Below are 57,671 nucleotides of genomic sequence, written 5' to 3'. Positions count from 1 at the left end.
CATGGCATCTTTTTCACCGATCATGCAGCCCAGTGCATAACCTGAATCGGTAGGATAAACAATCACCCCACCTTGTTTTAAAATATTAACCGCTTGGCTAATTAATCTCGCCTGCGGGTTTTCATCATGTATATAAAAAAATTGGCTCATGTTCGCTCCGTCCAAGATTCTGCTTGCCACACCCACTGTATCCCAGCAGGTTGGAATAAATTTTTACCCAACTCAATCCAATTACTTGGAAAATGAAAATCACTGCCAATTGACCCCATTAGGTTATTCAAATGACTTAATGCGACCAAGTTGGCTCTATCATCAATACTTTGTTGTCCTAATACGACTTCCATCGCATCACCGCCCGCTTCTTTATATTCACGGACTAATTTTTTAAGCCATTTAGCAGATAGCTTATACCCGCTTGGGTGAGCTAATACCGCAACGCCACCACTACGGTGAATAATATTAATCGCGCTGGCCATATCGCCCCAATTATTGGGAACATAACCGGTTTTATTGCGGGCTAAATACCGTTTAAAAACACTCGGCATATCTTTGGCATAGCCTTTTTCAGCTAACCAGCGCGCATAATGGCCTCGACTGATAGCTGCGCCTGCTGCAAATTTTTGTGCGCCTTCATACGCACCTTCAATACCCGCCTTAGCTAAACGAATACCAATGTCTTTAGCCCGTTGCTCACGTAATTCACGTTGGTTTGTTAAAAACGCAAGTAGCGCAGCATCGGTAATATCCAAATTTAAACCGACAATATGAATATCAAAGTTATTCCAACGAGTTGAAATTTCAACGCCATTAATCAGTTTTAATGGCGTGGAATGTTGGTTATTGTATTGATGCGCTTCAGCCAATCCAGCAACGGTGTCATGATCAGTAATAGCGAGCATTTGCACGCCTTTATCAATGGCACGTTCAACAAGTTCAGCTGGAGTGAGTACGCCGTCAGATGCGGTCGTGTGGCTGTGAAGATCGGCCAATAGGGAGTCTGTTATCATTAGGTTATTGTACTTTAAACTTTGTTAGAATGCTTAGCCATCTAGCGTTTATTTGCTACATATACATCAAATTGCTACTGCTTTAGTCGCTAGTTGTAAAAAAATAATAAATTTGAGAAATATTCAATTGACTTTATAAGCCAGCTAAGGTCTTCTATAGCTAGTTACAGAATATAAAACCCATTATAAATGACTTCGCAGTGAAATGACCTGCAAATGACATAAAGAGAACCTTTTTAAATGACAAACTTTAACGCGTTAAACATCAGTTGGTGGTGGCACTTCCCAAATTAACGGGTGGTGTGAAGCGTTGTGGTTATTTAAATAACACAAGATTTTACTAAAAAGCCCGCAGAGATGTGGGCTTTTTTGCTATTTACGGCTTGCACTCTCCAATAAAACTAACGCAATCCAAGCTAAAATGAAGAGAACAGAGTATGAAAAAGCACACTATAAGCGAGGCGCAATAAGCATTATGGAACATCAATTTGCCCATGTGGTAACCCAAAAGCAGACCTTAGCATATCACGCTGACCCGCTTAGTCTTTATCAGCATATTACTGCTAATGCGCCGCATACTATGTTGTTAGAGTCAGCAGAAATAGAAAGCAAAGATCATCTTAAAAGTATTGTATTGACCCATGCAGCCATGATGGTCCGCTGTGATGGTTACCTGCTCACCTTTACTGCATTAACTGATAACGGCGCCAGCTTACTTACGCCAATCAGTAACTTTTTCCAATCCAGTGAGCAACAACGCCAAGATAATGTTATTACCATTCATCTTGCTAAAGCCAAAGAGCTACAAGATGAAGATGCCCGCTTAAAGTCCACCTCACCCCTTGATGGTTTAAGAATGTTTGTCCAGCACATACAAACTGATCAAAGTGATGCTTTTGAGGACTTATTTTTAGGCGGTGTGTTGGCCTATGACTTGATTGATACGGTAGAGCCGCTACCTGATGTTCCTAATGCCGACAACGATTGCCCTGATTACTTATTTTATTTAGCTGAAACCTTAATCTTGGTTGACCACCAAACCCAGCAAGCCGACATTATTACTCATCAATTTTTCGACAGTGCAGCTCAAGCCTCGTCACTGCTTGAGCGAGTTACTCAGCTTAAAGCCAATTGCCAAACATTGGCAGCAGTAGCGCCATTGGTCAGTATTGATGCCCCGACTCAAGTCAATATCAGCGATGAAGCCTTTAAACAAACCGTGGTTGATTTAAAAGAGCACATTGTTGCTGGCGATATTTTCCAGGTTGTCCCCTCACGTAGCTTTAGCTTGCCTTGCCCTAATACTCTAGGTGCATACCGCGCATTAAGACTGACTAACCCAAGTCCATACATGTTTTACTTTCGTGGTCCTGATTTCACTTTATTTGGCGCATCACCTGAAAGTGCCCTTAAATATGAAGCCGCCACCAATCAAGTTGAAATCTACCCTATTGCGGGTACCCGCCAACGGGGTAAAACTGCCGATGGCCAGATTGATTTTGATTTAGATAGCCGTATTGAACTTGAACTGCGCCTTGATAAAAAAGAGCTCTCTGAGCACTTAATGTTAGTGGATTTGGCCCGTAACGATATTGCTCGTATTAGTCAAAGCGGCAGTCGTAAAGTGGCCGAGTTATTAAAAGTTGACCGCTACTCTCACGTGATGCATTTGGTGAGTCGGGTGACAGGTCAATTACGCGAAGATTTAGACGCGCTACATGCCTACCAAGCAAGTATGAATATGGGCACCTTAGTTGGCGCGCCTAAAGTTCGTGCTTCACAGTTAGTTAGACAAGCTGAACAAGCTCGTCGTGGCAGTTATGGCGGCGCTGTCGGTTACCTTAATGGTTTAGGTGATATGGATACCTGTATTGTGATCCGCTCAGCCTTTGTTAAACATGATGTTGCCCATATTCAAGCTGGTGCGGGTGTGGTGTTTGACTCCGATCCCCAAGCTGAAGCCAACGAAACCCGTCAAAAAGCACAAGCCGTTATTTCAGCAATTAAAATGGGAGGCGGACTATGAGCACTCTTTTAAACACAACTGCCACGCAAGACAATAATATGAAATTGTATTTACTCGATAACTTCGACTCATTTACCTATAACTTGGTGGATCAATTCCGCTGCTTAGGCTTTGAAGTGATGATTTATCGTAATGATGTCAGTGCTGATTATTTAGCAGAAAAGCTAATAAGCGAAAACGGTAAAGCCGCATTAGTATTATCTCCCGGCCCCGGTGCGCCTCACGAAGCAGGCTGCATGATGGAGCTTATTGCAAAAGTGGCGGGTAAAGTCCCTATGTTGGGAATTTGTCTGGGTCATCAAGCCATGGTTGAGCATTACGGCGGTAAAGTCGAACGCGCTCCTTTTGTCGTTCATGGTAAAGCCAGTCCAACCATTCATAATAGCGAAGGTGTATTTGCTAACCTGCCTTCACCTCTGCCCGTTGCCCGTTATCACAGCTTAGTCGCCACTCAAGTGCCGGCATGTTTAGAGGTCATTGCCAGTACAGATGATATGCCAATGGCAATTTTGCATCCTCAAGATAAAGTGGTGGGTTTTCAATTTCACCCAGAATCAATATTAACCACTTTAGGCAGCACCTTATTAACGCAAACGCTTACCTACCTAACTCAAACATCTGCAGATGTTGATACGTCAGCTAGTGTTGATTCACCAGTTAAAGGAGCCCTGTAATGGCTGAGCTACAACCACTTTTAGACTCGCTATACCAAGGTAATGCCCTTACTCGCGGCCAAAGTGCGCAATTATTTAGTGCTATTGTTGCTGGCGAAATGGATCCCGTCGCCATGGCGGGCATGTTAGTGGCGCTAAAAATGCGCGGCGAAACCATTGATGAAATAACAGGTGCTGCAGATGCGCTGCGTCGAGCGGCTAAACCTTTCCCACGAAGCGCATCGTCGTTAAGCCAAGGCGTAGTCGATATTGTTGGCACAGGTGGCGATGGCCATAACACCATTAATATCTCTACTACCGCGTCTTTTGTTGCTGCAGCTGCTGGAGCAAAAGTCACTAAACATGGTAATCGCGGCGTATCGAGTAAATCGGGCGCATCTGATGTGCTATCGCACTGCGGCATAGCCTTAACCATGAGCCCTGAATCTGCCAGTAAATGTGTTGATGATTTTGGTTTATGTTTCTTGTTTGCGCCCCATTACCATGCCGGTGTAAGACATGCTGTGCCTGTAAGGCAAGCCCTTAAAACTCGCACCATTTTTAATATTCTAGGCCCGCTGATTAATCCAGCAAAACCTGAAGCCATGTTACTTGGGGTGTATTCACCGAAACTAATCGCGCCGATTGTCAATGTGCTTAATGCCTTAGGCGTGAAACGTGCAATGGTGGTGTATGGCAGCGGTTTAGATGAAGTTGCGTTACATGGCGAAACCCAAGTAGCTGAGCTTAATGATGGCAAAATTCGTTTTTATAAATTAACCCCACAAGACTTAGGTGTTGAGCCTGCAGAAATTAAAGCACTAGAAGGTGGTGAGCCAAGTGACAATGCCCTTATCACCCAAGCAATTTTAAAAGGTGAAGGCCAACCTGCTCATCGTGACGCTGTCGCCATTAATGCCGGCTGTGCGCTTTATGTCAGCGGTGTGTGTGACACGGTACAGCAAGGCACAGCGTTAGCACTTGAAACCATCAACAGTGGTAAAGCTTATGAAGTATTAACCCAACTCGCTGCAGCAAGCCAACAAGAGGATGCGAAATAATGACTACCACTAACTCTGGCGCTAATACAGCGGATAAAGAATCAAACGTATTAACCAAGATTGTTGATACCAAAGTAGCGCATATTGCCTCATTAAAATTGCGCTACCCTGAAGCCAGCTTACAGCCAAAAATTTCAGACCGTAGTTTGTTTGATGCGCTTAAGGCACCCAATGCCGGTTATATTTTTGAATGTAAAAAAGCCAGCCCTTCTAAAGGCCTCATTCGCCCTGTGTTTGATGTTGAAGCCATTGCCGACATTTACGTCAAATATGCCGCCGGTATTTCAGTATTAACCGATGAGCAGTTTTTCCAAGGCGATATCGACTATATTCCGTTAGTACGCGCTCGCGTTAGCCAACCTATTTTATGCAAAGACTTCTTTGTTGACCCATACCAAATCAAGCTTGCGGCTCATCAAGGCGCCGATGCAGTGCTATTAATGTTGTCAGTACTTGATGATGAGCAATACAAGCTTTTAGCCGCTGAAGCCGCAAAATACAATTTAGATGCCTTAACTGAAGTCAGTAATCAACAAGAGTTAGACCGAGCAATTGAACTTAATGCCGCTATTATCGGTATTAATAACCGTAACTTGCGTGACTTAAGTACCGACCTTGCCATGACAGAAGCCTTAGCGCCGCAAATTCCAGCTGACCGAGTTATTATTAGTGAGTCTGGCATTTACACCAACCAACAAGTTAAGCGATTAAATCCACTGGTTGATGGCTACCTTGTTGGCAGTTCAATTATGGCCCAAGATGATATTGATTTAGCCTGTCGTCAGCTCATTTTTGGCAATAATAAGGTGTGTGGTTTAACCCGTTTTGAAGACATTAGCGTGGTAGCTCAAGCGGGCGCGGTATTTGGCGGATTAATCTTTCATTCAAAATCGCCACGTCATGTCAGCGTTGAACACGCGGCAGACCTTGTTAACCAAAGCCAGCAAGCAGGCATTGGACTTCATTTTGTCGGCGTATTTGTCAATCAAGCCAATGCTGAAATCGTTGCAACCGTCAAGGCTGTTGGTTTAAAGGTAGTGCAATTACACGGTAATGAAACCAGCGCCGACATAAGCGAGCTAAAACAATTACTCGCAAGCGCCAAGCTTGATTGCCAAATTTGGAAAGCGGTGAGCGTAGACAGCAGCACCAATACCGTTGGCGATAAAGCACAAGGCTGTGGCCGATACTTATTCGATAGTAAAAATAGTGCTGGATTTGGCGGCACCGGCGAGACATTTAACTGGCAAGGGTTACTCGATTCATCAGTTATAACAGCGACTGAACGAGATAACGCCATGCTTGCAGGTGGGCTGACACCCGAAAATATATTTGAAGCCAACCAGCAAGGCTTTTATGGCTTAGATGTTAATTCAGGGGTTGAATCTGCGCCCGGAATTAAAGATGCACACAAAATTAATTTAGCCTTTAACGCCATTAGAAAGAATTAGTGCCATTAGGCAAGACTGAATGGCAAAGCGCCTGCTAAACAACAAAATTAAACAGAATCATTAAGGAATACCCATGACAAAGCTTAAGTTAGACCCTTATTTTGGTGAATATGGCGGCATGTATGTGCCACAAATTCTAGTCCCTGCTCTTAAGCAACTAGAAACTGCCTTTGTTGATGCTCAAGAAGATCCTGAGTTTCAAAAAGAGTTTACTGATTTACTGAAAAACTATGCTGGTCGCCCAACTGCGCTGACATTAACCCGTAATTTAAGCCCTAACCCAATGGTAAAAATTTACCTAAAGCGTGAAGACTTACTCCACGGCGGCGCCCATAAAACTAACCAAGTATTAGGCCAGGCATTACTGGCAAAACGTATGGGTAAAAAAGAAATTATTGCAGAAACCGGAGCAGGCCAACATGGCGTTGCATCGGCATTAGCCTGTGCGTTATTAGGGCTTAAATGTAAAGTTTACATGGGCGCTAAAGACGTTGAGCGTCAATCACCTAACGTATTTAGAATGAAGTTAATGGGCGCAGAAGTTATCCCTGTCACCTCAGGCTCAGGTACCCTTAAAGATGCTTGTAATGAAGCCATGCGTGACTGGTCTGCAAGTTATGACAAAGCACATTACTTATTAGGCACAGCTGCTGGGCCGCATCCATTTCCGACAATTGTACGTGAATTTCAGCGCATGATTGGTGAAGAAACTAAACAGCAAATTCTTAAAAAAGAAGGCCGTTTACCAGATGCCGTGATTGCCTGTGTCGGTGGAGGTTCAAACGCCATTGGCATGTTCGCTGACTTTATTGACGAAAAAGACGTTGAGCTTATTGGCGTTGAGCCGGCAGGTAAAGGCATTGATACCCCAATGCACGGCGCGCCGTTAAAGCACGGTAAAACTGGTATTTTCTTTGGGATGAAAGCGCCACTAATGCAAAATAGCGATGGCCAAATTGAAGAATCATACTCAGTGTCAGCAGGTCTTGATTTCCCATCTGTTGGTCCACAGCATGCTTATTTAAATTCAATTGGCCGCGCTCGATATGAGTCAGCAACCGATGATGAAGCCTTAGAGTGTTTCCAGTTATTGGCTCGCACTGAAGGGATTATCCCAGCATTAGAGTCAGCTCACGCGATCGCTTATGCCGTACGATTAGCAAAAGAGGCAACCAAAGAAACCATTTTAGTGGTTAACCTTTCGGGCCGTGGTGATAAAGATATTTTCACCGTCTCTGACATTCTAGAACAACGTGCTTCAGCTGATGCTGCGAAATAAGGAAATCAACATGTCTGTAAATAATACCAATCGTTATCAAGCTGCTTTCGCTGAATTAGCCGCTAAAAAACAAGGCGCTTTTGTGCCTTTTGTGACCTTAGGCGATCCATCGGTTGAAGTATCACTTAACATCATTAAAACCCTAGTGGATAACGGCGCTGACGCATTAGAGTTAGGCTTTCCGTTTTCAGATCCATTAGCAGATGGCCCTGTGATCCAAGGCGCAAACTTACGTGCCCTAGACTCTGGCACCACAGTGGCTGATTGCTTTGCGCTGCTCACCCAAGTGCGTGAGTTATACCCAGATATGCCTATTGGCTTATTGTTATACGCAAACCTTGTGTTTACTAATGGCATTGATGCGTTTTATAGCAAAGTGCAACAAGCCGGTGTTGATTCTGTGCTAATTGCGGACGTGCCCGTTGAAGAGTCAGCTCCCTTTAGTGAAGCTGCTAAAAAACACGGGATCTCGCCAATTTTTATCGCCCCGCCTAATGCTGATAGCGACACCTTAAAAATGGTCAGCGTTGAAGGTCAAGGCTATACCTATTTGTTATCTCGTGCTGGGGTAACAGGAACAGAGTCAAAAGCTGGTCAGCCCATTGATCAAATACTCGCTAAACTGGCTGAATATAATGCACCGCCACCATTATTAGGTTTTGGTATTGCTGAGCCAAGCCAAGTCAGTGAAGCTATTAACGCTGGCGCTGCTGGCGCAATTTCAGGTTCTGCTGTAGTGAAAATCATTGAGCGAAACCAGCACGATGAAGCGGCATTGCTACAACAGTTAGCTGAATTTACCCGTAATATGAAAGCGGCGACGCATAAGGGCTAATTGAGTAAGCTTACAAGTCAACGGACATAAGCTGACGTTAATTAAAGCAAAACATTGAAACTAAATATGCCGTAATCCAATAGGATTGCGGCATTTTTTTATATTAATGGGACCAAACATACACAGCGCCAATACCGATCCTCAACGATCAATAAAAACTTATCAAAATTTCCCCAAGTTCAGCCGAACGACGGCGAATCAACTTCAGATCAGCTGCGGTAACTGCTACACTTTGAGCCATTATTTTCCTTTAGCAAACGGACTGCTAACACTTACTTTTAGGTTATTGCATCTAATGAAACAACTGCTTGATTTTCTGCCATTGGTTATCTTTTTTACCGTCTATAAATTTTATGATATTTATACTGCAACAGGTGCGCTAATTGCTGCCACAGCCGTGCAGCTTATCGTGACTTATTTGCTCTATAAACAAGTCGAAAAAATGCATTTAATCACCTTTGCCATGGTGACCTTTTTCGGCACCTTAACCTTAGTGTTCCATGATGACGCATTCATTAAATGGAAAGTCACCATAGTCTATGCCTTCTTCGCCATCGCATTACTTGTCAGCCAGTTAATTGGCAAGCCAATTTTAAAAAGCATGCTTGGCAAAGAAATGAAGTGTGCTGATAACATTTGGGCCAACGTCACTTGGTATTGGGTTACCTTCTTTGTTGCCTGTGGTTTGGCTAATATCTATGTTGCCTTCAGTTTGCCGCTAGAAACCTGGGTCAACTTTAAAGTCTTTGGCTTAAGTGCATTAACACTGGTCAATACTGTTATTACCGTTGTGTATCTGTATAAACATATGGAACATGATGAGTCTGAACAAGCAAAATAAACTTAAGGAAACTTACTTATGTGGTACATGATTTCGTCACAAGATGTTGAAAACAGTTTAGAAAAGCGCATGGCTGTCCGCCCTGCTCATTTAGCGCGCCTAGAAGCATTGGCTGGCGAAGGTCGTTTGCTTGTTGCAGGCCCTCATCCTGCTATTGATAACGAAAATCCTGGTGAAGCAGGCTTTACCGGTTCGTTAGTAGTTGCTGATTTTGAGTCATTAGTCGCTGCACAAGCTTGGGCAGATGAAGACCCGTATATTGCAGCGGGCGTTTATGAAAAAGTTATCGTTAAGCCATTTAAAAGAGTACTGGTTTAATGAAAATAGTCTCATTTAACATTAATGGTATTCGAGCACGTTTGCATCAGCTGCAAGCGTTAATCGACAGCCACCAGCCTGATGTTATTGGCCTGCAAGAAACCAAAGTCCACGATGAAGCATTTCCAGTCGCTGACGTTGAAGCAATGGGTTATCACGTACATTATCACGGTGGTAAAGCCCATTACGGTGTGGCTATGCTGTCAAAAGCTGAACCTGTTGAAGTCATTAAAGGTTTTAGTAGCGATGCAGAAGATGCCCAACGCCGGATGATCATGGGTAAGTTTACTCAAGCTAATGGCCGTATTCTAACTGTGATAAATGGCTATTTCCCACAAGGGGAGAACATCAGCCATGAGACTAAATACCCTGCTAAACGCAAATTCTACCAAGACTTAATGCAACACCTTGCCGATAACCACACCCCAGATGAAGATATCGCGATTATTGGTGATATTAATATTTCACCGATTGATTTAGATATTGGTATTGGTGAAGTGAACGCCAAGCGTTGGCTTAAAAGCGGTAAGTGCAGTTTTCAACCTGAAGAACGTGAATGGTTAGCGACATTAAAAGACTGGGGCTTTGTTGATAGTTTCCGTGAATTACACCCAGATCGCACTGAGCGTTATTCTTGGTTTGATTATCGCAGTAAGGGCTTTGTTGATAACCGCGGTTTACGTATTGATGTGGTGATGGTGACCAAATCTATGTTGCCAAGGCTGACTGAATCAGACGTAGATTACGATTTACGCGCTATTGAAAAACCATCAGATCACGCCCCGATTTGGAGTACTTTTTCAGACTAGTTTTCTGATGCGAATGTAAAACCTTAAGGTTGGCATTCCTATGTCTTGTCCTAAAAAGCCTAACTACACCTTGAGTATATAGTAGTTAGGCTTTTTGATAACTGCCTCGCTTTAAATGACCAAGGTGGCTTTATTGATGCCTAGATTAATCAGCATAAGTTTCAGTTGATGCACAAACTTTGTTTCGGCCAGATTTCTTAGCTTGATACATGGCATGGTCAGCATCAGCAATCAGTTTATCTAATGATGTACCAGAAGTGCTGAAGTCACTCACCCCAAAGCTGCCACTTATCTCAAAATTAAACCCTGTTTCATCAGTGATGATTGCATTAAGTTTGGCTCGGTAGGTTTCAGCTATGACTAATGCATCGCTTATGCTGCAGTTGGGCAAAAACAAACAAAACTCTTCACCGCCAACACGGGCAAAAATATCTTTATTACGGACTATTTCTTTGCACTCTGAAGCGACCATTTTTAATACCCAGTCCCCTGTTTTATGGCCATAACTGTCATTGATGTTTTTGAACTTGTCTAAGTCAAACAATATACAGCTGCCTGACTGCTTGAGGTTATTACATCTGGCAATCGCAATAGTGGCACGTTGAGTGAAATAGCGACGATTAAACAATCCGGTTAGAGCATCATTTTGCGCTAGATGACGCAGTTTCTTTTGCGTCGATTTGGTTCTGAAAATCATCCCTAGTAATACGGTGACACACAAAATGAGCAGTGCGATAAATAAACGGTTATTTTCTGATTCAACGGTATCAATCTTTTGTTTTAGCAATAATAAATTGTTTTGTTGGCGTAAAAACTCAATATTATTTTGTTGCTCAGCAGCTCGATGTTTTGCGAGTTGATAAGCTAAGTGTTTGGCTTTTATATCATTCAAGTAAGCCTTATCCGCTTCGGCAAATTGTTGATAATATTTAAGCGCCTCAATGGGGTTATTCGCTTGTTCAGCAAGGCTATACAATATTTTATTAGCAATCACTTCTGGTTCTGAACTGCCTAAAGTTTCAGTATAAGTTAATGTCTTTAAAGCCATTTTTTTAGCCTGCTGGTTTTCACCTAAGTCGAAATAGGCTTGAGCAAGGAAACCATAGAAATAAGATAAAATTGGGGTGTATTGGGTTTGCTCAATCATCGATTGATGTTGCAGTAACAGTGCTAACGCTTGTTGGTGTAGATTTGTTTTTATTAATAGCGAAGCCTTAGAGGTATAAATCCCACTCAGCACTACAGGCTCTTGAGCCTGCTCGCAAGACTCAATGCCATCATTAAAAAGCGGACTATCGTACTCAATCAGATTGAGTTTGGATTTAGCCTCTAACGAAAGCTGCGCCGCCATGCAGTGATTACGGCCTTTTGTGACGTAATCAGATAGCTTACTGGCATATTCTTCACCTAGCTCATATTGACCAATTTGATTATAAAAAATGGCATTGATGAGTAATCCACGTTGTTTATTTTCGTTATCTACAATATCGGGCAATAAGCTTTGGCTAATGAGCAGATGCTTTAGGCCTTGATTCCAATCTTTCGATATAGCATAGATGTTAACCAGTGATATCGTTGCCCGAAATCTAATCGACGTGGATGTTTGATCGTTATCGACAATATCGGTATAGAGGCCAATCGCGCCTTTAAAATCACCTTTAAATGATTTTTGATAAGCCAGCAGGTAGTGGTAATGCCCTTGTTGTTGCTGAGACAGCTGTGCTTGTTCTAGTTCTGATAATATTGTCTGAAACGTTTCTGGGTGGCTACTACGAAGATTATCAGCCTTAACTAACAAATCATCGATGTAATTTGCGTTTAGCGATGTTGAAATAAATAGTGCGAAAATAAAAACAAACTTTTTCATCAACTTTAGATCCATTTTTATTTTCGCCAGTTATCTATGTAAATAGTTAAGTATTTGAGGGGTCGTTATCTTTATCTTCAGGCTGGCTTTCATCAGCAGGTTTTTCATCCTCTGCTGGTTTTTCACCTTCTGCAGGAAGCATCATGCAAACAATATCAGGGCAAATATCAAGCTGCTTTTCTAAGCTAGTGATGTCATTACTTGATAATGCCTGTTTTAACTCAGGAGTTAAATTGGATGTTGAAATCGCATCCGCTAATGAAAGTGGATTTTGTAAGTCCGCATCTTGTCCCATACGCTCGAGTAATTGAATAATGTTTGACATGTTTTCTCCTTAAAATGATGTCTTGTAAATCCAGCTTATATTTACAATTTAGCTTGCTTGGTGGTGACTTAATTGAGCTTCTAGCTCAAGTAGTCGGGTTTGTAATTTGGTATTAACTTTCATACTTTCTGAAGGCGGGATCACCAATGTGGTATGTTGATGGATAGCAACTTGGGCTAATTCGTTAACTGGGATGCGTTGTTGGCGAACCTTATCAATCGGTAACACTGCCGCTTCATATAATATTACCGAATGGTCTGCAGGATAAGTTTCAAGTAACAGTTCAACTAACAGTTGCTTATGGGCTTGTCCTGTCTCAAGTCGCTGTAAAGACTTATCGCCAGCGACACCCACTTGCCATAATATTAAGTAAGCAGATGCATCAATTTTACGTTGATAGAACATAAATTGACTTGCTTCAAAATGCTGACAACCAACACGACCCGGGTCGATGCCTAAATCCGCATATAAACAGTCTTCAGCAGAAATGCCAGGGATCATCTTGGCATCAAAACCCTCTTTTTTTGCCTGTTCGATTGCAACATGGGGAGCTTGAGCGAATACGCCTGGGTGGCCGTAAAAAGCGCCAACGACTTTTTTACCCGCTCTGACTTGTGCGAGCATGGCATCAACCATTTGTTTATAGGTAATGTGGCGAGACTTTCCTTTATCGTAGAAGACTTGTAGGCTTCGGACATCGGGGTGCATTTCTTTAAGCCATAACTCGACAATACCGTTAGAGACACCAGAAAATACCACGTCGGCTTTATCAATATGGCTCTTGCTAATAGGGCAAATATGCGCCCCTAGCGTCATTCCTAACCCTACGCAAACTAAAGATCCATTCATTGGAGTGTATTCTCACGCCTTAATAATTACAGCTAATGTTACTTCAATGTTACCTTGATGATAACAATTTAACAGGTATTAATATGATTTGGCAGTGATTTCTGCCAAATTTCTGCGGTGACATAACTACTGATGTATTGGGTTTTATCTTTAGTGCTTTTTTTATCTGTGATATCAGCTTCTGGCTGTTCGATAATAAACCCCAATTTTTGGGTACTTCTATGGGTTGCATAATTGGTGCTGTCATATTGAGCGTAAATTCGTTCGAATTTAAGCTGACTAAAACCAAAACTAATTAAGCCGATAGTCGCCTCTTCAGCAAGTAACTTACCGTTATATTGTCTTAATAACATAATGCCAATATCAGCGTGGTTCGATTGATTTTGTTGTGCGAATAAGCTTTGTAAACCGATTGCTTGGTTATTGTGTTCGATAAGCCACACCCTGCGTTGTTTGATTGGAGTGAGGTTATCTTGTAAGGCAGTTTCGAAAAATTGCTTGATTTGCTTCGGCTCAAAGGGGGCGCATATTTTTCGCATTGTTTTAGGATCGGAGTAGAGCCGCTCAAATATGTCAAAATCACCTTGCTGTATTAATCGCATTGACAGACGTTGAGTGTTAAAGCTGTAATTCATTTAACCGCACCCGTTGATACTGATAGCTGATGTTTGGCTGCCCCTTGCACCAGTTTTGATTCAAAGGGTACTTGCTCTGCAAAACGAATCACTCCAGTTTTATGTTCCTCTCGGTCAAAAATAACGTAGTAATTGTTGAGTAGCGGTAAGCCAATTAATGACTGATTACCCCACTGCGGTAACTTGCCAATAATTTTGAAACACGCTTTACCTTGTAAAGGACTATTAAGTTGCCAGTAATCATGGGGCTTGCAAGTTAATGTGATGGGTTCTGGTTGGTGACTATTGGTTTGAGTATGAGTATGAGTTTGAGTTTGAGTTTGAGAGTGAGTATGAGAAGCTGGCGCACCGCCATGACCATCACACTCAGGATGACCCGCAAAAATAAACTCAATATCTGGCCACTGCGTTAAATCCAGTAATTCGGCATCGATCCCCACTTCTTGTGCTGCAAGGTCGGTAAAAGGCGCAATTAAGCTTAAAAAATCCTGTGGAATGCCAGTGTGTTTGTTTGCTGCGGAAGCGGCTAGTTTTTCAGTCAAGGTTTGTAAGTTCTGCTTTAACCCCTCGAATAACACATCCGTTAACATGATACCGCTAGTGCCGGTATCGATAATTGCATTGGTTAAGTAGTAGGCAAACTCAGGTTTAAGATCGGCGGCATTAATTTGCGCAAAGTCACCCACTTTAATCCCAACTAAGGTGACATTGTAGTGTACGTTATGTTCAACTTTTATGTGCTTGAATTGACCTTGATATAAGTGTGTTTGCTCTTTGCCACCACCAAGAATTAACCAGCCCTGATTTAAAGGATCTGCAGCAAGTGATGCTTTTGATGGCGTTGCACTCGCCACATGCACACTGGATCGCTGAGAGTAAAAAGCGAACTTGTTTGCACATAATCCTTGAGTTTCTAACTGGGTAAAATACGGCAAAATATCCTGCTCTGGCTGAGTTTTTAAAAAAGCCTTAAAGCGGGTTAAATCATTGCTACTAAAGTGCTGATGTTCATCAGTGTGGTGATGAGTCTCATTTGGGCAAACCGAATCCTCTTCTGAAAATGGCCAAGGATAGGTAACTGGCGGGGAAACATTACGTTCAACTAAATAATCATGCAGGTCATAGCTTGAATTCAGTTGATAGTAAGCTAGGCCTAAAATACCATTGGCTTCGCCAAATGTTTTGCGTTGTGCCAGCGAAGACACCACTGCTACAGGACACGGATTCAAAGTAAATGAAAATGTATCATTGCCTATGGTGACATTCGTATTTATGACAGGCCCGTCCCAACCACCGATACCGTAAGTCACTTCCTGAGCAAAACTGGTGGCCGTTAAATCTGTATCATCTTCGGGGTGATAAGCGACTTGACCGACAACTAATGTGCTACTACCAGAATCAACAATTAAGTTCACTTCCGTTTGTTGACTGCCAATATGTAACTTTACTGTGTAACCGCCTTTTGCATAAATATTGATGAGAGGTAAGGCCAATGGATGTGTTGCTGTCATGTGTCGCAGTCCTGTGCTGTCGAGATTTACTTTTAAAATCGATAATTTAGCTTTAGCTTATATTAAATAAAATTACCTTACTTGTTTTAATTAACTCTTAGCCAAAACATTAGCATGGCCCCTTTTTACAAAAAGCGTCACTGTTGACCTTCTAAATCGAATATGTGCTCACTTCAATAAAGCCTGTGCTGGTCTTGCAAATTTCAGTGTTATTTATACTTTATTATTAAAAATACTTACAAAAAAACGCCCAAATTCTATCACCAATTTGGGCGTTTAAACTTGCTGGCTAAAGTTACATTTTTAACACTTTATTCAGTGGTAAATCACGATAGCGCTTACCGGTAGCAGCAAAAATCGCATTGGTTAAACTTGGCGCCACAGGCGGCACACCGGGCTCACCCACACCAGCGGGTTTTGCGCTTGATGCCACGACAATGGTTTCAATTTCAGGTGATTGCCCCATTCGTAATAACCGATAGTTATGGAAGTTTGATTGCTCCACTTTACCGTCTTTGTAGCTAATCTCGCCCATCATCGCGAGGCTTAAACCAAATATAACCGCACCTTCTGTTTGCGAGTGCGCTCTATCAGGGTTAACCACTGTACCCGCATCAATGGCGGCGATACTCTTTAAAACCTTGAGGTTATCGCCGTTAACTTCAACTAATGTCGCAACCGCCACGTAGCTGACGAAGCTACGATGTACTGCAAAACCCCAGCCTTGACCGTCTTTGACTTTAGGGTGTTTCGCCATCGCTTTTTCTACCGCATCGATAACACCAAGAAAACGACCAATATCGATGGGAAAATCATCTAAGGTTTCACCATAGTTACCGTATTTGACGATTTGGTTCTCAAGCTTTTCATAGCGTGGCGTACCGAGCAGCTCACGCCACATTGCAATGCAAGGTTTACCTGCATTGACCGCCAGTTCATCGACAAAGCTACCGATCCCAAAACCGTGTTGAATATTACACACAGAGCGCATCCAACCGATACGAGAGTGAGCCGTGGCTTTCACTGACTCTAATTGAATTTGAGGTAAATTAAACGGCATATCGGAAAAGCCCAGGTCCAATTCGCCAGCCGATGGCATATCAACGCCTTCAGCAAAGGTTGAACTAATAGACGGGAAACCACTGCGAGCCAGTAATGCTTGTGGCGCTTGGTTGTTATCTAACTTAGCTTGATAATACTGAGCGCTAATTGCATGGTAATAGCCATTTTGAATTTCATCTTCACGGCTCCAGCTGACTTTTACTGGCTTATTCAGTTGCTTGGATAATATCGCCGCTTCTACACTAAAATCGGGCTTAGATTTACGTCCAAAACCACCACCAAGTAGGGTGACATTGACTTTAACTTGCTCGTCTTTAAGCCCTAAAGTGCCGGCAACATTTTTCTGAGTGCTTTGGGGCGTTTGAGTTGATGCCCACAGCTCGCAACCTTCTTTGGTTACTGAAGCGACCGCTACAGGTGGCTCCATCATCGCATGGGTGAGATACGGCACTGTGTACACCGCTGATAAGCTATTATCTTTATTCCAATCAGTAACACTGTCACCCAATTGGCGAATAACTTGTCCAGGTTGGCCAACCCGAGTCACTAGCTGAGCTAAATCTGCATCAGAGTCATAACGGCTATTAGCTGATTCGGTCCAAGTTACTTTTAATGCTTTTCGACCTTGAATTGCGCTCCAGGTGTTACTCGCAATAACAGCTACCCCGCCAAGGGCTTGAAATAACGGCGCGCCTTTAGCAATAGGAATTTGAATAACATCTAGCACTCCTGCAACCGCCCTTGCTGCACTGTCATCAATTGAGGCAACATCGCTGCCTAAAACTGGCGGGCGAGTGATTGAGGCGTAAACCATGCCTTCAACCTTAATATCATAACCAAACACCGCTTTACCGCTGATCATGTCGTCCATATCAACAATTGCGGGAGATTTACCAATGTGGGTAAATTTTGACGCAGGCTTTAAAGTCACACTATCAAGTGCTGGCGTAGTTAATACACTTGCTGCGAGCGCTAAATCGCCAAAACTTAACGACTTTGAGGAGGACTTATCATGGACTTTACCCGCCTTGGCATACACTTGCGATGGCGGTACTTTCCACTCATTCGCAGCAGCTTGCTCAAGCATGACTCGGGCAGTGGCACCCATTTGACGCATTCGCTGATAATGCTTACGTATACTGCGACTGCCATCGGTATTTTGACTGCCAAACTCTTCGTTAGCGAGACCTTGCACGACGACGATTTGTTCCCAGTCAGCTTCTAACTCATCTGCTAATACTTGAGGAATACCCGTTCTGATCCCTTGGCCCATTTCAGAGCGGTGACAGGTCAAATACACTTTATTGTCTTCACCAATGGCAATAAACAAGTTTAGCTGCGCTTGTTTGCCTTCTGCCATGGCCATTGGGCTCCAAGCAAGCCCAGATGCTCCAAGGGCTAAACCACCTCCTACGGCGCCAAATAACTTCAACACCCCACGGCGACTCATATTTTCTACGGCGGTAAAGGTAGTCATAATTACGCCTCCACTTTGGTGTTAGCGGCAGTAAAAATAGCTGCCTTAATACGTGGATAGGTGCCGCAACGACAAATATTACCGGTCATAGCTTGATCAATTTGTGCTTCTGTTGGATTGGCTGTCGTGGTTAATAATGCCGCTGCAGACATTAACTGCCCTGCTTGGCAATAACCGCATTGCGGTACGTTATGTTCAACCCAAGCCGCTTTTAACTTGTCAGCTTCAAGGCCTTCAATGGTGGTAATTTGCTTACCTGCTGCTTGCTTAATACTGGTCAGGCAGCCTCTAACCGGTTTGCCATCAAGGTGAACAGTGCAAGCGCCGCATAAGCCAGCGCCGCAACCAAACTTAGTCCCAGTTAAGCCTAAGATATCGCGCAGCGCCCATAAAATGGGCATATTCGGGTCGGCATCAAGGCTAAAATTTTTGCCATTTACCTGCAACGTTTGTGTTTGTTGTGTCATAACTTACTCCTTGTTGACCAACCACTGCTTGAGATCGGTTTGAGTATCAATATCAATTGCCGCTTGCGCTAATGGCAAAACAGTCAATTGTTGCTGTTCTAAATGTCGTGTTAATATTTTTTTCGCACCACTGTCGCCTTCAAGTTGCTGTAATGCTTCAAAGTCACTGGCGAGAAAGATGGCTGGTACACCGGGGCTTTGCTGGTAATAAGCCGCAGTGGTTTTACCAAATTGGCAAAAAAGCCCATACAGGCTTAAATAATCTGAATGAGAGATGGCAACTTGATCTGCTAATGTCAGTAGTAATGCATCAGCCTGTTGTGATTGGGCATAACTTGCCGCCATAGCCACTGAACTTGCCAAACCTGATTGCCAGTTTTGATTGGTTAATATCTCAATGTCATTGGCGAGTAATGGACTAAGTAGGTCTTTATGGCCGCCAAGTACCAAAACTGGTGGCGATAGATCTAACTCGGTTGTCGCCTTACTCAATATTGCATAACTCTGTTGAATTAGGCTTTGCGCGTTATTATCAGCGCTTAACGTTGCGGCAAGTTTTGCCCCATTAAAGCGAGTACTACCCCCTGCGGCTAACATCACGGAGACCACATTAGGGGGAGTAGAAAATAAATTCATCAAAGCATGACCTTATCAAGATTACTTAACTCACCTTGCCGCTTAAGTCCGTGATGTAATACCCCGTGGCATTGAGACAAGATACTTAAGGCCACAGAACTTGGTAGCTCTCCGCCTAATGCCAGCCCTGCAGGGGCTGAGAAAAAGCCACTAAAATCATCAGTTGAAAGCTGACATTTTTGCAACACCTTATCTCTTCGATGAGTTGGCCCTAAAAGCGCGATATAAGCGAGGTTTGTTCCTTGCAATAGGCTTAATGCTGCAGCGTCCATATCCAAGTTATGATTCATAACTACGGCCGCATCAAGGTGTTGTATTTCTAACAAATCTATCTGCGTTAGTGGTTTTTTACAAATCTTAGCATCTGGAAAATCATAGCCTCTTGCATACGCAGAGCGACTATCAAATACGCTGACTTGCCAGTCAAGCTGCTGCGCCATAGCCACCAAAGGCTGTGCATCCAACCCGCCACCAAACACCCCTAAATGAAATGGGCTTCTGACTGGGATACGTAACAAGTTGAGGTTATTGTCAGAACTCACGTCAGTAACAATACCAGTAATAATGTCTGCTGCAGTTTGCTTGTAAGCTATGTCATCAGCAACGAACTTACCTACGACTTGGCCAGCATGGCTATGATGCTCAACTATCGATAATTGGTACGAGCCTTTTTTACCTAGCGTCAGCTGGTGATGTAACTCGGCTAAGCCGAGGTAATGATTATCACCTAATAGCGGCACCATCATAATGTTGACCAAACCACCACAACCTAGTTGGTAACTGGTGTCATTTTCATCAGTGGCGTCATAGGTTAATTGCTGAACTTGCTGGGTTTGTATGGACTTTTGTGCGTGACGACGTAAGTCTGCTTCCAAGCAGCCACCACTTAACATACCTAAGGTTTTCCCCAAAGGGTCAAACAGCATAATGGCGCCAGGTTTTCGGTATGAAGAACCTTCAACAGAAGTGATGACTGCTAAAGTCCAGTCTTGTTGCGGTTTTTCAGCCCAAGTGTTTAACAATGATAATAAATGATGTGCCATGAGTCCCTGCCAGCATGCTGAGTGATGTAAAATACCCATCAGCAGTGATTGAGCAAAACACCATAAGTGCTTTTAGTGACTATAAGCTAGCAAAGCATCTGCAGAATGCAAAGCCTTATGGCATTCACCAAAGACTTAACGGTATCGATTTAAGGGCAAGTGTAACTATGTTTGAACCAGCAAGTCAGGCTAGTCGCTGGTTTAAGGGATGTGAAGCTGGTGCAAGATAAAATGTAACGGTTTATGCCAATTTAGCTAGCAGTGTATTTTACTTTACACTGCTAGCTTGCTGCGTAAGCCACCGGGCAATATTCCCAGCAGCTAAATGAATACGCTTGAGCCTAGCCCAATAATTGATCAGCAACAAATGGATTATGCTGACGCTCTTCTTCAAAAGTCGACATAGGACCATGACCGGGTATAAAGGTTACTTTTTCCCCTAAAGGCCATAATTTTTGTGTAATTGAGTGGATCAGTTGTTGATGGTCCGATTGCGGAAAATCAGTGCGGCCAATGGAGCTTCTAAATAGCACATCACCAACCCATGCAAGGTTTGATTTATTAGAGTGAAACACCACATGTCCTGGAGTATGACCGGGACAATGCACCACCGATAAACGCTCTTCGCCAATGGTCACTTCATCGCCTTCATTTAAATATTGGCTAGGCTCAAACGAGTCAACATGCGCAAAACCAAAGTTCTGGCTTTGCTTTGCTAGCCCTTGTAGCCAAAATTGGTCAGCGATATGTGGGCCAATGATAGGAATATTAAGCTGATTAGCCAGTGTTTTCGCGCCGCCAACATGATCAATATGACCATGGGTTAATAAGATTTTTTCTAAGCTCAGACCTAACTTATTAACTTCAGTAATAATACGTTCAATGTCACCACCGGGATCGACAACGGCTGCCAGTTTGGTTTTTTCACACCAAATAACACTACAATTTTGTTGAAACGGGGTGACTGGAATGATTTGGTACTTCATTACTTCTATCCTCAAATTGAGAAAATTATCGCGACCAAGTTATTATGCGTTAAAGCTTAATAAAATGTTTGATCTATCTATAAGAATCAGAAAATAAAACCAATTAGTTGGTTGGAACACAAGCATTTTTACTGAGCTTGCATCGCTGCCCAAACAAATGAATAATTTAACATCACCACTTCATTTAATTAGCATCATATTTTCATTGTGACCAAGGACTAACCTTCATACAATACTACCTTTCTGAATCCTATTTTCACAGGCACACCATGCAAATTGACAGTATTCTTTCTGGGATCGTTTCCACAAAACACTTTTTTAGCGTTCCATTAGATTATCAGCAGCCCGAAGGTGAGCAATTATCAATTTTTGTTCGGGAAATCGTCAGTACAGAAAACCAAGATTTATCCTTACCCTATTTAGTGTATTTTCAAGGTGGACCGGGCTTTGGTGCAGTGCGCCCTGTTGAGAATAGTGGCTGGATAAAACGCGCCCTAAAAGAATATCGAGTGCTGTTGCTTGATCAGCGCGGCACCGGTCTTTCAAGCTTACTAAATAGCGCCACACTGGCGCATTTAACCGCGCAAGAACAAGCCGATTATGTGTGCCACTTTAGAGCCGATAACATTGTTCGAGATGCTGAAGTAATTAGAGCTCAATTAGCAAATAATCAGCCATGGAGTATTTTAGGCCAAAGTTTTGGCGGCTTTTGTGTTTTACGCTATTTAAGCGCAGCGCCACAAGCACTGACTGAAGCCTTTATCACAGGTGGTATTCCATCATTAACCCGTCAAGCAGATGACGTCTATCAAGCAACCTATAAACGGGTACTTGCCAAAAACGCTGATTTTTATCATCGTTTCAAAGATGCTGAGTCATTAACAGCAGAACTGGCTGACTATATTGCTGATAATGACGTTTACCTTGCCACAGGCGAAAAACTCACCGTTGAGATGCTACAGCTGCTCGGGGTTAATATAGGTATGGAGCAAGGCCCTGAAGCCCTCTATTACTTACTTGAGCAAGCCATGTTCGATACTGCCCAAGGTCGCACAATAAACCCGCTATTTTTGCATCAATTTAGTCAATTTTTGGATTACAACACCAACCCAATTTTCGCGTTATTGCATGAATCGATCTATTGCCAGCAGTTTCATCAACAAGGGGCTAATTGGTCAGCCCATAGAGTCAGAGAGCAGTTCCCTAAATTCAATTATCAACAAGGGCAGCGCTTACTGTTTACTGGCGAAATGATTTATCCATGGTTCTTTGAACAATTTAATCAGTTAAAGCCTCTCAAAGAGGTGGCAGAATTAATTGCGCAAAAATCAGATTGGAGCAATTTATACGATGTGGACGTGTTACTGCAAAACACCGTCCCGGTCACTGCGGCTATTTACAGTGAAGATATGTATGTTGATATGAATTACAGCCTTGAAACTGCGCAGCTAGTGAATAACCTCAGCTATTGGCTAACATCAGAATATGAGCATAATGGCATTCGTATGGATGGTGAGCATATTTTAGATAAACTCATTTCATTGAGCCGAAAGGATAGCATTCGATAACAAATGTAATTTAATGTTCAGTTTTAAATTGATTAATATTGAAGTCGATCACACTCCACAGCACGTCGACAGATTAAATTAATTTTCAGTTAAGTAAGTTCGGCCATAATCTAACCTGTTCCGCCCTTTATGTTGTGAACTAGTGAATTTTTATGAGTAAACCCTGATTCGGTTTACTCATTTTTTTTGCCTAAAATTCCGCTATTGCCTTTAAGAACAATCGAGTGCGAGCGATGCAATACCTGTATCCCATGATTTATTCATACAAACTCTCTTTTATCGGCTTATTTACTCGAGCTGCGCTTACCGGAAGTTTTAGCCGTAGAGGTTTTGCTTGCTGCACCTTTGCGTTTATAGCCACTACTGGCGCGGCGTTTTTTATAGCCAGGCCCTTTAATCCCCTCAAGAGCTGTAGGTAATTGATTTGAAGCTTGCTCAATCAGTTGCTGTAATTGCGCTAACAATGGCTCCATAAAGGCATCATACCTAAGCTGCTTTTGACTTATGGCATCAAGGCTACTTTCCCACAGCGCAGTCATATCCGGTGTGGTGGCTGTTTCTGGTAATGAATGGATCAAGCCAACGCCAACTGGGGTGGCAATGATTGATTTACCCTGCCTTAATAAGTAACCGCGATTAAACAGTAATTCAATAATGCCTGCTCGGGTTGCCTCGGTGCCCAAGCCATCGGTGTCTTTTAGGATCTTCTTCACTTCAGGGTTAGTGACATAGCGATTGATACCCGTCATGGCGCCAAGCAGGGTCGCATCTGTAAAATGTTTTGGCGCTTGAGTGGTTTTTTCAAGCAATTCGCCACGCTCACAATGGAGTTGTTGACCTTTTTTCAGTGGCGGCAAAGTCGCTAAATTTTCATCATCACTGCCATCTGCATTATCTTTACCCTGCATTTTCGCAAATAAACATTTCCAACCTAATGACAGTTCTTGCTTAGCTTTAGTGGTGAATAAGCCACCCGCAATGGTCACTTCAACTTGGGTTTCATCATAAATATAGGCGGGGTAAAACTGGGCTAAATACTGCCGTGCAATATGAGAATATAACTGCGACTCTTTGGCTGATAAGTTTGCCAAATTAGTGGTTTTTTCAGTGGGAATTATCGCGTGGTGAGCATCAACTTTACTGTCATTCCAGGCTTTGGACTTAAGCTTGGCATTAGGTTTATCTGCTTTAGCGGTTAAACCGGCATCATTACTTAATACTGCGCGAATAACTTGGGGGGCAAGGCCATGTTGCTCAGCAGGTAAATAGCGACTATCTGAGCGCGGATACGTAATTAATTTATGCCTTTCATATAGACTCTGACAGGTATCAAGCACCTCTTTAGCGCTCATGCCAAAACGTTTGGCGGCATCGATTTGCAGGCTGGATAAACTATAAGGCAATGGGGGGTTCTGACGCTTATTTTTTGATTCAAGTTTGGTCACTTCAGCTGGCTTGTTAGTTATCCGCCCCACCACATTTTCTGCTAAGCCTTTGGCGAGCACTCGCCCCTCTTCATCCATATATGGCTGACATGCTTCACTGGGTTTCCACTTAGCCGAAAAGCCTTCTTGGTTATCGGTCAGTAAATGCGCCAATACTTCATAAAAAGCTTTGGGCTGAAAATTGGCAATGTCTTCATCTCGCCTTACCACTAACCCCAGTACCGGGGTTTGCACGCGACCAACAGACAATACTCCCTGATAACCTACTTTTTTGCCTTGAATGGTATAAGCGCGGGTCATATTCATGCCATATAGCCAATCTGCGCGGCTGCGGGCTAAGGCTGAGGTAGATAAGGGGACAAACTCTTTATTAGTGCGCAATTGCCCTAAGGCGCGTTTTACCGCCGAAGGGTTAAGATCGCTAATAAGTAAACGCTGGGTTTGAGCAATCTTGTCGGCCTTTACACCTGCATAGGAAATGACTTCATCCACCAGCAGCTGCCCTTCTCTATCAGGATCGCCAGCATTAACTAAACTCGATGCTTGTTTGATGAGCTTTTTTAAGATGCTCAACTGTGAGCGGGTATTAGTTTTAGGTTTTAACTGCCATTTACTCGGAACTATGGGTAAATGGGCTAATTGCCATGATTTAAAAGCGGGATCATAGACATCAGGTTCTGCTTGCTCTAACAAATGCCCTATACACCAAGACACGCAATCCCCATTGGCGCTCATGATAAAACCATCACCTTTTTTATGAGGCTTTGGTAATACATCGGCAATAGCACGGCCTAGACTGGGTTTTTCAGCAATATAGAGCATCATAGATTTATTAGACTTTTAAAACACTGTATGAAATTACAGTGTAATTTAGCGAATAGCAAAAATAAGTGCAACTGTTAATGCAATGGCAGGTTTCTTAGAATGATGAGCTGCTACTCAAAACACTAGGCCAAAGCATTAAAAACCACGCTTATAAGGCGCTAAATTTAACCAAAAACAATTAATACAAATTTACTTTAAATTGTGATCTTAATGCAAAAACACATCGGGATATTAAGTTTAATTTCAGAATTACCCGCTAGGCGATATATATTCAAATCACTGAATATAAACAATTAAACTAGTAATAACCCTAGTTTGTGACCTAGTCAACAGTTGCCAAGCAATCTTTACATTACCCTCCAATTACCCATTAAGAGGTAAGAAAAACATTTTGGAGTATGAGATGAAATTAATGAGCAAATGTCGTGTTGCTTTACTTGTGGCTACTGCACTGGGGATGAGTGCTTGTAATGATGGTAAAGATGGAAACGATGGCCTACCTGGCGAGCCAGGTGCACCTTGGGTGCCACCAGTAGTGACCACATCAGCAGTAGCAAAAGTCATGGAATGGCAATATGCCGAGGGTGTCGTGAATGTTGAATTTTCGGTGGAGAACCAAGATGGGGTTCCAGTAGAAGATTTAGATAAAGTCCAGTTAATGTCAACCATCAAAAATGAAGCAGGTTTACTTGCTGACACTGTTGATGTGACTTGGGTTGCGGGTGATGATAACGCACCGGGTACGCTAACTCACGCTGGTGAGGGTATTTATAACCTTTCTATGCCACATGAAGCTGCGACATCTGAATCAATTGGTACTGGCTATATTCGACCAGGTAATGGCGAAAATGGTATGCCACGTACTAAACGCGTGATGTTTACCAAAAACGATTCTTATGCACAAGTTAGCACCACTGACGATGCTAAATGTGTCGCCTGTCACGGTGAATTTGAAGATGCTACTGGCAACGCAACTTGGGGTTGGCATCAACATCACCATGCAATCGACAATGACCAAGAAGTTATTATTGTTGAAGCATGTCTAGTTTGTCACACTCAAACTGAACAAAAAGATGGCGGCTGGGCTGAAAACACCATGGCAATGCTGGGTCATGGTTATAAATATGACGATGATGGTGTGATACAGGCTTCTGGCCATGCTAAATTAAGTGATAGTTATTCAATGGATAAATACCGTTGTTCAACTTGTCACGTTGACGATGTGGTATTTACAGCATCTCTCAATGGCTGTGCAACCTGTCATGCTAATTTACAAGATGCAGATAAAGATTTAGCTGTTAATCACAGTAACTTTACCGATCTTGATTGTGCAACCTGTCACAATTCGTTCCAACATGAACATGAAAACGGTGCAAATCGTGATGAAGCATTAAACCGTTATAACTTTGAAATTATATCTGTTGTTCGTAGCGAAGATAAAGCGACCATCGAAGTAACAACTAAAGCCACTGACAGTGAAGGTAAAGTTGTTGACATTAACGCACTCACTGACGCTAGCCCTAATGGTTGGGCAACTGTGATGAGAAACGGCGAAGCGATGCTTCCTGGTCGCGATGAAGGTCATGTTGCTCGAGCAAAAACAGCGCCTATTGCTGGTGAAAACGGTGAAGTAACCTATATCATTACCCATGCATTACCTTATGTTGAAGGTGAAGTATTAGCCGGTGGTGTAGATGGTCGTATTAGCTATACTCACCGTTGGGGATACCCTGCTAATGCCCCTATCTCGGTATCGAACATCAAAGACAAAGACGTCCGTCGTACTAGCTCTGATGGCATGAAGTGTCTAACTTGTCACACTGAGGGCTTGGATGGACATGGTTCTGCTCGAGGTGGTTTTGATTTAGGTGGTGATGCTTGTACTCAGTGTCACTCTGCTTATAACTGGGCTCCAGGTAAAACACAGGATGATGGAACCATAGGAGACTACGCGATGGCGTGGGGACCATTGGTTCACAACATGCACTTTGGAGCATACAAGCAAGACCGTGGTCTAAATGACATGCCAACAACCGACAAAAACATGCCGGTTGATTGTCAGGCTTGTCACACTGGTATGATTGACCTTGAAGATGTAGCACCAGCAGTTGTGTTAAACGGTATGGATGAAAGCAGTGTTTACGGTATCACGGCGATTTCTGCTAACTGTGCCACTTGTCATACAGGTGATGCTGCGAAAAATCACATGATACAACAAGGTGGTGATTTCAATGTGGCTATCACTCCAGAAGCTGATATGCACACGGGTGAAAGTGGCGACTTTGCCGTATTTGACCCTGCACCTATCACTGAATCATGTTCTGTATGTCATTCCCCTGCAAGACTAGCTGAAGCTCATAATTACTAATATTTTTATATTAATAATCTGAGATTGATTCATCATCAATAAACCGAGCAAAATGCCTGAAGTGATTCAGGCATTTTTTTATCTGTAGTACTAGTTTCGATTACTGAAGGAAAAGAAAAACAAAAAAGCCAGCGGCTAGCTGGCTTTAATCAGTTACTTAGAAAGTATCGTTTAAGGATGACAAACGTTATGCATTTCTAAGTTAGTACCAATGTCTTTATTATTGGCTTTGGCATCATCATTTCGCAGTTGAGTCAGGTGATCCAAGTACGCCTGGTCAACATCGTTAGTGATGTAATGACCATCAAATACTGAGGTTTCAAAGCGCTTAATTTCTGGATTTTCCATTCCAACGGCTTCAACCAAGTCTGATAAGTCTTGGAAGATAATCCCATCAGCGCCGATGATTTTAGCGATTTCATCAGCATCACGGCCATGAGCAATCAACTCATTGGTGGTTGGCATATCAATACCGTAGACATTCGGGAAGCGAATTTCAGGTGCTGCTGAAGCAAAATACACTTTCTTAGCCCCAGCTTCACGAGCCATTTCAATGATTTGCTCAGAGGTGGTACCACGAACAATTGAGTCGTCAACTAACAATACGTTCTTACCAGTAAACTCAGTTTTAATCGCGTTTAGCTTACGGCGAACAGATTTCTTACGCTCTTGCTGACCCGGCATAATAAAAGTACGGCCAATATAGCGGTTTTTAACAAAACCTTGGCGATATGGCAGGTCCATTCCACGAGCAATTTCTAGGGCGATATCACACGAGGTTTCAGGAATTGGGATCACCACGTCAATATCATAATCTTCCCATTCCTTTTGAATTTTTGCGCCTAATTTAGCCCCCATGTTTACACGGCTGGCATAGACAGACACTTTATCAATACTCGAGTCTGGACGAGCGAAATAGACGAATTCAAAAATACAAGGTGCATAGCTTGGCTCAACCGCACATTGGCGAGTAAATAGTTGACCATCAAGTGAAATATAAACTGCTTCGCCTGGCGCAACGTCGCGCATCACTTCAAAGCCAACTGCATCAAGTGCCACTGATTCAGAGGCGACCATGTATTCGGTACCTGTTGGGGTTTCGTTCTTACCAAGTACTAAAGGACGGATCCCAAATGGGTCACGAAATGCCACTAAGCCTTGGCCAATAATCATCGCCGCAGCAGCATAAGCACCGCGAGTTTGTGCATGAACTTTCGCTATTGCATCAAAAACTTCATCAGCGCTTAAGGTTAAGCTGCGGGTTTCTTGCAGCTCATCAGCAAGCAAGTTTAATAACACTTCAGAATCTGAGGTGGTATTTACATGACGGCGCTTTTTGATCAGTCCTTCAGCAAGCTCAACTGTATTCGTCAAGTTACCGTTATGGGCTAAGGAAATACCAAATGGTGAGTTAACATAGAATGGTTGTGCTTCAGAGGCACTCGAGCTGCCTGCTGTTGGATAACGTACGTGTCCAATACCTGCATTACCTTGAAGGCGTTGCATGTGCTTGATTTCAAATACGTCTTTAACGAGTCCATTAGCCTTACGTAAACGAAATGCATTTTTGTCCACGGTCACGATGCCTGCAGCATCTTGACCACGGTGCTGAAGCACGGTCAACGCATCATAAATGGTTTGATTAACCGATGACAGACCAACTATTCCGACGATACCACACATGGGTAAGCTTCCTCATTGTAAGATGTTTTATATTTATATTTATATTTTGGGTACAAAGCTGGAGGTATTTTCCAGATAGTCAAAAAACCACTGAATAACCACACCAAATTGGGGTACAAGCTCTGAATCCGTCCACCAGTCTTGACTTGAAGCACCGGTAAACGCATCCAGAAAAAATAATATTGCGCTGACGATTAACGCCCCGCGAAGCGCGCCAAAGCACAAACCTAATACGCGGTCTGTGCCTGACAAGCCGGTTTTTGACACCAGTTGGCCTAATATGTAATTAACTAAGGCACCAAGAATGAGAGTAGCGATAAATAAAATAGCAATTGCAACGCCATTTCTAAGCATTTCGTCATTCATCTGCGTTAGGTGAACAGCGAGATCTTGATAAAATTGGCTAGCAACAAAGAAAGCAGCGAACCATACCACTAGCGACATGGCTTCTTTGGCAAATCCACGTATCAAACTGATAACAGTTGATAGGCCGATGATAATGAGAATAGCGTAATCAATCCAAACCATTGAGAGAGGGATCCGGTATAGATGTTAAGACGGCGCGATTCTAACAGAGACTGAAAAGTTTCACACCTCTAGCAGAATAAATTGACTGTGCGCTGAAAAAAACAATGATGAATAGTTAGTTTTCTAGGGGATTGTATTGCACAATCTTGCCTTGAAGACCGGTTATTTTCTGTATTTTTTGTTGATAACTTTTCAGTTTATCTGCTGAGAGTTCAGGGCCGACAAACACTTTTGTTAAAGAACCATCAATCGGTTTTGTCGGTAATGTATAAGCGGTAAAACCATTAGTGCGCAGCTTTTGAACTAAGCCTTCAACATTTTTAGCGTTATTAAAACCACCCAACTGCAAGGTAAATCCCGCTTTGATGGGCTGAGCTTGTTTTATGGCTGATTTAACAGTTTCAGGCTTTGAGGTTACTGCTGTTAATGCGGTTGCGGTGTTGGCACTTGTGACTGACTTTGTTCCACTGTCAGTTTTAGTCGCTGGCGTAGTGCTGGTTTTTTCTGAAACTTGAGCTAAATCTTGGGTTGCTGCAATCTCTTCAACTTCAAAGGTTTCAGGAGTGTAACCCTCGCCAATTTGATCGCTTGCTTGCTCAGTAATCACTGGGCGTAAAGGAATTTCTGTAAACTCTTCAACTTGGCGCTGCTTTTTACCGTCTAATAAATCAGGTAAAAATATAACCCCAAGAGCAACGATCACTATGGTGCCAACTAAACGGTTTTGAAATTGACCAGACAAATCTTTATCCCTTTTTTAATAATTCACTAAACGCTGCCACAGTGTAAAATGAGCCAAAAACAATTACTACATCATCTGCATTTATATTTGACTTAATACTGCGCCAAGCCAAATCCATTGAGTCAAATTGTGATGCAGACAAGCTTGTATTTAACTCCTTGGCTAATGTTTTAGCATCATTTCCGCGCTCAACCGGTAATGATACAAAGTTCCATTCATCAATACTGTCTTCAAGCTCCTTTAAAACTGCAGCGGCATCTTTATCTTTTAACATACCGCATAAGGCAATAATGCGCGCAGGCTTAAAGCCTTGCAGTTGCGTAGCAAGGTATTTCGCAGCATGGGGATTATGTGCTACATCAACCCACACTTTTGGTTGTTCTAGTACTTGCTCAAAGCGGCCTGACAAACTGGCATTGGCAATGCCCTGTTTAATATCGTTATCACTGAGTTGTGGGAAAGCCTGCTCAATAACAGCAATGGCAGTGGCGGCATTGGCTAAAGGTAATCTCGGTAATGGTATAGCCTCTATGCTGCGATTAGCACTGCTATAGTGCCAAGTTGAGCGGTTATCTGCACTCATGTTATCAGTGCTGGTGTTATCTGTGCTGGTGTTATCTGTGCTGGTGTTATCTGTGCTGGTGTTATCTGTGCTAGTGTCATTTGCAATAACATAGCTAAAGTCTTTATTAACACTATAAGCATACGCATTAACCGCTTGGGCATATTCGGTTATGGAATTAGGGCAATCAGGTTCGCCAATCACCGCTAAACACTCAGTTCTAAATACTCCTGCTTTTTCACGGCCAACTAGCTCTCTGGTATCACCTAGATACTCTTGATGATCAATATCAATCGAGGTAATGACACTGACATCGGCATCAATAATATTAGTTGCATCTAAACGACCACCTAAGCCCACTTCCAGTAAAATAATCTCAGGTTTAGCCAGCTTGAAAATATATAATCCTGTTAAGGTGGCAAATTCAAAAAAGCTTAATGAGATCTCAGCGCGGGCATGTTCAATGACACTAAAGGCTTCAATAATTTGCGCATCTGTCACGTCAATATGATTAAGCCTTACGCGCTCGTTAAAGTTAACTAAGTGCGGCGAGCTATAAACCCCAACCGTTTTACCGGCTTGCAAAAATACCGCCTCAAGCATGGCGCAAGTGGTACCTTTGCCATTGGTTCCGGCAACGGTAATCACTTTAGAGTCAGCTAAGGACAATAGACTTAAACGCTCAGCAACGGCCGTGACTCGGGTTAAGCCCATATCTATTTCAGTGGGGTGAATCGATAATAAATAATCTAACCATTGGGACAAGCTTGCGTCTTTTGCAGGCTTAACGGTTAATTGCGTGTCATTATCTGTCTTCATTGTATCCCTTTTGAATTTGTCCCATGCTCACATTGTTGTTTCGTAAACAGTAAAAATGCGACTATTTAGCAATCAGTAGCAGCTAAGTGTCTAATCTTGCATAAATAGCGGCCCCATTGGCGGCTTAGGTAAGTTGTAGTGCTCTGGGTAAGTCACATCCACCAGATATAAGCCATTGGGCTTTGATGTCGGCGCGGCAAATTTTCTATCTTTTAATGCTAGAAGTTCATTAACCCACTCAATTTTTTGATGTGACTGGCCGATTTCAAGTAAGGTGCCAACAATATTACGCACCATATGATGCAAAAATGCATTGGCTTTAATATCGATAATAATGAATGTTCCTTGACGAGTGACATTAACAAATTCAATGGTTCTTACCGGGCTATGGGCTTGGCACTGTAATGCTCTGAAGCTGGTAAAGTCATGTTCACCAACAAACAATTGCGCGCCTTGGTGCATCAAATTGTGATCCAGTGGGTAGTGATAATGGGTTAAACCCTTATTTAAAATACCCGGTCTAAATTCACTGTTATTGATAATATAACGATATCGACGTGCAGTCGCTGAAAAGCGAGCATGGAAGGTCTCATCCACTTCTTTCGCCCAGCGGATTGCAATATTATCAGGTAGCTTGGCATTAACGCCTAATGTCCACGCTGACATCGCTCGATTAGCTTGAGTATCAAAATGTATGACTTGACCTGTTCCATGTACCCCAGAATCTGTACGTCCCGCACAGATAATTTCAATCGGTTCATTGGCAATTGATGATAACGCCGCTTCGATTTGCGCTTGCACAGAATCAACTTCTTTCTGTCTTTGCCAACCAAAATATTGACTACCATCGTATTCGACGCCTAAGGCCACACGCATTGATTAAACCCTCTAATTTTAAGTGCGCGCATTTTATAACAAATTAACTGAAGATGTAATGCAAAAGCACAACCCACTGTCAGAGTCTGTATACCTGATACAAAAACGGCGCAGTTAACTGCGCCGTTTTATGTACTTTATGATTAGCTTATATCATTCAGTAGTTTTGAGGCTTCACTTTGTTGGCGTTCATTACCGTCAATTTTGACTTCAGTGAGTAATGCTTTGGCAGCATCTTCATCTTCAATCTCAATGTAGGCACGGGCCAGATCTAATTTGGCATTAACTGAATTTTCTTCGTCATCAACATCAATCATTTCCGCATTGCCAATAAGGGCATTAACTTCGCCCATATCCACTTCAACATCTTTGTACTGATCGCTTACTTCAACTATTTCATCGGCATCATTTAATAATACGTCAATATCGATGAAACCGTTTTCTTGTTCAAAGGTATTAAGAGTCTCTTCAGATGGTGTTGATTGCTTTTCTTCAGCGTCAAGGGCTGCAAGGGCTTCATCAACAGTTAAATTATCTTCAGTAAGAGAATAACTGCCATCATCTGCACTATTAACTTCATCTGCACTATCAACATCATCTTGGTTGCAGGCTTGTTTAAATAATTCTGACTCCCAATCTAATTTGGCCGGCTCAGCTTTTTTTGATTTTAGATCATCAAAAAAGCCTGACTCTTTTGGCTCAAATTCAGGGTTTTCGTTAAGCTTGCTGTCATGGTCAGTGTCAGTGTCTTTATCAGCGACTGTGTCTGGAGCTGCATCAGTTTCAGCTAAGTCATCATCAAGTGCTGACAGGCCTGCCAGCATGTTATCAAATTCAGCTTCAGAGCCTCTTTCGTCCTCCGAAAACTCATCGATTGAAAATAATGGCGGTTCATCATCCTCGGCGAGCTTATCGACATCAAAGTCTGCCAATAACGCATCAAGATCGTCGGCATCTGTATTGCTATCGTTATTAGACTCTGTTGATTTCTCAGCCGCTAATAACTGGTTAACGAGGGGATCATCGTGCTGATCATCATCTAGGCCAAGAGTGACATCATCACCAGAGGCAAATGTGAGTGGCTCGGCTTGGCGCGTATCTGTATCTGCAAGGCTGGCTTCTGGCTCATTATTCATGTCAGCAAGCAAGGCATCTAAATCGGCATCCGATGTGGTGGCGTGTTCGTGCTCGCCTTGTTCCTGCTCAAGCTCGGCGGCAATTTGCGCGGCGAAATCATCTGCCCCAGTAAATGACTCTTCAGGCTCTGCTGTCTGTTGAGGTAACTCGGTTTGTGTTTCTAAATCTGAAATGAGTGAGTCAAGATCGCTATTGTCGCTATCAATTTCAAGCTCTGATTCAATTTGGGCTAGCTCAGAAGCTAATTGCTGCTCGACATCGACATCTGAAGTGGCTAGCGGAGTAAACTCTTTTTCAGGATCGACTGTTGCCAGTAACTCATCAAGATTCTCGCTGTCATCTAATGTGGTGGCAACATCGCTTTCTAATTCAGCTGCAATTTCGGCAGAAAAATCTTCTGCCCCTTCAACATCATCAGTAACGTCGATGGATGCAAGTAAGGCGTCAATATCATCAACTGAATCATCAACTGCGCTATTGGCAGATTCATCAGCCTGTGTATCGACAACATTTGATGATTCAGGCGCTAAATCAAAGTCAGCTAGTAAGCTGTCGATGTCATCTTGAGTCTCTGTTTCTGGCGTTTGCTGTAAAGATCCGCTATCTAATTCACCGTCTGCTTCACTGCCTGCTTCGGTTATAGCTTCATCTGCCGGTAAATCAAAATCTGCCAGTAAGCTGTCGATATCATCTTGGGTATCTGTTTGGCTTGGTTCTGGTGCGACTTCAAATTCAGCTTCTGCAGCAACTTCACCAGCATTATCCGTCGGTAAATCAAAATCTGCCAGTAAGCTGTCGATGTCATCTTGGGTATCTGTTTGGCTTAGTTCTGGTGCGACTTCAGATTCAGCTTCAGCTTCAGCTTCAGCTTCAGCTTCAGCAGCATTATTCGTCGGTAAATCAAAATCAGCCAGTAAGCTGTCGATGTCATCTTGAACATCTGTTTGGCTTGGTTCTGGTGCGACTTCAGATTCAGCTTCAGCTTCAGCAGCAACTTCACCAGCATTATCCGTCGGTAAATCAAAATCAGCCAGTAAGCTGTCAATGTCATCTTGGGTACCTGTTTGGCTTAGTTCTGGTGCAACTTCAGTAGTATCCTCTGCTGGTAAATCAAAGTCTGCAAGTAAACTGTCTAAATCTTCTTCGTCTGTTTGTTTAACTTCTGCTGATTCATCAAGACCGTCAAGTAAGCTTTCAAAATAGTCTCCTTCGTCTTCTAAAGACGCCAATTCGACTTCTTGCTCATTCATGGCTTCAGACCACAAATCATCTAGTGAGGTGCCTTCAGCTATTTGTTCGCTAGCCTTTTCATCTTCGATATACATATCAACATCATCAGCACCATCTAAAGATAATTGCGTTTCGTTGGTGATATCTAGATCAAGCAAATCTTCCGTAGAGTCTTCTTCATCTAAATGAATCGCTAAGTCATTGAGATCGTCAATATCATCCGTAACGGCTAATGATTCAGCCACTGCAGCTTGTGGGCCTGCCATTGAGGCTAAGGGTTCTGAACTAGTTTCAGCTTGAGGTGTTTCATTGATGCTTTCATCCTGCTCATTTTTACGGCGCATCAGCCAGAAAATAATCAGAAAGATTATAATAAGCGGTAATGCCGCGATAACGGCAAGCAATATCATGTTGTCAGCAATTGACCGCCAAAAGTTAGTTGGCTGCTCAATGACTGTTGGCTTAGCATTTTCAGCAACCAATAGCGCGTAGGCCGCTTCAAGTTCAGTGTGCTTTTCAGAAAGTAATTGTAACTCTTCTTGTGAGACAGAAAGCTGCAAAGACAGCTCTTTTATCTTCGCTTTTAAGGCAGCGTTGTCAGCGTCCTTAATCATTAACATATCTTCTGAACGCGCCAATTCATCGGTTAAAGATAAACTTTTACTTTGTGCGTTCTCGAGTTTAACGGTTAACTCATCAATGAGAGGTTGGTTAACCTCGACTGTATTTTTAAGTGTTTTTTCAGCTACGATGGCTAACGGTTTTTGAGCTGAAGTTGCGCTCGTTTGCCCAGCACTTACCGCAGGCTTTTGCGGCGCTTTGACCGTTATATTGGCATTCGCGAAGCGTTTATCATTATCTTCAGCCCGAAGCTTGGCATCCGCTTTGGGGATTTGCGCCATCACATCTGCAGAAGGGACCAACAGCGTCATCCCCCGCTCTAAAGAATTATAATTATCACTGCTAAAGGCATGGGGATTAGCATCAAAAAGTGCCGCCATCACTTGGTATATGGTGATACTTTGATTGGGCCTAACCTTTTGCGCAATACTCCAAAAAGTGTCGGCTGAAGTTGTAGGACCATATTGACGGGCAACGATAGAATTGACTTCGCCGTTGGGGCCGGTAATTTTTAGCGTCTGAGCATGGACAGGCTCAACCGTAGAAGAAGCAGAAACAGCGGCCAAAGCACAGGCCATTATGCCAACAAAATAAGCAGTACGAAGAATCATCAATCTTTCCTTTGAGCGCTATGGGGTTGTCATCATGACAACTGGCTTTAGGCAATTGTATTTATTAGTTTTAGTATTCATAAGACTATAAACCAGATTTAATTACCCTGCTACTGTGAACCACGCTAAAATGAAAAAAGCCTGCAGGCTGCAGGCTTTTTAATCTAAATAGCTCTATTTATAGGGATATTATCGTATTAATAATAATCTCTAATCAAGACTTCGGCTATTTGAACACTGTTTAAAGCAGCACCTTTACGGATGTTATCGGCAGTCACCCATAAATTTATACCGTAATCATGAGAAATATCTTTTCTCACACGGCCAACAAATACTGGATCGGTACCTGCAGAGTCTGTCACTACCGTTGGATAATCTTCATCATTTTCAAATAACACGATACCTTCAGCATCACGTAGGACGGCTTTTACTTCTTCTGCTTCAACAGGTTGGCGAGTTTCAAGGTGCACTGCTTCTGAGTGACCATAAAAAACCGGAACACGCACCGCTGTTGGATTAACCACGATATCGTGATCACCAAAAATCTTTTGCGTTTCCCACACCATTTTCATTTCTTCTTTGGTGTAACCATTGTCCATAAACACATCAATTTGCGGTAATACGTTAAAAGCAATTTGCTTTGGGTATACTTTATTTTCAGCTGGTAAACCTTGAAGTAGTTTGGCCGTCTGACCCGCTAATTCTTCAATAGCTTGCTTACCTGAACCTGATACAGACTGGTAAGTTGCCACGTTAATACGTGAAATACCAAATGCATCATAAATAGGCTTTAGCGCCACTAACATTTGAATGGTTGAACAGTTAGGATTAGCAATGATATTACGATTACGGAAGTCTGCGATGGCCTGCGGATTAACTTCTGGTACCACTAATGGCACATCGATGTCATAACGAAAATGTGAGGTGTTATCAATCACCACACAGCCATGCTCTGCAGCAATCGGGGCCCACTTAGCTGAGACGTCACCACCTGCGGAGAAGAATCCAATTTGAGCCGTGCTCCAATCGAACGTATCCACATCTAGAATTTCGACTTGTTTACCATTAAAGCTAACGGTTTCACCTGCACTGCGGCTACTGGCTAATGGGTATAAGTTTGCAACCGGAAAGTTTCGCTCTTCAAGGATCTCAATCATAGTTTGACCCACTGCGCCCGACGCACCTAAAACAATAACATTAAATTCCTGTGACATAATTAACGCTCGACTCCTGAAAAACCTAATTTATAGACCCAATTTACCTTACAAGCACCCGTGTTGACTAGCGACAATGCACTAAATTCACGTCGATGAGTGTGATTTTTTCTCATATGATCGAAGCCATTGTGATTTAGAAAGGTTTTTCTAAATAATTCGTCATCATCTTTGAGGTTATAAACCTGTCTAGCAAGGGTAAGTAACTGACTTTCTGTCGGTTGCTCTGCCACGGATAATTGATTAATAAAAAATGACGGTAACAGGCTCGATACTGATTTCTCATGGGGCAACTTTAGGATGTCACACAATTTTTCAAACAACATAAAGGTGCCCCGAGCTTTGCCTTCTAAGCTATATCCAGCAATGTGAGGAGTCGCAAATTCAGCTAACGGCACCAGCTCAGCCATTGGGTGTGGCTCACCTTCCCATACATCTAAAACCAGTTTTAAATCGTCACGTTGACGCTTAACTTTTATCAAGGCTCGGTTATCAATGACCTCACCTCTGCAGCAATTTAATAACCAGGTATTTTCTCTTAGCTGCAGTAATCGAGCTTCATCGAATAAATACCAGGTTTTATCTGCGCCTTCTTTGGTAATTGGCACATGTAAACTGATGATGTCGGCTTGCTCGATTATGGTATCTAATGACACGAACTGGCGTTCATCCGCAGCACTTTTTTCTAAAATAGGATCACATAACAGTACTTTCATGCCATAAGCGTTTAGGCACTTTTCTAATGCTGAACCGGTATTACCCGCACCGACAATGCCAACAACTTTATTTTTTATTGGCTGCTTAAAGCGTTTAGCCAATTCAAGCATGGCGATAAAAGCATACTCGCCCACCGCTGTGGCATTGCATCCAGGGGCATTAGTAAACGGGATATTACGCTGCTTAAGATAGGCTAAATCAATATGGTCGGTACCTATGGTGGCACTGCCAACAAACAGTAATTTGTTTGCTTTAGACAATAAGCCTTGATTGACCTTAGTAACTGAACGAACTAGCAGCACGTCAACATCAATCAGTTGCTCTGGTGCTAATGAGCGACCATTTACGCGCTCAATTGTCCCTAGGTGCCCAAATAAGGCTTCCACATAAGGCATGTTTTCATCGGCAACGATTTTCATAAGTGTAATTAGCCATAAATACTGTGATTATCTGCTTATTCTATCAAGTTATTAGAATGCATAGGTATCAATGAATTAGAAATATTGTTTTCGAGCCGCATTGATTAGCTATGTGTAAAAATAGTTTTAATCTGCTTTAAAGGTCAAAAAACACAAAAAAGCCTTCTAGTCTGTCGACTAGAAGGCTTTGATTACTTTATACGAACGACTAATAAAGTCGCTGTCTAAGCTTATTTATACTTGCGCATAACCAAAGTGGCATTAGTGCCACCAAAGCCAAAGCTGTTGCTCATCACAGTCGTTAGCTTTGCATCACGATACTCAGTGACTAAAGGAATACCAACGGCTTGTTCATCCAAGGTATCGATATTGATACTTGGTGCAATAAAGCTATCTTCCATCATCACTAAGCTATAAATGGCCTCGTGAACACCGGCTGCACCTAATGCATGGCCAGTCAATGATTTAGTTGATGCAACTGGAGGCATGTCTGTCGGAAAAACCTCACGCAAAGCTTCAAGCTCACGCACATCACCAACTGGGGTTGAAGTACCATGAGTATTGATATAATCAATTGGGGTATCAACATCAGCTAGCGCCATTTGCATACAACGCACAGCACCTTCACCTGACGGTGCAACCATGTCGTAGCCATCAGAAGATGCGCCATAACCAATGATTTCCGCATAGATTTTTGCGCCACGAGCTAATGCATGCTCTAACTCTTCAACGACAACAATCCCGCCGCCACCAGAGATAACAAAACCATCACGGTCAGCATCGTAAGTACGTGAAGCCTTTTCAGGCGTGTCATTATACTTAGTTGACAATGCCCCCATAGCATCGAAGCCCATGGTTAGGGTCCAATCTAGTTCTTCTGCACCACCAGCAAATACCATATCTTGCTTACCCATTTGAATAAGCTCAGCTGCATGGCCAATACAATGTGCTGAAGTTGCACAAGCAGAACTAATTGAATAATTCATACCTTTAATTTTAAATGGGGTCGCTAAACAAGCACTCGCCGTACTGGCCATAATGCGCGGTACAATATAAGGGCCAACACGTTTTACGCTTTTTTCACGTAAGGTGTCAGCTGCTTGTACTTGATTTTTAGATGATGCGCCGCCAGTACCGACCACTAAACCCACGCGATGGTGAGAATACTGCTCTTCTGTCAAATTAGCATCACTGATTGCTTCTTGCATTGCAATATAAGCGTAAGCTGCTGCGTCTCCCATGAAGCGTAATGCCTTACGGTCAATATGCTCAGCAGGGTTTAATTTGATATCCCCCCAAACATGACTACGTAATTTCATTTCTTCAAATTGATCTGAATGGGTGATACCACTACGTCCAGCTTTCAATGACTCTGTCACTTCTTGCTTGTTATTACCGATGCTAGAAACAACACCTAAACCTGTAATTACGACTCTTTTCATTTTATGCTATCCATTTTGTACATGTCAGTACCTAATTTTGCTGTGGCAATGATATCCGCTTTAGATGAATAAAGTGGTCAGCTTTCAGCAAACACAGGTAAAATAATCTCAATTGAATCATTTTGAGTAACGAACTTTGACCAAATTAACCACTGACTTCCTTTTTATAGACCGAGATTGTGCAACATTTTCGGCAAAATATCCAAGTAGTTACTGTCAAAATCCTGATTATGCCTCTAGCATAAGGCATTATCATCAAACTGTCCTGTCTGATGCAGCCGTCTCAAATAAAACCTTATCGATTGCTCAAATAGGCTTCGGTATTGGTATGGAGCTCATGTCACTATGGCAGTTATCTCTAACAAAAAAACAAAAAATACTGCTCAGCATATTTGAACCTAATCCTATAAATTCAGCTGAATTAGGCTTTTTACATCAACATCTTGATAAACAAGATCCATTTTATGAATTAGCCTTAGTCCTTCAGCAAGCTTGTATCGCCAAAATATCTGGTTGCCAAAGATTGGTGTTAGCCAAAGGTTTATTCACTGTTGATCTGTATTTCGGTTCATTGTTAGAAAATTGCCAAGGTATTCCCAACGCCGAAAAAATGTTGATATCAAACTGGCATTGCTTACCTCATACGATTACAAGCCAATATATAGATCAATACCTTAGTGAAAAGTTACTGTGGCAAATGGGCAGACTGAGTGAAGATACAGCCAATATTCACTATTTTGACTCTGCCAGTGACAATGATAACGCAACGAGCTTTAAACAACTTAACCTATTAGCCTGCAGAAGCGGTTTTGGCGTAAATAATATTTTTAACCAGAAAAGTGAATGTCAACCTGATACTCAAAAACACGATTCTATTGCCTTACAAGAGCGCCAAGCGCTGCGCCGCAGTACTGATAGCCATTACGCCTATTGCTTGAGCCCTTGCAGTGAACATCATCAGAGCAGTGACGACACTATCGCCATTATTGGTGGCGGTATAGCTGCAGCCCATTTGGCGTTATCACTGATTGAACGTGGGCAGAGTGTCACCATTTATTGCAAAGATAACCAATTGGCTGATGGCGCATCGGGTAATAAGCAAGGCGCTATTTATCCCCTACTCACTCCTGATAACAACCTGATGAGTCAGTACTTTCAACAAGCTTTTTTATTCAGTCGCCGTAGGTTGCAGCAATTAACAGCGTTAGGTCACCAGATTGACCATCAATTTTGTGGTGTACTGCAAACTGGGTTTGATGAGCGCAGTGATGCCAGACTGAATAAAATTATGCTTGGTCAGCAGTGGCCAAAAGAAATTGCTTTTAGTGTTAACGCTGAGCAAGCCAATCAACTGGCAAGAATCGACATCAACAAAAATGGCTTTTACTATCCTTGGGCTGGTTGGATCTGCCCTTTTGAATTTGCTCAGGCAGCCATTGCTCATGCCACTTCAGTTGCAGAAAAAAATGGCTGTAAATTAATAATTAAGCTCAACACTAAAATTAACAGCCTTGAGCGCGTTAACAGCCTTGAGCGAGTTAACAGTCCTGAACGGGTTAACAGCCTTGAGCACGACATTGACTTAACACAAGATGGCAAAGTGCCCTCTCAGAGTGCTTACTGGCAACTTAACGCCAGTCATGACAACGAGCAACATGATAGCTTTAGGCATGGTAAAGTCGTCATCGCTTCAGGGGCTCAATTAACTGATTTTAAACAAACTAAATTATTACAGGTCACAGGCTTTCGTGGCCAAGTGAGCCATATACCCAGCCAAGGTGAACTGGCTCAACTTGATACGGTGATTTGCGCCCACGGCTATCTCACTCCCAGTAATAATCAGCGCCACTGTGTTGGGGCAAGCTATGTAAAGTCGCCCGATAATGTAGATTACAGTCCCACTGAGCAATTAGAAAATGCCCAAAAAATGCATCAGAGTTTTCCTGAGCGTAACTGGCTGTGCGATATTGATGTATCAGCTGCCAGCGCCAGAGTGGGCGTTAGAATGGTTACTCGTGATCATTGCCCTATGATGGGACTCGCCCCTAATGTTGAAGCCATTTATGCCCAATATAATCAGCAGCCATTAGAGCAACATCAGCATAGTCCCGCTAGCCGAAAGTTTTGGCAGCAACACCAAGCACCAAGCTATGACAATTTATTCATTTTGGGAGGACTAGGCTCAAGAGGCCTAAGTTCTGGGCCTTTAGCTGCAGAGGCATTAGCGGCAATGATATGCAATCACACGCCACCACTTAGCTATGAAATGCTGGCAATGCTTAACCCCAATCGAATGTGGTTAAGAAAGTTACTCAAAGGTAAAGCGTTAAGCTAATTGAGCGTTTTAATTCAATCGACAGAGATAACAATGAATCATCTAATCCATCAAGCTTACGAAGGCGAGATTTACGGCATTGCATTTTTTAGTTACTTTGAAAATGTTGACGATAATGATGAGCAAAATAAGCTCTGGAAGGCGTTAGTGGAAGTAGAAACGGTTACCGCAGAGTTATTACTACAGCATCTTTTGAAACAACCTCAAAAATATGTGTTTAAAACCGCTGAATTAACCGCACAAGGCGATGACGATGCCAAAAAGTGGATCGACTTACCTTGGCTTGAATTAATGCAGACCTTAAGCCAATGGGTTGAACCTTATGAAGTAAAATATCGACAATGGTTACAGCAATGTCAGCTTCAAGATAGTCAAGAGAGCCGTCAATTAGCACCGACATTTGAACTTATAGCAGAACATGAAACTGCAATTTATCACTGCTTACAAGCTGAGCTAACTCGAGCCTATGCACAAGCAGAAACTCAAGTAGCAACACAAGTAACAACACAAGTAACAACACAAGTAGCAACACAAAAAAGTGGCTTGGAATATTTAAGCTCTTTTTTGAACAAATACAACAAATAGCCACTTAAGCATCTAAAAATCAGGCATAAAAAAGCTCAATAGGACATTATCTTATTGAGCTTTAGTTATTACCAGGCGATTAACGCTGATCCAATTAACCGTTTACTTTTTTAGCCAAGTTTTGACTTTGGTACGATTATTATTGTCGCGACTTTCACGAATTAATTCATCGTCTGCCGCTATTTGAGTACTTTTTGATAAGCGGTCATAAAGCAATACATTCACTGACGCAGCTAAGTTCATACAACCGACAGTTGGCACATAAACCACATCATCCGCGGCATCGATAATTTGCTGGGGTATGGTGCCATCTTCAGGGCCAAAAATATAAAATGCATCTTGCGGGTGCTCAAACAAAGGCAGCGGCGTTGCGCCAACCACTAGATCAACACAAATGATTTTTGCGCCTTGTGGCACTTGCTCAAGTAAAGACTCAACAGCGGTGAGCGGAATAGTAGCGGCCGCATTTTTGGTATCGATGTCATATTGCGCTTCACCAGAACGTGCCGCCAATGCATAACGATTGCCAGTGTAAAAAACCGAATTAGCTCGGTAACAGCCAGCAGCGCGCATAATGCCGCCAACATTTACTGGTGTTTTTGGGTTAACAAGCCCAATTGAAACAGTTTGCTTAGTCATAGATTATTTAATGTCGCTAATAATTTGACGAAGCTGTAACCATGCAGCCTTGACTAGACTGAAATCTGCTTCATCTAGTTCATCGTTTGCTAGCGCTAAACAATCGACCATTTTATCATCTAATGCATCGATGCCAGAAGTCTGCTCTTGCTCAAGCTGTGACAATACAACAGCGATATGGCCTTGCAAATAACCACTGGCAAATAACGCATCATCATCGCCATGGGCAACGTTACTTTCAATCCATGACTCTAATGCAGCATCATATTTTTCTAACATGGTTTAGCTCTCCGATAAATCTGGATTTGCCACTTGGTACATCACGTAATCGTGGTATCCAGTAACAATTTTATAATAGCCCGTAAGCTCTCTATCTAATTCTGGGTCGCCACTATCCACAATTAATGGCCTGCCTTCAAGTGCTTTTAACTTAGTTTTTGTAGCAAGGATAATAATATTGTCTTTACCAACTTGTTTTATTAGCTCTGGAGACAACTGCTGATTACCTCGACCTAATATGTGGCCTTGACCGCCAATGAGGGTAATAACCAGTTTTGTGGGTTTATGCTGAGTAAGCTCAATTAACTGCTTAGCAGTAACATCACTGGCTACTAAGGTTTGATCATGAATCACATCAACACCTAATAAGGTGTTATCGATATTGAGGTCTTCCATTAACGCAGCAACAGTAGAGCCACTGCCTATGATATACAGCTCATCTTCCATCTGACTAATCACATCAGCTGCGATATCAGCTAACACCAGTTCATCGACTTCCTTGCCGCCCATTTTTACCGCTTGAATATAACGTGGCTCTGCAGGCACCTGCATTTCACCGTATCGTTTAGCTTTTACCACACCTTGCCTAAACGCCACTTCATCAATATCCATCACGTCAGCGTCCATCAAGCTCACCAATTCACGTTTTAACAGCATTTCAACCACAACACCGGCAGCATGGGGGGTAATCGCATACACCCCAGAGTGAATCTTAACCCCAGCAGGCACACCTAACACAGGTAAAAGCGCAGTATCATCTTGCTCAATGACACTATAAATATCTCTGGCAGTGCCGTCACCACCGGCAAATAACAGTAAATCTAACGATTCATTGATCAGTGCTTTAACGGCTGATTGAGTGTCTTTAGCTTCGGTTATATTCGCAGACTGATAAACGCACTCAGTATTAAACCCAAGCTGTTGGGCTAAATCATGCCCCATCGCGCCGGATGCGGTAATAATATCGATTTGATCTTTAAATGGCAGCACAACCTCTAAAGCTTGTTGCATTCTAAGCTGCGCTTTGGGCTCAGCGCCTTTTGCAATAGCTTGCGTCGCAACACCGTCAGAGCCTTTTAACCCGACACTACCACCTAATCCAGCAAGCGGATTGATAATCAAACCTAAACGAAAACGCTTCACGAAATAACGTCCTTTTTTTTCTCTGAAATGGCCATAACGGCAAGCATAGATAAAAATGCACACATAGCGGCAAAAATCCAAGTATTGGTAGAGCCAGAACCATCACCCCAAATAAGCCCGCTTATCCAAATACCGAGCGCGCCACCAAAACCAAAGCTGATACTGGCGTACATGGCTTGGCCTTTGCTGCGATGGGCAATATCAAAATTACGATGAATAAACTGAATAGAAGCCGCATGGGTTAAACCAAAAGTAAAGGCATGCAGCGCTTGGCTAATGGATAAAATTAAGATGCTATCAACCCCATAAGCTAACAACAACCAACGAACAGCCGTTAATGCCACACTGAGTAGCAGTAATAATTTAACCCCAAACCGACCCAGTAACCTTGGTGCTAGCATGAACATTAAGATCTCGACCACAACACCAAAAGCGACAAATAACCCCGCGCTCGCTTCAGAGTAACCCGCTTGCTTTAGGTAAAGTACGAAGAAGCCATAAAATGGCCCAACACTCATCTGTAATAATAAGGCTGAGACTAAAAACCAAAATATAGGCGCGGTAATTTTTAAAGGGGGCCTTAAAGATGCATCAGCAACTTTGACTCGATTAGCAGGCAACGCCAAGGAACACAAAAACATACCGATGAATAACAGCATGCCAATTGAGGGCAATATGTCAGCGCCAAACTGGCTGATAGCAAAGCCACCAGCCACCACTAAACAAATGTAACCGACACTGCCCCAGCTTCGAATCGCGCCATAGCGATGCGCTTCATCACCCAAACTTTCAAGGGTAATCACTTCTAACTGAGCGAGAATTGCATTCCAAAAAAAGGTATAGATAAACAAGCTAATGGCAAGGTAAACCACACCAGCATCAAAGAAAAAACTGATGTAAGTTATCGCCGCGGCAGCTGATCCAAACTTAACTAACTCACTGCGCATGCCCGTTCTATCAGCGACAAACGCCCAAACGTTAGGTGCAATGATGCGTGTTCCCATGAGTATTGCCATGAGAAAACCAATTTCTTGCGCATTGTAGCCTCGGTTATCGAAAAACACACCGAGATAAGGAACCATTAAACCGAGGATGGAAAAGAAAAAGAAATAACAAGCACTGAGCCAAACTGCTTTTGGCTCAGTGCTTAACAAATTAGGCATTACTTCATTCCGATGACAGGGGTTTGGGAAACCACGTCCTGATTTTGCGCGCGATGACGAAGTAAGTGATCCATCAATACGATAGCCAGCATGGCTTCGGCAATCGGTACAGCACGAATACCAACACATGGATCATGACGACCTTTAGTGACCACATCTGCTGTGGTACCTTGAGCAGTCATACTTTGACCAGGTACTGAAATACTAGAAGTTGGTTTTAATGCAATATGCGCAACAACAGGCTGACCAGAAGAAATACCGCCAAGTACTCCGCCCGCATGGTTAGACTCAAATCCTGCTGGCGACATTAAATCACGTCCTTCTGAGCCTTTTTGGGTTACCACACCAAAGCCATCACCAATTTCAACGCCTTTAACCGCATTGATACCCATTAACGCATGAGCAATATCGGCATCTAAACGGTCAAATACTGGCTCGCCTAAACCAACAGGAACACCTGTTGCTGCCACGGTAATTTTAGCACCGACTGAATCGCCAGATTTTTTCAAATCACGCATGTATTCGTCTAGTTGCTCAAGCTTACTGGCATCAGGGAAGAAAAAGGCATTTTGCTCAACTTCATTTAAATCAACTGATTCAGCGCAGATAGGACCTAGCTGAGACATGTAACCATGGATTTCAATACCATGTACTTGCTTTAAATATTTTTTAGCTACAGCGCCAGCAGCAACTCGCATCGCCGTTTCACGCGCTGATGAACGTCCACCACCACGATAATCACGCAAGCCATATTTTTGCTGGTAAGTGTAATCAGCATGACCAGGACGGAATAAGTCTTTAATATTTGAGTAATCTTGGCTACGTTGATCGGTATTTTCAATCAATAAGCCAATCGATGTACCGGTAGTTTTATCTTCAAATACCCCTGACAAAATACGAACTTCATCAGCTTCGCGACGCGCGGTGGTATAACGAGATGTCCCAGGGCGGCGACGATCGAGATCATGCTGCATATCTTCAACGGTTAACTCAAGCCCTGGAGGGCAACCGTCAATAATACAACCTAACGCGACACCGTGACTTTCTCCAAAGGTAGTCACTACAAAGTTTTGACCAATACTATTTCCTGACATGCGTTCTGATTACCTCAGCTAAATTTTATGCTAATAGCTATTATTCACTATCCCTATTATTCACTATCTTTGTAGATGGCGAAAAGTGATTCATTTTCAACTAGCTGATCATAAGTCAATACAAACACGCCATCGCCGCCATGTTCAAACTCAACCCATGTAAATGGTACGTCTGGGAACTGCTCAATTAAATGCACCATTGAGTTACCCACTTCAACCACTAACAGACCATCTTTTGTTAGGTAGTCTGATGCATTAGCTAAAATACGCTTGGTTAAATCTAAACCATCACGACCCGATGCCAGCCCAATGGCAGGCTCATGATGATATTCATCTGGCATATCGCCAATATCTTCTTCATCTACGTATGGTGGATTAGATACGATCAAATCGTACTGCGGCCCTTTTGGGATAGCAGAAAACATATTTGACTGAATAGGGAAAACCCGATCTAGCACGTCTAAGGATTCAATATTAATTTGAGCAACTTCAAGTGCATCTTCACTGATATCTAATGCATCGACTTCTGCATCTTCAAATGCATAGGCACACGCAATTGCGATGCAGCCACTGCCGGTACATAAATCCATCACACGATGAACTGGCTTGTTATAAAGCCAAGGGCTGAAATTATTGTTGATCATTTCAGCAATTGGAGAACGTGGTACTAACACACGTTCATCAACATAAAACTCTAAATCAGCAAAGCGTGCTTTATTAGTCAAATATGGAACAGGTAGACGCTCACGAACACGGCGAATAATTAATTCCACTATTTTATGCTTTTCACTGCTGGTTAAATTGGCATGAACCACTTGCTGGCCGATTTCTTCAGGAAGGTGCAGTGCGTAAAAAACCAAAGCAATCGCTTCGTCCCAAGCATTATCAGTTCCGTGACCATAATAAATGTTGGCATCGTTAAAACGGCTAACGGCCCAACGTAACATATCGCCAACGGTTCTTAATTCGGTGACAGCTTCATCTACAAAGATTTTATCCAAAACATCGCTCCTGAAAAATTGTTCCCGCACATTGTAACTGAAGTCTATTAAGATGACCTAGAATTCAATACAATAGCAGCATGAATAAAGAAAATAACCCTGACTTTGCACTGTTTTCAGAGCACTTGGATGGTATTAGGCCATTAAACCAAGATAAGCATCATTTTAAACAGTCAGTCAAAACTAAACAACAAGTCGAAATCAAAGAACAGCAGGTTTATGCCGACAGTTATTTTTCAGATAACTATCAGCCGTTACTCCCCGTTGAAGGGCCGATGCGCTGGTTAAACGATGGTGTTGAAAAGATTGAATTAAAACGACTTCGCCGTGGTGATTACCAACCTGACTTGTTACTTGATTTGCACGGCATGCGACAAGCTGAAGCTAAACTTGAGCTTGCAGCCTTAATACAAGCCTGTGTGAAACAGCATGTTATCTGTTGCTGCGTCATGCACGGCTATGGCTCAGGGATTTTAAAACAGCAATTACCCATGTGGCTGGCTCAACACCCAAAAGTCAAAGCCTTTCATCAAGCCACTAAAGAATGGGGCGCTGATGCTGCGCTAATGGTATTGATTGATATTGGTGAGCATCCCCATAGAAGATAGCGGCTATTTACAGTTAATAACGACAAGCATTTAAATAATTATCTTGAGCCAAAACTAAAAAGAGCCTTAAAAGGCTCTTTTGTATATTAAACACTCAACCAAGATTCAATAACTGCAGTTACCTATCACTCATTGGAAGAACTTAAGCGCTTATTTGAGTTGGGGTTTGCATTAGCTCAAAATGAAAACCGTGTTCGTTTTTATCAATCGATACAATAGCCGATGTAGCAAATATCGGAGGCTCCATACCTGCAACTAATTCACTGACCATATAACCTAGAATAGGCATGTGAGCGATAACTAACACCTTTTGAGCATTGTAATGTTCAGCATAAGCTAAAATAGCATCAACAGCGATTTGAGGGCTGCCAGAAGGCGTTATATCATCTAACACTAACCATTTGTTTGGTTCCGGTAGATGTTTAGCCACTTCTTGCCATGTTTGTTGTGCCCTTAGGTAAGGACTTACTATCACTAAATCGACACTGTTTACTTTCTGCGTTAACCAATTGGCCATGGTATTTGATTGATTACGCCCAACTTGAGATAACATACGCTCTCTATCAGATGGGGCGTCAAAACTTGCTTCGCCATGGCGCATTAAAAATAGCTGCATACTTCTCTCGCTACTCATTATTATAGTGTTTATTGGCTAATTGTAGCCTTAAATAATTCATCCACAAAGAAACTATGAAGTAAAATTAATTAGTCTTTAGTCGATGTTTCTATGAATTTTATGCGTATTATTCTGAAAAGCTATTAAACTCTTTCAACAGTGTGACTAAAAGTTGCTAAAAACCGCTAACAATATCACTATATATATTCAAACTACTTTTTTAATAGTTGCAAAGTGAGCAACAAAGAACCCAAGTAGTTACTCAAGTCGTTATACAGTGCCTTCTCATCTGGAGCATTATCTTGACCATAAAACCAGACACTACACAGCCTGAAATAGTGAAAAGCCCAAATGATCATCGCCAATACCAATATATGGTTTTGGAAAATGAATTGCGGGTGTTATTAGTTGAAGATACCAAGGCTACCCATGCGGCAGCGTCCATGACCGTATCTGTGGGTCACTTTGACGACCCCACTTCGCGACCCGGCATGGCGCACTTTTTAGAGCATATGCTGTTTTTAGGCACTGAAAAGTATCCAGATTCTGGTGAATATCATCAGTTTATCAATCACCATGGTGGTACCAACAACGCTTGGACAGGCACTGAACAAACTAATTTTTTCTATAGTATTGATGCTGAGCAATTTGAAGAATCTTTAGACCGATTTAGTCAATTTTTTATCGCTCCTAAATTTGACTTAGAACTCGTTGATAGAGAAAGGCATGCCATTGATTCTGAATACAGTTTAAAGCTTAAAGACGATATTAGACGGGTTTACCAAGTACAAAAAGAATCAATCAATCCAGCACATCCATTCAGTAAATTTTCAGTGGGCAATCTGCAAACCTTAGCAGGCGACGAAGCTGATGTGCGCCAAGAATTACTGGATTTCTATCAAGAAAAATACAGCGCCAACATTATGACATTATGCCTAATATCGCCGCTATCGTTAGACCAGCAAGCTGAAAAAGTACAACAATATTTCAGTGCTATTAATAATAAAAAGATAATAAAGAGCTACCCTGACACCCCTTATTTAAGCCAAGAGTTATTACTAAAAAAAATTAATATCATGCCAGTAAAAGAGCAAAAGAGGCTCAATATTAGTTTTGCCCTGCCTAGCATGGAACCTTTTTATAAAACCAAACCACTGACTTTCATTAGTCACTTATTAGGCAATGAAAGTCCTGGTAGTTTACTGTCATATTTAAAAGAGCATGGTCTAGCCAATAATTTATCGGCAGGTGGTGGGGTCAGTGGTTACAACTTCAAAGATTACAGCATCAGTATCCAGCTAACCGACAAAGGTTTAACGCAAGTTGATGAAATCGTAACCTGCACATTTGAATACCTTGAATTAATTAAAGAGTCAGGCATTGAGCCTTGGCGTTATCAAGAAAGAGCAAGCCTGTTATCTACAGCCTTTAAATTTCAAGAACAAATCAAAAATCTAGATCTTGCCAGCCACCTTAGTATCAACATGCAGCACTATGATGTTGAAGATGTGGTTTACGGTGATTACCGAATGGATAAACTTATTGAGACAGAAACTCTTGAGTTACTTCATTATTTTAATCCTAACAACATGCGTACTCAGTTACTCTCAAAGGAAGTAAGTACTGACACTCAGGCGCAATGGTATTTTACCCCTTACTCTATTGAGGAGATCTCAAAAGAAAAAGTGGCCCATTGGCAGCAGGTAAAACCAAGAAAAGAACTAAAATTACCCCTTAAAAATCCTTTTATCGTTGACGACCCACAAGCTAGAAATGAACTAAGTACCAGTGCTGTGCCGACCATTGTGGCTGAAGATGAAGGTTACCGTTTTTGGCATCGTAAAGATGATGAGTTTAACGTACCCAAAGGACATTTATATTTATCCTTGGACTCAGATCAAGCTAGCCCCACCCCAAAGCATGCCGCGTTAACAAGACTGTATGTTGAGATGGTGCTAGATTACCTCGCTGAAGCCACTTATCAGGCTGAAGTAGCAGGACTAAATTATAATATTTACCCTCATCAAGGTGGAATAACACTGCATCTAACCGGCTTTACCGGTAATCAAGAAACGCTATTAGCTTTAGTAATTGAAAAAGCCAGAGAGCGAAACTTTACCCAAGATAGGTTTAAGCTTATCAAAAAGCAGCTTATCCGCAGTTGGACTAACGCAGCCCAAGCCAAACCCATCGCGCAGCTCTTCACTAGCTTGACTGTGACACTGCAGAAACGCTCTTACGAGCCCACTAGAATGGCAGAAATGCTAGAGGAAGTGACACTAGATGAATTACATGAACACGTAGGGGCATTTTATGAAAAAATTTATGTTGAAGGTTTAGTCTATGGTGACTGGTTAGCGAGTGAAGCCCAGCAACTGGCGAGACGCTTAAAACAGGTTCTGTCATTGGTAACAAAGCCCAGTAACGAATCTAGTCGCGAACTCATTAATCTGTCTAATCGCGGCATGTTAATGCGCGAACTCAACATTGAGCATCAAGACAGCGCGATCATTATTTACTACCAATCAAAACAAACAACTCCCCATCAAATTGGGCTGTTTAGTTTATTAAATCATACGATGTCTTCGACATTTTTCCATGAACTCAGAACAGAAAAACAACTTGGCTATATGGTCGGAACGGGCTATTTACCTTTAAATCGACACCCGGGGATGATTTTCTACATCCAATCACCCACAACTGCGCCACGAAAGCTTCTTGAAGCCATCGATGAATTTATCGCGGACTTTAACTATGCAGTCATGCAGATAACCAAGGGGCAGTGGGAAGCTACTAAGCAAGGTTTGATCAACCAAATTTCAGAAAAAGATGCTAGTTTGAAAAGCCGAAGCCAACGCTACTGGGTCTGTCTTGGTAATCGTGATTATGAATTTAATCAAAGGGAAAAAGTAATAGAGGAAATTAAAAAGCTCACCCGCGCTGATTTGATTAAGTTTATCGTAGAAAATATGCGCTCAAAGCACAGTGACCGATTAGTGTTATTTAATGTTGGAGAGCAGCATCAACAACTTGAGCCTATTGCTAACACTCAAGTGATAACAGACTTGAAAGGCTTTAAGCAGCAAGCAGAGAAGTTTAATTTTTGAGAAACGTAATATTTTTCACCCGTAACTTAATCACATAATTAATTGTTACTACTTTACTAAACTGCGCATAAATACAGCAACCCAGTGGAATACGCTATAAAAACGTTAAAATTAGATAATTATGAAACAAATAACACTAAATAAACACTATATGCCCTACAAAGAAAACACTATACTGATCATTCACAACCTTAGAAATCAACCATTTTTTGACAAAGGCTTAACTTTCTGAAAAAGTGGTACTTTATTGTAAATAATTATCAATTGCAGCAGACAAAAGTATCCTTAATATGTCAATGATTAGACCATTCTTAATATGCGCATTTTTTATTCTTCAAAGCATTTCTCACTCAGCTATGTCTGCTGGCGCAGATGACTATGAATTAGTCCTAAATACCGATCGATATAATGTTGAAGACGGCTTATCACAATCAAATGTCACTAGTATTGTAGAAGATAGGCAGGGTTATATATGGCTTGGTACCGTCAATGGGCTTAATCGGTTTGACGGTGTTAATTTTAAACATTTCTATGCAGATGACAGCCAATCCAGTTTACCTAGTTCATTCGTAAAAACATTGCTAATTGATAAAAAAAATAGACTCATTGTTGGTACCGATAAAGGGCTTGCTGTCTTTGATGAGAATTCTGAAAAATTTAACCCTATTTTAATAGACGGTAAAAAAATTGATGAATCAATTTGGTACCTATCCCACCTCTCTGAAGGCATTGCTCTAGGTCTCAACAACAAGGTTATCATCCTAAATGAGAAATTAAATAGAGTAATCTGGAGTTTTGAAAGTAAAGTGTTACATGAGGTAAAACGAATAATTCAAATTGGTGATAATTTTTTTATAAGAAACTATAATGGTCAGGTTTTTAAACTGTTTGAAAATGACTTAACAATTGTCGGGCATCACTCCAATGATATAGCTAGGTTAAATGATGAATTAATTATTTCAACAAATGATGGTTTATACAGTTTCAAAAACAATACTACAACTAAATTTTCAGATCTCGCTTTAACATACTTGGAAAGCTCTCTAAATAAAAACGAATTAATATCAATAGCAGGTTCAAGCATTGTAACTTTTTCATCTAAAAAAGAAATAAAAAAACTAGGGTACATTAATAAAGAAGGCGCAATCAAGCGTCCACTGATAAAAGAAACCAAATCTGCAATTATTGTTGCTGACATTCATGATGGTTTGATAAAAATCGAACGAAGCAAAAATCTAATAAAAAACTCAAAACTAGTAACTAATAATATTTGGTCAATTACTAAAGACAATAAAAACATTTTTATTGCTATGGATTCATCAGAAGTAAAAGTATTAGATAGTACACTAAAAGAGCAATCTTCAATAAAACTAGATAATGCATCAGGTCCAAAGTCAATAGAGTTACTAGGGCGAGAACTATATATAGGTAGTATAAACGGACTGTTTAAAGTTAATTTAGACACTCTAATAATTGAGAAGATACTAGATGAAAAAATAACATACATTAAGAGAGATGAAGTTAGAGAAATTATTTATTTATCTACAATTAATGGGAAAATATTAATCCTAGAAAACAATAGAATAATTCAATCTATGGAAACAGGGGAACGTTATCCTATTTTTCAACTAATAAGAAAGGGTGACACATTTTGGGCTGCTACTCAAGGCGGATTATTCAGAATAACTGAAGATAAAAGTGATAAAATATATAGCACAAGTATGGTGACTAGTCTTGCTTTGGATGGAGAGAATTTGCTATTTGGAACAAGGGATTCACTAATAAAACTTTCAACTAACGATCTTAGTCTAAAAACTATATATAAAAATAATAAATTAGTATTTTCAATTGAAATATTTAACGACTTCATAGTATCGTCTTCAGCTACAGAAATAAATATCACAAATAAGATAAACCTATCCAACACCACTATTACAAATAAAAATGGTGCCCAGAGTGACTATAACTCTGTTAGTTCACTAGCAATTGATAATTATGCTTTATTTACAGGGTCGGGCGGGATAAGCATCGTTAACCCTAGAGAAATATACAATGAAGTCATTAGCAGTAGTTCTTCAAATGTATCCTTGATAGATCTTCAACTTTTTAACATCTCTGAAAAGGTTGGCGGAAATGTATTATCAAAACCAATTAACAACCAAGACTCTATAACTTTAAAATACTCAGACTACCCTTTCTCATTTACTTTCATTGCACCTGGGAAGTACCTTGAAGACTATGACTTCTATTACCAGATGGAAGGACTAAATGACGACTGGTTACCAGCACAAAAGACTAACTCTGCTACGTACACGAATCTATCTGCAGGTACTTACTATTTTAATGTCTATGCAGTAAATAATTTATCTGGAAAGCAAGGCCCAACAAAATCGATTAAGGTAACTATTACCCCACCTTGGTATTTATCTTTTGAAGCAAAACTATCCTATACCGTATTGGGCTTATTAATATTGCTACTCATAGCCAAGACAATTTTACGCAGACGAGAAATACAAAAACAAATAGCCCTTAGTGAAGAAAGATTAAAATTATCACTATGGGGTAGCGGTGATGAAATGTGGGATTGGGATATTGAAACCGGTGAAATTTACCGATCCAATATCTGGGGAACATTAGAGTTTCCTCAAGATGGCCATCGCTCAGGAAAACCTGGAGAAGAAAGCAATATTCACCCCCTCGATCAAAATAGAGTTAAAACAGCCCTTAATGACCACTTTAAAGGGCTAACAGATCATTTTGAAGTTGCATACCGCGTTAAAAGCCTTCAACACAAATGGGTTTGGGTACTAGATAGAGCAAAAATTGTTGAAAGGGATCACAAAGAAAAACCGCTGCGTATGACGGGTACCATCAAAAACATCAATAATATTAAACAAACCGAAGAACAATTAAGACTATTCGAAAGAGCAATTGAAAACATTTCTGAAGGCATGTTTATTCTAGATGACAAATTTCATTTTGTTGAAGTCAACGATGCTTGTTGTCAATTAACCGCCCAAAACCGAGCTGAATTTCTTGGACAATTATTTAACTTTACTCGTTACCCTGACAGCTACTCTAACCAAATTCACGCAGCTTTGGCCCAACAGGGCAGCTGGAGTAATGAAGTAGAGGCCAATCGCGGAGATGGTAGCCATTTCTTAATGGAGCTCACCGTCGATGCTATATACAACGAACAAGGCGAAACCAGTCATTACGTAGGGGTATTCTCAGATATTACTCGTCGTAAACAGCAAGAAGAAGAACTACGCAAATTAACCAATAGTGATTTGCTCACCGGGCTACCTAACCGTTCTAGTTTACAAGTAACCTTGAACAATCTAGTGAAAAAAGACGTCCACCATACATTAATGGTATTGGATTTAGATAATTTCAAACGTATTAACGACTCGCTAGGCCACCAAACTGGTGATGCGTTACTTATTGATGTCGCTCGTAGGCTTCAAGAAAATATTCCAAATCACGTTAGTTTATATCGTCTTGGCGGTGATGAATTTGCCATCTTAGTTGACCATAACCCTGATATTGGTTCATGTGCGGCTATCGCCTCTCGAATAATAGACTCATTGAAACAAGAGTTTAAAGTTGATAACGAATCCCTCGTTATTAGCTTAAGTATCGGGATAGTTTTATACCCTGAAGATGAGCAAAATGAACAAGCCCTATTAAGAAAAGCAGATATCGCTATGTATCATGCCAAATCAGGGGGTGGCAATCGTTACCAATTCTATTCAGAGTCTTTAAACAAAAATGCGCTACGCCAATTAGAAGTAGAAAACTTGATCCGAGAAGGATTAAAAGAAGATTACTTTGAAGTCTATTACCAACCCAAAGTCGATTTAAAACAAGACAGCCTTGCTGGAATGGAAGCTTTAGTTAGATTAGTTCATCCGGAATTTGGTGTCATCCCGCCAAATGAATTTATTCCACTTGCTGAAGAAAATGGTTTAATTGTCGAAATTGGCGATCTGGTTTTACGTAAAGCCTGCTTTGCAGCACAGAAGTGGCGCGAACAAGGTGTATTTAACGGCCGTGTAGCCATAAACTTATCTTCAAGACAGTTTGCCCTACCTGATTTACAGCAACGCATATTAAGTGTATTAGAGCTCACAAAGCTCCCAGCTTGTCACCTTGAACTAGAAATTACTGAAAGTACCATTATTAAAAATCCAGATAATGCCATCAAAGTAATGAATCAGCTTGCCCAAATGGGGGTGACTCTAGCCCTTGATGATTTTGGTACTGGGTATTCATCGCTTTCATATCTCAAACATTTCCCAATTCATTGTTTGAAAATTGATAAATCTTTTGTGGATGATATCGATAAATCAGATCGTGATTTAAAAATGGTCGATAGCATTATTACTATCGCACATAACATGGGCTTATCTGTTGTCGGAGAAGGTGTAGAAGAAACCGCGCAATTAAATATATTAAAAGCCTTAAAATGTGAAGAAATCCAAGGCTACATCTTTAGTAAGCCTGTTCCAGAAAAAGATTTCACCGAATTATTAAACATCAATCAAAAAAAACAAAGTAAAAAAACCGCCATTTAAGCAACATTGGCATAACAACTGCAATCCTCTATTCAGATGTCAAATAAAAGTTAACACTTTAATTAACCCTGAATAGAGAGATTAAACAATGATTAATGGAATTATCGTAGCTGCAATTTTATCTTCAACTTCTAACGCTGCTATTAATACGACGGAAACAGTTTTAGTTAACCTACCTAACCAAGGTCAATATATTGGAAATCCACATATTAATCATGCATCTGCTAGTACTGAATTAGCACATAGCCCTTATATAAAGTACTCTGAAGCTACTACTGAATTAGCTCACAGCCCTTATATTAAGTACTCTGAAGCGACTACTGAGTTAGCTCACAGCCCTTATATCAAATACTCTGAAGCGACCACTGAATTAGCCCATAGCCCTTATATTAAGTACTCTGAAGCGACAACTGAATTAGCCCATAGCCCTTATATTAAGTACTCTGAAGCGACTACTGAATTAGCTCACAGCCCTTATATTAAGTACTCAGAAGCAACGACTGAGTTAGCGCATAGCCCTTATATTAAGTACTCAGAAGCAACGACTGAGTTAGCTCACAGCCCTTATATCAAATACTC

At 41.8% G+C, this 57,671-nt stretch carries 46 protein-coding genes and 1 pseudogene (1 of these 47 running past the window's edge); 18 read left to right on the top strand and 29 right to left on the bottom strand.

Annotation, left to right across the window (positions count from 1 at the left end; genetic code table 11):
• Together BCU94_RS16275 and BCU94_RS16270 are read right to left on the bottom strand one after the other, a co-directional pair.
• Positions 1 to 150: the 5' portion of an L-threonylcarbamoyladenylate synthase gene (locus BCU94_RS16275; protein ID WP_076537094.1), read on the bottom strand. Its footprint begins 471 nt before the window's first position; the window shows 150 of its 621 coding nt (coding positions 1-150); its start codon is at positions 148 to 150; the stop codon falls past the left edge of the window.
• Positions 147 to 1,007 carry a PHP domain-containing protein gene (locus BCU94_RS16270; RefSeq protein WP_102437423.1) on the bottom strand — a complete coding sequence of 287 codons (861 nt, stop codon included), beginning with the start codon at positions 1,005 to 1,007 and terminating at the stop codon, positions 147 to 149. The genes BCU94_RS16275 and BCU94_RS16270 overlap by 4 nt, the downstream gene beginning before the upstream one ends.
• Positions 1,008 to 1,482: 475 nt before the next feature.
• Between BCU94_RS16270 and BCU94_RS16265 the strand changes: the two genes are divergently transcribed.
• The 9 genes from BCU94_RS16265 (at position 1,483) to xthA (ending at position 10,280) form a co-directional block, all read left to right on the top strand.
• On the top strand, positions 1,483 to 3,033 hold the full coding sequence (locus BCU94_RS16265) for an anthranilate synthase component 1 (protein ID WP_198590903.1): 1,551 nt from the start codon (positions 1,483 to 1,485) through the stop codon (positions 3,031 to 3,033).
• A gap of 38 nt (positions 3,034 to 3,071) precedes the next feature.
• Positions 3,072 to 3,707, top strand: coding sequence for an aminodeoxychorismate/anthranilate synthase component II (locus BCU94_RS16260; protein WP_102476980.1), 636 nt, complete (start codon positions 3,072 to 3,074; stop codon positions 3,705 to 3,707).
• Entirely contained in the window at positions 3,707 to 4,747 is a 1,041-nt protein-coding gene (gene trpD / locus BCU94_RS16255; protein ID WP_102437425.1) for an anthranilate phosphoribosyltransferase, read from the top strand. Before BCU94_RS16260 ends, trpD begins: the two co-directional genes overlap by 1 nt.
• Positions 4,747 to 6,198 (top strand): bifunctional indole-3-glycerol-phosphate synthase TrpC/phosphoribosylanthranilate isomerase TrpF, encoded by a 1,452-nt coding sequence (trpCF, locus tag BCU94_RS16250; protein WP_102437426.1) that lies wholly within the window; start codon positions 4,747 to 4,749, stop codon positions 6,196 to 6,198. The genes trpD and trpCF overlap by 1 nt, the downstream gene beginning before the upstream one ends.
• A gap of 73 nt (positions 6,199 to 6,271) precedes the next feature.
• Positions 6,272 to 7,477, top strand: a complete 1,206-nt coding sequence (gene trpB / locus BCU94_RS16245) for a tryptophan synthase subunit beta (protein WP_102437427.1) — start codon at positions 6,272 to 6,274, stop codon at positions 7,475 to 7,477.
• A gap of 4 nt (positions 7,478 to 7,481) precedes the next feature.
• The gene (gene trpA / locus BCU94_RS16240) at positions 7,482 to 8,312 is read left to right on the top strand and encodes a tryptophan synthase subunit alpha (protein ID WP_198590468.1); all 831 of its coding nucleotides are present in this window, start codon (positions 7,482 to 7,484) and stop codon (positions 8,310 to 8,312) included.
• A 295-nt stretch (positions 8,313 to 8,607) separates the two neighbouring features.
• Positions 8,608 to 9,153 (top strand): septation protein A, encoded by a 546-nt coding sequence (locus BCU94_RS16235; RefSeq protein WP_076537104.1) that lies wholly within the window; start codon positions 8,608 to 8,610, stop codon positions 9,151 to 9,153.
• Between the two features lie 18 nt (positions 9,154 to 9,171).
• Complete coding sequence (locus BCU94_RS16230) at positions 9,172 to 9,471, top strand: YciI family protein (protein ID WP_102437429.1); 300 nt, start codon at positions 9,172 to 9,174, stop codon at positions 9,469 to 9,471.
• The gene (gene xthA, locus BCU94_RS16225) at positions 9,471 to 10,280 is read left to right on the top strand and encodes an exodeoxyribonuclease III (RefSeq protein WP_102476971.1); all 810 of its coding nucleotides are present in this window, start codon (positions 9,471 to 9,473) and stop codon (positions 10,278 to 10,280) included. The genes BCU94_RS16230 and xthA overlap by 1 nt, the downstream gene beginning before the upstream one ends.
• A 145-nt stretch (positions 10,281 to 10,425) precedes the next feature.
• Here xthA and BCU94_RS16220 read toward each other — a convergent pair whose 3' ends face one another.
• The 9 genes from BCU94_RS16220 to BCU94_RS16180 all read right to left on the bottom strand — a co-directional run bounded on the left by BCU94_RS16220 (position 10,426) and on the right by BCU94_RS16180 (position 20,152).
• Positions 10,426 to 12,147, bottom strand: a complete 1,722-nt coding sequence (locus BCU94_RS16220) for a GGDEF domain-containing protein (protein ID WP_157937402.1) — start codon at positions 12,145 to 12,147, stop codon at positions 10,426 to 10,428.
• A gap of 46 nt (positions 12,148 to 12,193) precedes the next feature.
• Positions 12,194 to 12,472: a hypothetical protein gene (locus BCU94_RS16215; RefSeq protein ID WP_102476969.1), complete on the bottom strand. Its 279-nt coding sequence runs from the start codon at positions 12,470 to 12,472 to the stop codon at positions 12,194 to 12,196.
• 48 nt (positions 12,473 to 12,520) lie between these two features.
• Positions 12,521 to 13,321 carry an SAM-dependent methyltransferase gene (locus BCU94_RS16210; protein WP_102476968.1) on the bottom strand — a complete coding sequence of 267 codons (801 nt, stop codon included), beginning with the start codon at positions 13,319 to 13,321 and terminating at the stop codon, positions 12,521 to 12,523.
• Between the two features lie 68 nt (positions 13,322 to 13,389).
• The gene (locus BCU94_RS16205; protein ID WP_102476967.1) at positions 13,390 to 13,956 is read right to left on the bottom strand and encodes a GNAT family N-acetyltransferase; all 567 of its coding nucleotides are present in this window, start codon (positions 13,954 to 13,956) and stop codon (positions 13,390 to 13,392) included.
• Positions 13,953 to 15,467: a pepsin-like aspartic protease gene (locus BCU94_RS16200; protein WP_102476966.1), complete on the bottom strand. Its 1,515-nt coding sequence runs from the start codon at positions 15,465 to 15,467 to the stop codon at positions 13,953 to 13,955. Before BCU94_RS16200 ends, BCU94_RS16205 begins: the two co-directional genes overlap by 4 nt.
• A 295-nt stretch (positions 15,468 to 15,762) precedes the next feature.
• A complete protein-coding gene (locus BCU94_RS16195) occupies positions 15,763 to 18,006 on the bottom strand; it encodes a molybdopterin cofactor-binding domain-containing protein (RefSeq protein WP_102476965.1) in 2,244 nt (747 codons plus the stop codon).
• Between the two features lie 2 nt (positions 18,007 to 18,008).
• The gene (locus BCU94_RS16190) at positions 18,009 to 18,473 is read right to left on the bottom strand and encodes a (2Fe-2S)-binding protein (RefSeq protein WP_102476964.1); all 465 of its coding nucleotides are present in this window, start codon (positions 18,471 to 18,473) and stop codon (positions 18,009 to 18,011) included.
• Between the two features lie 3 nt (positions 18,474 to 18,476).
• Positions 18,477 to 19,109, bottom strand: a complete 633-nt coding sequence (locus BCU94_RS16185) for a nucleotidyltransferase family protein (RefSeq protein ID WP_102476963.1) — start codon at positions 19,107 to 19,109, stop codon at positions 18,477 to 18,479.
• The gene (locus BCU94_RS16180; protein WP_102476962.1) at positions 19,109 to 20,152 is read right to left on the bottom strand and encodes an XdhC/CoxI family protein; all 1,044 of its coding nucleotides are present in this window, start codon (positions 20,150 to 20,152) and stop codon (positions 19,109 to 19,111) included. Before BCU94_RS16180 ends, BCU94_RS16185 begins: the two co-directional genes overlap by 1 nt.
• 14 nt (positions 20,153 to 20,166) lie before the next feature.
• Here BCU94_RS16180 and BCU94_RS16175 point away from each other — a divergent pair, with 14 nt between their 5' ends.
• A complete protein-coding gene (locus BCU94_RS16175) occupies positions 20,167 to 20,382 on the top strand; it encodes a hypothetical protein (RefSeq protein ID WP_102476961.1) in 216 nt (71 codons plus the stop codon).
• 111 nt (positions 20,383 to 20,493) lie between these two features.
• Here the strand turns inward: BCU94_RS16175 and BCU94_RS16170 are convergent, their stop codons facing one another.
• Positions 20,494 to 21,138: an MBL fold metallo-hydrolase gene (locus tag BCU94_RS16170; RefSeq protein ID WP_102476960.1), complete on the bottom strand. Its 645-nt coding sequence runs from the start codon at positions 21,136 to 21,138 to the stop codon at positions 20,494 to 20,496.
• A gap of 269 nt (positions 21,139 to 21,407) precedes the next feature.
• Here BCU94_RS16170 and BCU94_RS16165 point away from each other — a divergent pair, with 269 nt between their 5' ends.
• A complete protein-coding gene (locus tag BCU94_RS16165) occupies positions 21,408 to 22,706 on the top strand; it encodes an alpha/beta fold hydrolase (protein ID WP_102476959.1) in 1,299 nt (432 codons plus the stop codon).
• A gap of 284 nt (positions 22,707 to 22,990) precedes the next feature.
• Here the strand turns inward: BCU94_RS16165 and BCU94_RS16160 are convergent, their stop codons facing one another.
• Positions 22,991 to 24,976, bottom strand: a complete 1,986-nt coding sequence (locus BCU94_RS16160; RefSeq protein WP_102476958.1) for a DNA topoisomerase III — start codon at positions 24,974 to 24,976, stop codon at positions 22,991 to 22,993.
• Between the two features lie 403 nt (positions 24,977 to 25,379).
• Here BCU94_RS16160 and BCU94_RS16155 point away from each other — a divergent pair, with 403 nt between their 5' ends.
• On the top strand, positions 25,380 to 27,344 hold the full coding sequence (locus BCU94_RS16155) for a hypothetical protein (RefSeq protein ID WP_102476957.1): 1,965 nt from the start codon (positions 25,380 to 25,382) through the stop codon (positions 27,342 to 27,344).
• A 171-nt stretch (positions 27,345 to 27,515) separates the two neighbouring features.
• Here the strand turns inward: BCU94_RS16155 and purF are convergent, their stop codons facing one another.
• The 9 genes from purF to fabB form a co-directional block, all read right to left on the bottom strand.
• Positions 27,516 to 29,027, bottom strand: a complete 1,512-nt coding sequence (gene purF / locus BCU94_RS16150; protein WP_102476956.1) for an amidophosphoribosyltransferase — start codon at positions 29,025 to 29,027, stop codon at positions 27,516 to 27,518.
• A 39-nt stretch (positions 29,028 to 29,066) separates the two neighbouring features.
• Positions 29,067 to 29,555 (bottom strand): CvpA family protein, encoded by a 489-nt coding sequence (locus BCU94_RS16145; protein ID WP_076537127.1) that lies wholly within the window; start codon positions 29,553 to 29,555, stop codon positions 29,067 to 29,069.
• Between the two features lie 115 nt (positions 29,556 to 29,670).
• Positions 29,671 to 30,297, bottom strand: a complete 627-nt coding sequence (locus BCU94_RS16140; RefSeq protein WP_102437449.1) for an SPOR domain-containing protein — start codon at positions 30,295 to 30,297, stop codon at positions 29,671 to 29,673.
• 4 nt (positions 30,298 to 30,301) lie between these two features.
• The gene (gene folC / locus BCU94_RS16135) at positions 30,302 to 31,678 is read right to left on the bottom strand and encodes a bifunctional tetrahydrofolate synthase/dihydrofolate synthase (protein ID WP_102476955.1); all 1,377 of its coding nucleotides are present in this window, start codon (positions 31,676 to 31,678) and stop codon (positions 30,302 to 30,304) included.
• A gap of 90 nt (positions 31,679 to 31,768) precedes the next feature.
• Positions 31,769 to 32,554 (bottom strand): tRNA pseudouridine(38-40) synthase TruA, encoded by a 786-nt coding sequence (gene truA / locus BCU94_RS16130; RefSeq protein ID WP_102437454.1) that lies wholly within the window; start codon positions 32,552 to 32,554, stop codon positions 31,769 to 31,771.
• 143 nt (positions 32,555 to 32,697) lie between these two features.
• The gene (locus BCU94_RS16125) at positions 32,698 to 36,153 is read right to left on the bottom strand and encodes a FimV/HubP family polar landmark protein (protein WP_102476954.1); all 3,456 of its coding nucleotides are present in this window, start codon (positions 36,151 to 36,153) and stop codon (positions 32,698 to 32,700) included.
• Between the two features lie 197 nt (positions 36,154 to 36,350).
• On the bottom strand, positions 36,351 to 37,367 hold the full coding sequence (locus BCU94_RS16120; RefSeq protein ID WP_102476953.1) for an aspartate-semialdehyde dehydrogenase: 1,017 nt from the start codon (positions 37,365 to 37,367) through the stop codon (positions 36,351 to 36,353).
• A 2-nt stretch (positions 37,368 to 37,369) separates the two neighbouring features.
• Positions 37,370 to 38,503, bottom strand: coding sequence for a 4-phosphoerythronate dehydrogenase (locus BCU94_RS16115; protein ID WP_102476952.1), 1,134 nt, complete (start codon positions 38,501 to 38,503; stop codon positions 37,370 to 37,372).
• 230 nt (positions 38,504 to 38,733) lie between these two features.
• Entirely contained in the window at positions 38,734 to 39,945 is a 1,212-nt protein-coding gene (fabB, locus tag BCU94_RS16110; protein WP_076537142.1) for a beta-ketoacyl-ACP synthase I, read from the bottom strand.
• A 328-nt stretch (positions 39,946 to 40,273) separates the two neighbouring features.
• On the opposite strand from fabB, the gene mnmC reads away from it, so the two are divergent.
• Positions 40,274 to 42,280: an FAD-dependent 5-carboxymethylaminomethyl-2-thiouridine(34) oxidoreductase MnmC gene (mnmC, locus tag BCU94_RS16105; RefSeq protein ID WP_102476979.1), complete on the top strand. Its 2,007-nt coding sequence runs from the start codon at positions 40,274 to 40,276 to the stop codon at positions 42,278 to 42,280.
• A gap of 33 nt (positions 42,281 to 42,313) precedes the next feature.
• Positions 42,314 to 42,865, top strand: a complete 552-nt coding sequence (locus BCU94_RS16100; protein WP_198590902.1) for a hypothetical protein — start codon at positions 42,314 to 42,316, stop codon at positions 42,863 to 42,865.
• Positions 42,866 to 42,967: 102 nt separating this feature from the next.
• Here BCU94_RS16100 and BCU94_RS16095 read toward each other — a convergent pair.
• The 6 genes and pseudogenes from BCU94_RS16095 to prmB form a co-directional block, all read right to left on the bottom strand.
• Positions 42,968 to 43,489, bottom strand: a pseudogene (locus tag BCU94_RS16095) (RNA methyltransferase); the annotation flags it as partial.
• Between the two features lie 18 nt (positions 43,490 to 43,507).
• A complete protein-coding gene (locus BCU94_RS16090) occupies positions 43,508 to 43,783 on the bottom strand; it encodes a YfcL family protein (RefSeq protein ID WP_076537149.1) in 276 nt (91 codons plus the stop codon).
• 3 nt (positions 43,784 to 43,786) lie between these two features.
• Positions 43,787 to 44,926 (bottom strand): ATP-NAD kinase family protein, encoded by a 1,140-nt coding sequence (locus tag BCU94_RS16085; RefSeq protein WP_102476951.1) that lies wholly within the window; start codon positions 44,924 to 44,926, stop codon positions 43,787 to 43,789.
• On the bottom strand, positions 44,923 to 46,089 hold the full coding sequence (locus BCU94_RS16080) for an MFS transporter (RefSeq protein ID WP_102476950.1): 1,167 nt from the start codon (positions 46,087 to 46,089) through the stop codon (positions 44,923 to 44,925). The genes BCU94_RS16085 and BCU94_RS16080 overlap by 4 nt, the downstream gene beginning before the upstream one ends.
• Positions 46,089 to 47,183, bottom strand: coding sequence for a chorismate synthase (gene aroC, locus BCU94_RS16075; RefSeq protein ID WP_102437470.1), 1,095 nt, complete (start codon positions 47,181 to 47,183; stop codon positions 46,089 to 46,091). The genes BCU94_RS16080 and aroC overlap by 1 nt, the downstream gene beginning before the upstream one ends.
• Before the next feature lie 56 nt (positions 47,184 to 47,239).
• A complete protein-coding gene (prmB, locus tag BCU94_RS16070; RefSeq protein WP_102437472.1) occupies positions 47,240 to 48,184 on the bottom strand; it encodes a 50S ribosomal protein L3 N(5)-glutamine methyltransferase in 945 nt (314 codons plus the stop codon).
• An 80-nt stretch (positions 48,185 to 48,264) separates the two neighbouring features.
• Between prmB and smrB the strand changes: the two genes are divergently transcribed.
• A complete protein-coding gene (smrB, locus tag BCU94_RS16065; RefSeq protein WP_102476949.1) occupies positions 48,265 to 48,792 on the top strand; it encodes an endonuclease SmrB in 528 nt (175 codons plus the stop codon).
• A 142-nt stretch (positions 48,793 to 48,934) separates the two neighbouring features.
• Here smrB and sixA read toward each other — a convergent pair whose 3' ends face one another.
• Positions 48,935 to 49,408, bottom strand: coding sequence for a phosphohistidine phosphatase SixA (gene sixA, locus BCU94_RS16060; RefSeq protein ID WP_102437476.1), 474 nt, complete (start codon positions 49,406 to 49,408; stop codon positions 48,935 to 48,937).
• 374 nt (positions 49,409 to 49,782) lie between these two features.
• On the opposite strand from sixA, the gene BCU94_RS16055 reads away from it, so the two are divergent.
• The 3 genes from BCU94_RS16055 to BCU94_RS16045 all read left to right on the top strand — a co-directional run.
• Entirely contained in the window at positions 49,783 to 52,515 is a 2,733-nt protein-coding gene (locus tag BCU94_RS16055; protein ID WP_102476978.1) for an insulinase family protein, read from the top strand.
• A gap of 290 nt (positions 52,516 to 52,805) precedes the next feature.
• Entirely contained in the window at positions 52,806 to 57,092 is a 4,287-nt protein-coding gene (locus tag BCU94_RS16050) for an EAL domain-containing protein (protein ID WP_102476948.1), read from the top strand.
• Between the two features lie 88 nt (positions 57,093 to 57,180).
• Positions 57,181 to 57,671, top strand: a 491-nt coding sequence (locus BCU94_RS16045) for a hypothetical protein (RefSeq protein ID WP_133149798.1), incomplete at its 3' end; no start/stop codon positions are given.

The organism is Shewanella sp. 10N.286.52.C2 (genome assembly GCF_002874545.1).
GTDB lineage: Bacteria > Pseudomonadota > Gammaproteobacteria > Enterobacterales > Shewanellaceae > Shewanella.
Note: the sequence above shows the minus strand (reverse complement) of the source record. Positions and strands in the feature narration are given on the sequence as shown.

What these genes read in the sequence shown, in the direction of transcription:
- BCU94_RS16270 (WP_102437423.1), bottom strand. Translation starts at nt 1,007, where the DNA reads ATGATAACAGACTCCCTATTGGCCGATCTTCACAGCCACACGACCGCA.
- BCU94_RS16265 (WP_198590903.1), top strand. Translation starts at nt 1,483, where the DNA reads ATGGAACATCAATTTGCCCATGTGGTAACCCAAAAGCAGACCTTAGCA.
- BCU94_RS16260 (WP_102476980.1), top strand. Translation starts at nt 3,072, where the DNA reads ATGAAATTGTATTTACTCGATAACTTCGACTCATTTACCTATAACTTG.
- trpD (WP_102437425.1), top strand. Translation starts at nt 3,707, where the DNA reads ATGGCTGAGCTACAACCACTTTTAGACTCGCTATACCAAGGTAATGCC.
- trpCF (WP_102437426.1), top strand. Translation starts at nt 4,747, where the DNA reads ATGACTACCACTAACTCTGGCGCTAATACAGCGGATAAAGAATCAAAC.
- trpB (WP_102437427.1), top strand. Translation starts at nt 6,272, where the DNA reads ATGACAAAGCTTAAGTTAGACCCTTATTTTGGTGAATATGGCGGCATG.
- BCU94_RS16235 (WP_076537104.1), top strand. Translation starts at nt 8,608, where the DNA reads ATGAAACAACTGCTTGATTTTCTGCCATTGGTTATCTTTTTTACCGTC.
- BCU94_RS16230 (WP_102437429.1), top strand. Translation starts at nt 9,172, where the DNA reads ATGTGGTACATGATTTCGTCACAAGATGTTGAAAACAGTTTAGAAAAG.
- xthA (WP_102476971.1), top strand. Translation starts at nt 9,471, where the DNA reads ATGAAAATAGTCTCATTTAACATTAATGGTATTCGAGCACGTTTGCAT.
- BCU94_RS16220 (WP_157937402.1), bottom strand. Translation starts at nt 12,147, where the DNA reads ATGAAAAAGTTTGTTTTTATTTTCGCACTATTTATTTCAACATCGCTA.
- BCU94_RS16215 (WP_102476969.1), bottom strand. Translation starts at nt 12,472, where the DNA reads ATGTCAAACATTATTCAATTACTCGAGCGTATGGGACAAGATGCGGAC.
- BCU94_RS16210 (WP_102476968.1), bottom strand. Translation starts at nt 13,321, where the DNA reads ATGAATGGATCTTTAGTTTGCGTAGGGTTAGGAATGACGCTAGGGGCG.
- BCU94_RS16205 (WP_102476967.1), bottom strand. Translation starts at nt 13,956, where the DNA reads ATGAATTACAGCTTTAACACTCAACGTCTGTCAATGCGATTAATACAG.
- BCU94_RS16200 (WP_102476966.1), bottom strand. Translation starts at nt 15,467, where the DNA reads ATGACAGCAACACATCCATTGGCCTTACCTCTCATCAATATTTATGCA.
- BCU94_RS16195 (WP_102476965.1), bottom strand. Translation starts at nt 18,006, where the DNA reads ATGACTACCTTTACCGCCGTAGAAAATATGAGTCGCCGTGGGGTGTTG.
- BCU94_RS16190 (WP_102476964.1), bottom strand. Translation starts at nt 18,473, where the DNA reads ATGACACAACAAACACAAACGTTGCAGGTAAATGGCAAAAATTTTAGC.
- BCU94_RS16185 (WP_102476963.1), bottom strand. Translation starts at nt 19,109, where the DNA reads ATGAATTTATTTTCTACTCCCCCTAATGTGGTCTCCGTGATGTTAGCC.
- BCU94_RS16180 (WP_102476962.1), bottom strand. Translation starts at nt 20,152, where the DNA reads ATGGCACATCATTTATTATCATTGTTAAACACTTGGGCTGAAAAACCG.
- BCU94_RS16175 (WP_102476961.1), top strand. Translation starts at nt 20,167, where the DNA reads ATGCTGAGTGATGTAAAATACCCATCAGCAGTGATTGAGCAAAACACC.
- BCU94_RS16170 (WP_102476960.1), bottom strand. Translation starts at nt 21,138, where the DNA reads ATGAAGTACCAAATCATTCCAGTCACCCCGTTTCAACAAAATTGTAGT.
- BCU94_RS16165 (WP_102476959.1), top strand. Translation starts at nt 21,408, where the DNA reads ATGCAAATTGACAGTATTCTTTCTGGGATCGTTTCCACAAAACACTTT.
- BCU94_RS16160 (WP_102476958.1), bottom strand. Translation starts at nt 24,976, where the DNA reads ATGATGCTCTATATTGCTGAAAAACCCAGTCTAGGCCGTGCTATTGCC.
- BCU94_RS16155 (WP_102476957.1), top strand. Translation starts at nt 25,380, where the DNA reads ATGAAATTAATGAGCAAATGTCGTGTTGCTTTACTTGTGGCTACTGCA.
- purF (WP_102476956.1), bottom strand. Translation starts at nt 29,027, where the DNA reads ATGTGTGGTATCGTCGGAATAGTTGGTCTGTCATCGGTTAATCAAACC.
- BCU94_RS16145 (WP_076537127.1), bottom strand. Translation starts at nt 29,555, where the DNA reads ATGGTTTGGATTGATTACGCTATTCTCATTATCATCGGCCTATCAACT.
- folC (WP_102476955.1), bottom strand. Translation starts at nt 31,678, where the DNA reads ATGAAGACAGATAATGACACGCAATTAACCGTTAAGCCTGCAAAAGAC.
- truA (WP_102437454.1), bottom strand. Translation starts at nt 32,554, where the DNA reads ATGCGTGTGGCCTTAGGCGTCGAATACGATGGTAGTCAATATTTTGGT.
- BCU94_RS16125 (WP_102476954.1), bottom strand. Translation starts at nt 36,153, where the DNA reads ATGATTCTTCGTACTGCTTATTTTGTTGGCATAATGGCCTGTGCTTTG.
- BCU94_RS16120 (WP_102476953.1), bottom strand. Translation starts at nt 37,367, where the DNA reads ATGTCACAGGAATTTAATGTTATTGTTTTAGGTGCGTCGGGCGCAGTG.
- BCU94_RS16115 (WP_102476952.1), bottom strand. Translation starts at nt 38,503, where the DNA reads ATGAAAATCGTTGCCGATGAAAACATGCCTTATGTGGAAGCCTTATTT.
- fabB (WP_076537142.1), bottom strand. Translation starts at nt 39,945, where the DNA reads ATGAAAAGAGTCGTAATTACAGGTTTAGGTGTTGTTTCTAGCATCGGT.
- mnmC (WP_102476979.1), top strand. Translation starts at nt 40,274, where the DNA reads ATGGAGCTCATGTCACTATGGCAGTTATCTCTAACAAAAAAACAAAAA.
- BCU94_RS16100 (WP_198590902.1), top strand. Translation starts at nt 42,314, where the DNA reads ATGAATCATCTAATCCATCAAGCTTACGAAGGCGAGATTTACGGCATT.
- BCU94_RS16090 (WP_076537149.1), bottom strand. Translation starts at nt 43,783, where the DNA reads ATGTTAGAAAAATATGATGCTGCATTAGAGTCATGGATTGAAAGTAAC.
- BCU94_RS16080 (WP_102476950.1), bottom strand. Translation starts at nt 46,089, where the DNA reads ATGCCTAATTTGTTAAGCACTGAGCCAAAAGCAGTTTGGCTCAGTGCT.
- aroC (WP_102437470.1), bottom strand. Translation starts at nt 47,183, where the DNA reads ATGTCAGGAAATAGTATTGGTCAAAACTTTGTAGTGACTACCTTTGGA.
- smrB (WP_102476949.1), top strand. Translation starts at nt 48,265, where the DNA reads ATGAATAAAGAAAATAACCCTGACTTTGCACTGTTTTCAGAGCACTTG.
- sixA (WP_102437476.1), bottom strand. Translation starts at nt 49,408, where the DNA reads ATGCAGCTATTTTTAATGCGCCATGGCGAAGCAAGTTTTGACGCCCCA.
- BCU94_RS16055 (WP_102476978.1), top strand. Translation starts at nt 49,783, where the DNA reads ATGGTTTTGGAAAATGAATTGCGGGTGTTATTAGTTGAAGATACCAAG.
- BCU94_RS16050 (WP_102476948.1), top strand. Translation starts at nt 52,806, where the DNA reads ATGTCAATGATTAGACCATTCTTAATATGCGCATTTTTTATTCTTCAA.